This is a genomic window from Thalassospira sp. CH_XMU1448-2 (assembly GCF_037027285.1).
GTDB lineage: Bacteria > Pseudomonadota > Alphaproteobacteria > Rhodospirillales > Thalassospiraceae > Thalassospira > Thalassospira profundimaris_C.
This window is the reverse complement of the sequence record NZ_JAYMEA010000003.1, coordinates 115062-170884: the sequence shown is the minus strand read 5'-3', so window position 1 is coordinate 170884 and position 55823 is coordinate 115062. Positions and strand designations below refer to the sequence as shown.

Annotated in this window: 62 protein-coding genes (2 of these 62 cut by a window edge); 37 read left to right on the top strand and 25 right to left on the bottom strand. The window is 55.6% G+C overall.

Annotation, left to right across the window (positions count from 1 at the left end; all coding sequences use genetic code 11):
- Positions 1-454 carry the 3' portion of an inositol monophosphatase family protein gene (locus WA318_RS13300; protein ID WP_114098687.1) on the top strand. The gene continues 356 nt to the left of window position 1, outside the view, so 454 of the gene's 810 nt are visible here — the last part of the coding sequence; the start codon falls outside the window, past its left edge; it ends in the stop codon at positions 452-454.
- A gap of 36 nt (positions 455-490) precedes the next feature.
- On the opposite strand, the gene WA318_RS13295 is transcribed toward WA318_RS13300, so the two are convergent.
- From WA318_RS13295 to WA318_RS13260, 8 genes are all read right to left on the bottom strand, one after another.
- Positions 491-3700 carry a CHASE domain-containing protein gene (locus WA318_RS13295; protein WP_336081796.1) on the bottom strand — a complete coding sequence of 1070 codons (3210 nt, stop codon included), beginning with the start codon at positions 3698-3700 and terminating at the stop codon, positions 491-493.
- Positions 3701-3884: 184 nt separating this feature from the next.
- A complete protein-coding gene (locus WA318_RS13290) occupies positions 3885-4505 on the bottom strand; it encodes a LexA family transcriptional regulator (RefSeq protein WP_114098649.1) in 621 nt (206 codons plus the stop codon).
- An 88-nt stretch (positions 4506-4593) separates the two neighbouring features.
- The gene (locus WA318_RS13285; protein ID WP_336081793.1) at positions 4594-5922 is read right to left on the bottom strand and encodes a four-carbon acid sugar kinase family protein; all 1329 of its coding nucleotides are present in this window, start codon (positions 5920-5922) and stop codon (positions 4594-4596) included.
- A 2-nt stretch (positions 5923-5924) separates the two neighbouring features.
- The gene (locus WA318_RS13280; RefSeq protein WP_336081791.1) at positions 5925-7196 is read right to left on the bottom strand and encodes a RuBisCO large subunit C-terminal-like domain-containing protein; all 1272 of its coding nucleotides are present in this window, start codon (positions 7194-7196) and stop codon (positions 5925-5927) included.
- A 3-nt stretch (positions 7197-7199) separates the two neighbouring features.
- Positions 7200-7739 carry a VOC family protein gene (locus WA318_RS13275; protein WP_336081788.1) on the bottom strand — a complete coding sequence of 180 codons (540 nt, stop codon included), beginning with the start codon at positions 7737-7739 and terminating at the stop codon, positions 7200-7202.
- A 10-nt stretch (positions 7740-7749) separates the two neighbouring features.
- Complete coding sequence (locus WA318_RS13270; protein ID WP_220150321.1) at positions 7750-9027, bottom strand: TRAP transporter large permease; 1278 nt, start codon at positions 9025-9027, stop codon at positions 7750-7752.
- Positions 9024-9548 carry a TRAP transporter small permease gene (locus tag WA318_RS13265; protein ID WP_336081785.1) on the bottom strand — a complete coding sequence of 175 codons (525 nt, stop codon included), beginning with the start codon at positions 9546-9548 and terminating at the stop codon, positions 9024-9026. The genes WA318_RS13270 and WA318_RS13265 overlap by 4 nt, the downstream gene beginning before the upstream one ends.
- A gap of 135 nt (positions 9549-9683) precedes the next feature.
- Positions 9684-10694, bottom strand: a complete 1011-nt coding sequence (locus tag WA318_RS13260; protein ID WP_114098655.1) for a TRAP transporter substrate-binding protein — start codon at positions 10692-10694, stop codon at positions 9684-9686.
- Positions 10695-10883: 189 nt separating this feature from the next.
- Here WA318_RS13260 and WA318_RS13255 point away from each other — a divergent pair, with 189 nt between their 5' ends.
- On the top strand, positions 10884-11918 hold the full coding sequence (locus tag WA318_RS13255; RefSeq protein WP_336081781.1) for a LacI family DNA-binding transcriptional regulator: 1035 nt from the start codon (positions 10884-10886) through the stop codon (positions 11916-11918).
- A gap of 89 nt (positions 11919-12007) precedes the next feature.
- Here the strand turns inward: WA318_RS13255 and WA318_RS13250 are convergent, their stop codons facing one another.
- A complete protein-coding gene (locus tag WA318_RS13250; RefSeq protein WP_336081779.1) occupies positions 12008-12649 on the bottom strand; it encodes a hypothetical protein in 642 nt (213 codons plus the stop codon).
- Positions 12650-13510: 861 nt separating this feature from the next.
- On the opposite strand from WA318_RS13250, the gene WA318_RS13245 reads away from it, so the two are divergent.
- From WA318_RS13245 to WA318_RS13195, 11 genes are all read left to right on the top strand, one after another.
- Entirely contained in the window at positions 13511-13951 is a 441-nt protein-coding gene (locus WA318_RS13245; protein ID WP_114098658.1) for a hypothetical protein, read from the top strand.
- Positions 13939-14526: a hypothetical protein gene (locus WA318_RS13240; protein ID WP_336081778.1), complete on the top strand. Its 588-nt coding sequence runs from the start codon at positions 13939-13941 to the stop codon at positions 14524-14526. Before WA318_RS13245 ends, WA318_RS13240 begins: the two co-directional genes overlap by 13 nt.
- 224 nt (positions 14527-14750) lie before the next feature.
- Positions 14751-14996: a hypothetical protein gene (locus WA318_RS13235; RefSeq protein ID WP_336081777.1), complete on the top strand. Its 246-nt coding sequence runs from the start codon at positions 14751-14753 to the stop codon at positions 14994-14996.
- A 2-nt stretch (positions 14997-14998) separates the two neighbouring features.
- On the top strand, positions 14999-16570 hold the full coding sequence (locus tag WA318_RS13230) for a portal protein (protein ID WP_336081776.1): 1572 nt from the start codon (positions 14999-15001) through the stop codon (positions 16568-16570).
- A complete protein-coding gene (locus WA318_RS13225; RefSeq protein WP_336081775.1) occupies positions 16567-16830 on the top strand; it encodes a Bbp19 family protein in 264 nt (87 codons plus the stop codon). Before WA318_RS13230 ends, WA318_RS13225 begins: the two co-directional genes overlap by 4 nt.
- Positions 16823-17518 (top strand): capsid assembly protein, encoded by a 696-nt coding sequence (locus WA318_RS13220; RefSeq protein ID WP_336081774.1) that lies wholly within the window; start codon positions 16823-16825, stop codon positions 17516-17518. Before WA318_RS13225 ends, WA318_RS13220 begins: the two co-directional genes overlap by 8 nt.
- 123 nt (positions 17519-17641) lie before the next feature.
- Positions 17642-18457: a phage capsid protein gene (locus tag WA318_RS13215; protein WP_114098663.1), complete on the top strand. Its 816-nt coding sequence runs from the start codon at positions 17642-17644 to the stop codon at positions 18455-18457.
- A 157-nt stretch (positions 18458-18614) separates the two neighbouring features.
- Positions 18615-18890, top strand: coding sequence for a hypothetical protein (locus tag WA318_RS13210; RefSeq protein ID WP_114098664.1), 276 nt, complete (start codon positions 18615-18617; stop codon positions 18888-18890).
- Between the two features lie 87 nt (positions 18891-18977).
- Positions 18978-19634: a phage tail protein gene (locus WA318_RS13205; protein ID WP_336081773.1), complete on the top strand. Its 657-nt coding sequence runs from the start codon at positions 18978-18980 to the stop codon at positions 19632-19634.
- Positions 19635-19717: 83 nt separating this feature from the next.
- On the top strand, positions 19718-20479 hold the full coding sequence (locus WA318_RS13200; protein WP_336081771.1) for a hypothetical protein: 762 nt from the start codon (positions 19718-19720) through the stop codon (positions 20477-20479).
- 113 nt (positions 20480-20592) lie between these two features.
- A complete protein-coding gene (locus tag WA318_RS13195) occupies positions 20593-21183 on the top strand; it encodes a phage tail protein (protein ID WP_336081769.1) in 591 nt (196 codons plus the stop codon).
- 37 nt (positions 21184-21220) lie between these two features.
- Here WA318_RS13195 and WA318_RS13190 read toward each other — a convergent pair whose 3' ends face one another.
- Positions 21221-22870 carry a tetratricopeptide repeat protein gene (locus WA318_RS13190; protein ID WP_336081767.1) on the bottom strand — a complete coding sequence of 550 codons (1650 nt, stop codon included), beginning with the start codon at positions 22868-22870 and terminating at the stop codon, positions 21221-21223.
- A gap of 135 nt (positions 22871-23005) precedes the next feature.
- Between WA318_RS13190 and WA318_RS13185 the strand changes: the two genes are divergently transcribed.
- The 17 genes from WA318_RS13185 (at position 23006) to WA318_RS13105 (ending at position 37035) form a co-directional block, all read left to right on the top strand.
- On the top strand, positions 23006-23584 hold the full coding sequence (locus tag WA318_RS13185; RefSeq protein ID WP_336081765.1) for a hypothetical protein: 579 nt from the start codon (positions 23006-23008) through the stop codon (positions 23582-23584).
- A 145-nt stretch (positions 23585-23729) separates the two neighbouring features.
- A complete protein-coding gene (locus WA318_RS13180; RefSeq protein WP_336081763.1) occupies positions 23730-25667 on the top strand; it encodes a hypothetical protein in 1938 nt (645 codons plus the stop codon).
- Complete coding sequence (locus WA318_RS13175) at positions 25667-26116, top strand: hypothetical protein (RefSeq protein ID WP_336081760.1); 450 nt, start codon at positions 25667-25669, stop codon at positions 26114-26116. Before WA318_RS13180 ends, WA318_RS13175 begins: the two co-directional genes overlap by 1 nt.
- 4 nt (positions 26117-26120) lie before the next feature.
- Complete coding sequence (locus WA318_RS13170; RefSeq protein WP_336081757.1) at positions 26121-27563, top strand: hypothetical protein; 1443 nt, start codon at positions 26121-26123, stop codon at positions 27561-27563.
- A gap of 55 nt (positions 27564-27618) precedes the next feature.
- On the top strand, positions 27619-28716 hold the full coding sequence (locus tag WA318_RS13165) for a phage head spike fiber domain-containing protein (RefSeq protein WP_336081755.1): 1098 nt from the start codon (positions 27619-27621) through the stop codon (positions 28714-28716).
- 9 nt (positions 28717-28725) lie between these two features.
- The gene (locus WA318_RS13160; RefSeq protein WP_336081752.1) at positions 28726-29067 is read left to right on the top strand and encodes a hypothetical protein; all 342 of its coding nucleotides are present in this window, start codon (positions 28726-28728) and stop codon (positions 29065-29067) included.
- Positions 29068-29147: 80 nt separating this feature from the next.
- Positions 29148-30140, top strand: a complete 993-nt coding sequence (locus WA318_RS13155) for a hypothetical protein (protein WP_336081750.1) — start codon at positions 29148-29150, stop codon at positions 30138-30140.
- A gap of 148 nt (positions 30141-30288) precedes the next feature.
- Entirely contained in the window at positions 30289-30534 is a 246-nt protein-coding gene (locus WA318_RS13150) for a type II toxin-antitoxin system ParD family antitoxin (RefSeq protein WP_336081748.1), read from the top strand.
- Complete coding sequence (locus WA318_RS13145) at positions 30524-30820, top strand: type II toxin-antitoxin system RelE/ParE family toxin (protein WP_336081744.1); 297 nt, start codon at positions 30524-30526, stop codon at positions 30818-30820. The genes WA318_RS13150 and WA318_RS13145 overlap by 11 nt, the downstream gene beginning before the upstream one ends.
- Before the next feature lie 183 nt (positions 30821-31003).
- Positions 31004-32518: a phage terminase large subunit gene (gene terL / locus WA318_RS13140; protein WP_336081742.1), complete on the top strand. Its 1515-nt coding sequence runs from the start codon at positions 31004-31006 to the stop codon at positions 32516-32518.
- Between the two features lie 290 nt (positions 32519-32808).
- Positions 32809-33114, top strand: a complete 306-nt coding sequence (locus tag WA318_RS13135; RefSeq protein WP_114099380.1) for a hypothetical protein — start codon at positions 32809-32811, stop codon at positions 33112-33114.
- Between the two features lie 206 nt (positions 33115-33320).
- Complete coding sequence (locus WA318_RS13130) at positions 33321-33635, top strand: hypothetical protein (RefSeq protein WP_336081739.1); 315 nt, start codon at positions 33321-33323, stop codon at positions 33633-33635.
- The gene (locus WA318_RS13125) at positions 33628-34080 is read left to right on the top strand and encodes a cell wall hydrolase (protein WP_336081737.1); all 453 of its coding nucleotides are present in this window, start codon (positions 33628-33630) and stop codon (positions 34078-34080) included. The genes WA318_RS13130 and WA318_RS13125 overlap by 8 nt, the downstream gene beginning before the upstream one ends.
- A gap of 174 nt (positions 34081-34254) precedes the next feature.
- Positions 34255-34743, top strand: coding sequence for a 3TM-type holin (locus tag WA318_RS13120; RefSeq protein ID WP_336081735.1), 489 nt, complete (start codon positions 34255-34257; stop codon positions 34741-34743).
- A gap of 115 nt (positions 34744-34858) precedes the next feature.
- Entirely contained in the window at positions 34859-35329 is a 471-nt protein-coding gene (locus WA318_RS13115) for a helix-turn-helix domain-containing protein (protein ID WP_336081733.1), read from the top strand.
- Between the two features lie 6 nt (positions 35330-35335).
- Entirely contained in the window at positions 35336-35911 is a 576-nt protein-coding gene (locus tag WA318_RS13110) for a PIN domain-containing protein (RefSeq protein ID WP_336081731.1), read from the top strand.
- A gap of 236 nt (positions 35912-36147) precedes the next feature.
- Entirely contained in the window at positions 36148-37035 is an 888-nt protein-coding gene (locus tag WA318_RS13105) for a three-Cys-motif partner protein TcmP (RefSeq protein WP_336081730.1), read from the top strand.
- On the opposite strand, the gene WA318_RS13100 is transcribed toward WA318_RS13105, so the two are convergent.
- The 4 genes from WA318_RS13100 to WA318_RS13085 all read right to left on the bottom strand — a co-directional run bounded on the left by WA318_RS13100 (position 37007) and on the right by WA318_RS13085 (position 39931).
- Positions 37007-37801: a DUF5131 family protein gene (locus WA318_RS13100; RefSeq protein WP_336081728.1), complete on the bottom strand. Its 795-nt coding sequence runs from the start codon at positions 37799-37801 to the stop codon at positions 37007-37009. The genes WA318_RS13105 and WA318_RS13100 overlap by 29 nt on opposite strands.
- Before the next feature lie 113 nt (positions 37802-37914).
- Positions 37915-38328, bottom strand: coding sequence for a hypothetical protein (locus WA318_RS13095; RefSeq protein WP_336081727.1), 414 nt, complete (start codon positions 38326-38328; stop codon positions 37915-37917).
- A gap of 2 nt (positions 38329-38330) precedes the next feature.
- The gene (locus tag WA318_RS13090; RefSeq protein WP_336081725.1) at positions 38331-39632 is read right to left on the bottom strand and encodes a type II toxin-antitoxin system HipA family toxin; all 1302 of its coding nucleotides are present in this window, start codon (positions 39630-39632) and stop codon (positions 38331-38333) included.
- Positions 39629-39931 carry a helix-turn-helix domain-containing protein gene (locus WA318_RS13085; protein ID WP_336081723.1) on the bottom strand — a complete coding sequence of 101 codons (303 nt, stop codon included), beginning with the start codon at positions 39929-39931 and terminating at the stop codon, positions 39629-39631. The genes WA318_RS13090 and WA318_RS13085 overlap by 4 nt, the downstream gene beginning before the upstream one ends.
- A 182-nt stretch (positions 39932-40113) precedes the next feature.
- Between WA318_RS13085 and WA318_RS13080 the strand changes: the two genes are divergently transcribed.
- The gene (locus tag WA318_RS13080) at positions 40114-40473 is read left to right on the top strand and encodes a DUF952 domain-containing protein (protein WP_336081721.1); all 360 of its coding nucleotides are present in this window, start codon (positions 40114-40116) and stop codon (positions 40471-40473) included.
- Here the strand turns inward: WA318_RS13080 and WA318_RS13075 are convergent.
- The gene (locus WA318_RS13075; protein WP_336081719.1) at positions 40470-40718 is read right to left on the bottom strand and encodes a DUF1413 domain-containing protein; all 249 of its coding nucleotides are present in this window, start codon (positions 40716-40718) and stop codon (positions 40470-40472) included. The genes WA318_RS13080 and WA318_RS13075 overlap by 4 nt on opposite strands.
- Before the next feature lie 138 nt (positions 40719-40856).
- Positions 40857-41969 carry an NADH:flavin oxidoreductase gene (locus WA318_RS13070; protein WP_336081717.1) on the bottom strand — a complete coding sequence of 371 codons (1113 nt, stop codon included), beginning with the start codon at positions 41967-41969 and terminating at the stop codon, positions 40857-40859.
- Positions 41970-42133: 164 nt separating this feature from the next.
- Here WA318_RS13070 and WA318_RS13065 point away from each other — a divergent pair, with 164 nt between their 5' ends.
- The 4 genes from WA318_RS13065 (at position 42134) to WA318_RS13050 (ending at position 45308) form a co-directional block, all read left to right on the top strand.
- Positions 42134-42517 carry a winged helix-turn-helix transcriptional regulator gene (locus tag WA318_RS13065; RefSeq protein WP_336081715.1) on the top strand — a complete coding sequence of 128 codons (384 nt, stop codon included), beginning with the start codon at positions 42134-42136 and terminating at the stop codon, positions 42515-42517.
- Positions 42518-42618: 101 nt separating this feature from the next.
- Positions 42619-43749 (top strand): quinone-dependent dihydroorotate dehydrogenase, encoded by a 1131-nt coding sequence (locus tag WA318_RS13060; RefSeq protein WP_336081713.1) that lies wholly within the window; start codon positions 42619-42621, stop codon positions 43747-43749.
- A 157-nt stretch (positions 43750-43906) separates the two neighbouring features.
- Positions 43907-44788 (top strand): TIGR01459 family HAD-type hydrolase, encoded by an 882-nt coding sequence (locus tag WA318_RS13055; RefSeq protein ID WP_336081711.1) that lies wholly within the window; start codon positions 43907-43909, stop codon positions 44786-44788.
- 322 nt (positions 44789-45110) lie between these two features.
- Positions 45111-45308, top strand: coding sequence for a hypothetical protein (locus WA318_RS13050; RefSeq protein ID WP_336081709.1), 198 nt, complete (start codon positions 45111-45113; stop codon positions 45306-45308).
- A gap of 119 nt (positions 45309-45427) precedes the next feature.
- On the opposite strand, the gene WA318_RS13045 is transcribed toward WA318_RS13050, so the two are convergent.
- The 3 genes from WA318_RS13045 to WA318_RS13035 form a co-directional block, all read right to left on the bottom strand.
- Positions 45428-45679, bottom strand: coding sequence for a hypothetical protein (locus tag WA318_RS13045; protein WP_336081707.1), 252 nt, complete (start codon positions 45677-45679; stop codon positions 45428-45430).
- 74 nt (positions 45680-45753) lie between these two features.
- Entirely contained in the window at positions 45754-46635 is an 882-nt protein-coding gene (locus WA318_RS13040; protein ID WP_336081705.1) for a DMT family transporter, read from the bottom strand.
- 45 nt (positions 46636-46680) lie between these two features.
- A complete protein-coding gene (locus tag WA318_RS13035; protein ID WP_336081703.1) occupies positions 46681-47619 on the bottom strand; it encodes a LysR family transcriptional regulator in 939 nt (312 codons plus the stop codon).
- Between the two features lie 96 nt (positions 47620-47715).
- Between WA318_RS13035 and WA318_RS13030 the strand changes: the two genes are divergently transcribed.
- Positions 47716-48576: an SDR family oxidoreductase gene (locus WA318_RS13030; protein ID WP_336081701.1), complete on the top strand. Its 861-nt coding sequence runs from the start codon at positions 47716-47718 to the stop codon at positions 48574-48576.
- Between the two features lie 97 nt (positions 48577-48673).
- Here WA318_RS13030 and WA318_RS13025 read toward each other — a convergent pair whose 3' ends face one another.
- On the bottom strand, positions 48674-49528 hold the full coding sequence (locus tag WA318_RS13025; RefSeq protein WP_114099401.1) for a D-amino-acid transaminase: 855 nt from the start codon (positions 49526-49528) through the stop codon (positions 48674-48676).
- A 394-nt stretch (positions 49529-49922) separates the two neighbouring features.
- On the opposite strand from WA318_RS13025, the gene WA318_RS13020 reads away from it, so the two are divergent.
- Positions 49923-50846, top strand: a complete 924-nt coding sequence (locus tag WA318_RS13020) for an arylamine N-acetyltransferase family protein (protein ID WP_336081694.1) — start codon at positions 49923-49925, stop codon at positions 50844-50846.
- A gap of 119 nt (positions 50847-50965) precedes the next feature.
- Here the strand turns inward: WA318_RS13020 and WA318_RS13015 are convergent, their stop codons facing one another.
- The 5 genes from WA318_RS13015 to WA318_RS12995 form a co-directional block, all read right to left on the bottom strand.
- Positions 50966-51766, bottom strand: coding sequence for an alpha/beta fold hydrolase (locus WA318_RS13015; protein ID WP_336081692.1), 801 nt, complete (start codon positions 51764-51766; stop codon positions 50966-50968).
- A 433-nt stretch (positions 51767-52199) separates the two neighbouring features.
- Complete coding sequence (locus tag WA318_RS13010) at positions 52200-52979, bottom strand: substrate-binding periplasmic protein (RefSeq protein WP_336081690.1); 780 nt, start codon at positions 52977-52979, stop codon at positions 52200-52202.
- 162 nt (positions 52980-53141) lie between these two features.
- Positions 53142-54251, bottom strand: a complete 1110-nt coding sequence (locus WA318_RS13005; RefSeq protein ID WP_336081687.1) for an ABC transporter ATP-binding protein — start codon at positions 54249-54251, stop codon at positions 53142-53144.
- Positions 54252-54264: 13 nt separating this feature from the next.
- Positions 54265-55116, bottom strand: coding sequence for a carbohydrate ABC transporter permease (locus tag WA318_RS13000; RefSeq protein ID WP_114099406.1), 852 nt, complete (start codon positions 55114-55116; stop codon positions 54265-54267).
- Between the two features lie 10 nt (positions 55117-55126).
- Positions 55127-55823: the 3' portion of a carbohydrate ABC transporter permease gene (locus WA318_RS12995; RefSeq protein ID WP_258548777.1), read on the bottom strand. The gene runs 245 nt beyond the window's last position; only the last 697 of its 942 coding nucleotides appear in the window; its start codon lies beyond the right edge, outside the window; the stop codon is at positions 55127-55129.

Below are 55823 nucleotides of genomic sequence, written 5' to 3'. Positions count from 1 at the left end.
AATCGTGCTGGGTCTGATCTATCAGCCCTGCAACAAGGAACTTTTCACCGCCCGACTGGGCGAGGGGGCCGAGGCCAATGGCGAGCCGATCAAGGCCAGCACGGCGAATTCTGTGAGTGAGGGCCTGATGGGGCTTGGCATGTCTCATCGCACCAGCAGTGATGAAATCACGCCTTTCATCAAGGATTTGCTCGACCGCGAGGGCATCTTTATCCGCAACGGATCAGGGGCATTGATGATGGCCTATGCCGCGGCGGGCCGGTTGATCGGTTACTACGAACCCCATATCAATCCGTGGGATTGCATGGCGGGCATCCTTTTGATGCGTGAGGCCGGTGGCTGGGCCAATGATTATCTTGGTGCGCCCGATGCCCTTGAAAAAGGCGCGCCCATCCTGACTGCCGGGGCCAATGTTGCCGCCGAATTGCGCGCGATGACCGGGATTGAAAAATAAAATCCGGTACCGCCCCTGTTACAATGGATCAAACGATCAGGGGGCGGTTTTTTGCTGTGCTGCGCGTCGGTTTTCCAGCATCCGGCTTTCAAGGCGCATCAATTCGCTATTGATGGCCTTGATATCAAGTGGTTTGGTGCAATGGGCGTCAAATCCCGCTGCCCGGAAGACGGCAAGATTGTCATTGGAAATATCTGCCGTCAGGGCAAGGATCGGGATGGTGGCCTTTACGGGGTCATCAAATTCGCGGATTTGTCGCGTGGCTTCAATCCCGTCAAGGACGGGCATATGCACATCCATCAGAACCGCATCGAAATCCCGTTTTGCAAGGATATCAAGGGCATCCTGACCATTGGCTGCCGGGGTGATGATGTGCCCCTGCTGTTCAAGGAGTTTCTGGGCAAGGATGCGATTGATCTCGATATCCTCGACCAGAAGCAGGTTCCTGCCGGTAACCGGGACCTTTTCAAGATCTTCGTCGGTTTGAGCTTCGATTTCCGCATTTTCCGCCGCTGCAGCAGCAGAGCTGCGCGGCAGGGTCAATTCAAACCAGAATGTGCTGCCACTTCCTTCCTGGCTATCGACCCTGATCTTGCCCCCCATTGCCTCAACCATGCGCTGACAGATCGCAAGCCCAAGCCCGGTGCCGCCATAGCGGCGTGACGTCGATGTTTCGACCTGTGCAAAGGCCTCGAAAATGGTTTCGAGTTTGTTGGCCGGAATGCCGATCCCTTCGTCGCGCACGGAAATGCGGAAACCAAGATCATCATCGGTGACCGTGGTCGGTGTCACGGTGACATGGATATTGCCATATTTGGTGAATTTGATCGCATTGGAGACAAGGTTGGTCAGGACCTGTCGGAAGCGGACCGGATCACCGGTGACCCAGCGTGGCATGTCCGCCGGGATTTCAAGATGCAGCCGGTTATTCTGTGCGCGTGCGGGCACCAGCATCATTGATGTGACTTCCTCGCAAATCCCGCGCAGATCAAAGGGCACTTCTTCAAGGATCAGGCGTCCGGCCTCGATCTTGGAAATATCAAGAACATCACCGATCAGCGAAAGGACATGACGCCCCGCCCCGCGAATGGTCGAAAGGTACCCGCGCAAGGTTTCGACAGAGAAATCCTTGTTGTCCAGACTGTCACTGGCAAGTTCGGTATAGCCAAGGATAGATGTCATCGGGGATCGGAATTCGTGGCTCATATGCGCGATGAATTCCGATTTTGCCCGGTCGGCCTGCTGGGCCTGATTCATTGCCCGTTCGGCAGCGGTACTTGCGTTTTCAAGTTCCTCGGTCCGGCGGGCAACCAGATCGACAACATATTTTTCCGTGCGGTTGAGCGACCGCAGATAAATCAGCAACAGAATGCTGATCATGCTGCCAAATACAAGGATCGCCCAGGGTTGCCAGTAATGCAGGCTGGCAAGTCCGGACTTGGTCGGATGCAAGACAATTGTCCAGTCGCGATAACCAAAGGTGAAATTTGAAACAGTTGGATTGAACGGTCTTTCAAGTTCGTGCTGAATATGATCAATGGCATAGTCAGTCGGCCGGTTGGAATAGATCAGCTGTGCATCGGATCTGGATTTCAGGTCGGCCAGATGGATTTCAAAATCAAGCGGCATGCGTGCCACGCGCGCAGCCCGCGTGATCATGTCGGTCAGGCGCAGGACACCCACGGCAAGTCCCAGTGGCGGACCATCGGGGTTGCGCCGGTTCTCAACGCTCAAAAAAGCAAGTGCAGTGGCAACCGCCGAGTTTGACTGGATCAGTTTGATCGGTTCGGTCAGGGTGACATTTCCCGTCAGAAGGGCCGTCTCAAGCGCACGTCTGCGGGTTTCCTCACTGGCCAGATCAAAGCCGATAGCGGCTTCGTTACCTGAACGCGGGAACACAAAGAAAATCGGGTAATACCCGTCGCGCTGGGCGGCGGCTTGTCGCTTGCCATCGACCAGTTCGCGGATCTGGAAATCCGGAACCCCGCGCAAGGCGGCATTTTCTTCTATCAGGGCGCGGGCGCGGCCTTCGATAAACGGCGCCCATTCGAGGGCGGCAATCCCCGGACGGCGACTGACCCAGGGGGCAATCATTGCGTCAAACGTATTGGCAGAAACACTGCCATGGACGTCAAACAGCGTTTTGACCGCGACCAGTGCATCGGTCGCACGGCCAAGTTCTTCGCGAAGGGACGCCTCAAAGGCCAGCCGGTATTGTTCGGTCGATACGCGTTCTGCCGCAACCAGCTGGCTATAGGTGTACCAGGATGCCAGTGATGACACGCCAAAACCGATGACACCGATCACAATCGAAAGGGTGCGCCGCATGCGATGCACGTCATCAGAAAGGCGGCCGTCACGTGCGCGCGTCGTGATAAAGGAAATGCGCTCCAGTCCGCCTGCAAGGAACAGGGTCCCGACCGATACGGCGATCAGATAGCCATAAAGGTTGCGAAGGCCGGTATTGATCCCGACCGACCCGAATGTATTGTTGCCAAGGGCCGCAAAGACAATGATGTCAGCCACAATGATGGTATTGACGAGTGTCGCACCCAGAAGCCCGAACCGCGTCGCCCCCCAGATCACAAAAGGCAGGGAGACAAAGATGAACAGAAATTCGGGTTTCGAGACCAGTGGTGTGGTCTGTACCGCCGAGGAAATAACGATGGCGGCAACACAGATAAAGACCAGTTCACCATAATGCTGGCCCATCCGGCCAAACTGACGCCATTTCATCAGGCGCATCACAAGTGGCCCGACAACAATTGCGCCGACCAGATCCCCCAAGAACCAGCCCTGCCAGATTTGCGGGAACTGGCCAAAATTCCCGATCACGACAAGACTGAGCGATGTCGCGCCAAAAAGAGCGGACAGGGCAGGGCTGAGCACGCACCCGAGCGACAGGAAAATCAGCATGTTTCGGAACAGGCCAATCGGGTAGGTCCCGCAAAACCGCCGGACAAGCAATGCCGGGCCGATGGCGGCAATGGTATTGCCTGTTGCAATCAGAAAGGCGAGGCTAATGGATGGCGACGTCGCAAGGTTAACAGCCAGCGCACCGATAAAGACGGCCGGAAAATATCGCCAGCCCCAGACAATCAGGGCGGCAAGTGCAATCCCGGACGGCGGCCAGACAAGGGTGACGCTGCTGCCAAAAAAGGGCAGTTGCAAACCGGCATAACCAAAAAGGAAATAGGCAAGTGCAATCGCCAGAGCGCGCAAGATATAGCGGCGTTGCAGCGTCAAACGAATTCCCCTTTCCCCCATGCGCGACACGTCTGTGTGTCTTCTCCTTAATGTAAGGATGCGCAACGTGATTTTGAATACGGTTTCGACGCAATCACGGATGATCAGGATGAAAAAAATACAACAGAATTTGGCAAATGCCGATGGCGGGGCATTTCAGTACCTGTCGCGGGTTTTGTGCGGGTTACTGACTGCACCACAAAACGCGCGCGACCCAGTCAATCTGATCGGCGGGGATGAACCGGTCTTCAAAGTCAGGGTTGAACGATTTCAGCTCGACGCCAAGCGCGCCGCGCCGGATCAGTTCCTTTGCCAGAACTTCGCCATCAACCGTTTTGACGACAACCCGGTCATGGGGGCGGATGTTTGATGCCGGGCTGACAATGATCAGATCGCCATTGCGAAATACCGGCGCCATTGAGTCCCCGGAAATCCGCAAGCCATAGGCGGTCGGATCATGCAGGGCCGGAAAAGTGATGTCTTCCCATGATCCGCCAACCGGATAACCGGCATCGTCAAAAAAACCCTGATTGCCAGCCTGCGCAAAGCCGATCACCGGAATACGCCCGGCCCCGTTGCCATCAACCAGTTCGGAAAATTCACGGAAACTGACATCGGTCACCGCAAGCACCTTGGAAATGCTTTCGGTCGAGGGCCAGCGCGCCTTGCCCTGTGTGGTGGTGCGTTTGGACCGGTTGAATGTCGTCGGGTCAAGCTGGGCCAGACGCGCAAGACCCGACGGTGTCAAACCGTGGTCTTTGGCGATCTGGTCAAGGGCGGCCCAAATTTTCTGATGTCGGATCATGACCCATCCTAGCAGGGGGGCGGGACGCAGTCGAAGGAATTTATTCCTTATCGCTCGGGGATTTTACAGGCCGCAACAGACCGCCCGGCTAAGCCTTGGCGATGGCCAGATTGGCGATATTGTCAAACAGGGTGACTTTGCCCATCTGCCCGCCCTTAAGCAGCATCGGCAGGCCATCAAGGCTGTTCTGTGCGCTGTCATGTGTTTGGGCATGGGCGCGAATGACCGGCGCACCGGCATCGAAATCGGCAACATAGGACAGGCTGTCAATGCCAAGGGCCTGAACTGCAAGGCTTGACGTATCGCCACCGGCAATCAAAAGGAAACCAAGGGCTACCGACCGGCTGATATCGGCGATGAAACGCGCGCTGGCCTGTGCAAGGTCATGGCTGGCAATCGTGTGATTGCGGTCATCAGACAGCGACACCAGAAGGTTCTTGCCGTCTTTCAGGGCCGAAAGACATTCGTCTTTCAACAGATTGACGGCATCGGGATCAAGCAGATCAGATGGAGACACGCGGTATTTGACATAGTTCTGTGCGCTTGCCACCTGTTCGGCGGTCAGGGGTGATCTGCTTCCGGCAAAGGCAAAGACCGGCCCTGCGCGCCGCGATGCCTTGGCAGCATTTTGCGGCAGGGGCGGGAATGACGGAAACAGGGCTTGTGCGACGCTGCTTGCGCCAATGCACAGGATCGGGGCGGATCTGGCGATCTCATGAAGGGCTTCGCCAATCGTCAGAAGATCGTTTTCATCGGACACATCAAACAGGGTTTCGGTTTCGCCAGTGGCGATCCGGCGTTTGATTTCGGCAATCAGGGCGGTGCGCCCTTGCCGGATCATGGTGAAATCAATCAACCCGACATTGGACCAGCCCTGTGTTGCCAGATGGCGACGAAGGTCGGCCTCGCTCATCGGGGTGACCGGGTGATTTGCCATCACCGGATGGCGGTCAATGCGGTGGATTTGTCCCGCGCCGACACCGGCAAAAAGATTGCCAAGGAAACAGAACCGGCGCAGTGATGGCTGTCCGCCGATGATGGCTTTCCATTTTGCACCAACGGACTGCGCATAACGATCCGCAACGGCGGCAATATTGCCGGTTTCCGGTGCGCTGTCGAAGGTCGAGCAGATTTTGAAATGATAGATGCCGCACTGGTCTGATGCCAGTTGATCGGCAAGTTTGCCGATGGTGGCAACGCCGTCTTCGACCCCCATAGCACGAAGCGACGTTGCAACACCAAAGGCATCGAGGCTGCCAGGGTCTGAACCCGGTGACCCGTGACCAATGTCGTCTTTGTGTTCCGACATATCCGGAGCAGTCAGATACAGGCGTGCAGAAAGTCCTGCCCGGGCCAGCGTGGCCAGCGTATCGGACGCCCCGGTGAAGTCATCAGCACAAAAAACGAGTTTGGTCATTGTCAGCCTCGTGCCCCATAAAATGCCAGGGCTTCTGACAGGGCAGGGTTGGTTTTGGCATGTTGTTCAAGGCTGACACCGGCTTCGCAGGCTTCCCATGCCTGACGCAGACTGGTGATGCCCGCCGCAGGTCCCGACGGATGGGCAAGGATGCCACCCCCGGCCAGAAACATGAAATCAGCCGATCCGACCGCCTTGCAGGTGGCCGGAACCGTGCCAGCCCACTGGCCCGACGAAAAGACCGGAAGAACGCGATCTTCATCGCCATTGCCAGCGGCAAGCGGCTTGCCACACAGCTGGGCCGATGCTTCGACTTCGCTGTCTTCATCACAGAATTTACCGCCCATGCCATGGACATGCATGTGATCCATACCCGCCAGACGATACAGCGTCTGATAGGCCGGATAGGCCATGCCGATCATCGGATGACGCGACAGCGCGCCAAAGCCGTTGCGATGCCCGTGCAAAACAAGGCCGGTCGATTTGCGCAAGGTCTGAAGGGCTGAAAGACCCGTCCAGTTCATGCTGACCATCGCGCATGATCCGCCTTCTTTTTCAATCAGGTCGGCATGGCGACGCATGGCATCGGTTTCATCGGTGATGTTAAAGGCAATCATCACATCGCGCCCGGTGCGATCCCGATAACGACGGACCTGATCCATCACGGCCGGGATGCGTTCGGCAAGCGGGGCGGATGCCGGATTGGCGCAGACTTCATCATCCTTGATGAAATCGACACCGGCTTCGCAAAGCTGCCCGACCAGACGGGCGATATCTTCGCTGCGCAGGCCGACATTCGGCTTGATGATCGTGCCAAAGAACGGGCGACCGTGGACATTCATGCGATCACGCGTGCCCTTGGTTCCGGCCACCGGATAATCATAAAGATCGCGATAGGCCTTGGGCACTGTGACATCAATCAGCTTAAGCCCGGTGATTTCGCCCAGATCATAAAGATTGCCCGAAACCGTTGCGGCCAGTGTCGCAAGGTTTTTGCCAATATTGCCAGTCGGAAAACCGATGCGGATCTCGGCCCGGCGATAGGGGCCGGTGATGCCGCGCTCAGTCAGATAGGCACTATGCAGGCTGGGGTGATTGACCGGGGTCAGTTCGCGGACTTCAAGCACGCGCGCCGAACAGCGTTCGCGCAGCTCGTCGGTTTCACCTGCTACGCGCACGAATGTTCCGCTGCTTTGTTCGCCAGCCATGATGGCGGCGATCTTTGCAGGATCCATCGGCGTTTCGATAAGATAGCGGGCTTCGATCAGGTCCATGGCTCAGATTTCCGAAAGCGACGGGAAAGGACGGATCGGATCAGAACCGTCCCAGTCAATCGAGGCTTCATAGATCGACTTGAACAGACGGCCTTTCGGGCCGACAACTTCGGAAAGTTCGATCACGGTGCCCGGATGCATTTCGCGGTCAAAATAGACAAAGCGACCATTGTCACCGACCTTGCCGCTCATTTTGACGTTGAAGCCCTTGCTTTCCATCAGGGCAAGATCATCATCAAACTTCTCGGTCCAGTAGGCGACATGCTGCAGGCCGACATTCCCGGCCTGGGTGAAGTCGCGATACATGGACGGCGCGTCATTGCGGGTCTGGATCAGTTCGACCTGAACGTAACCGGAATTGGCAAGTGCGACCGAGTTGTGGACGTCATAGGCCTTGCCGTCATAACGGTAATCCTCGATCGGCACGCGCGGGTTATAGTACCAGGGGCCGACACCCATGGTCGTGGACCAGTATTCCATGGCCTCTTCGATATCGGGCACGACATAACCGAGCTGGCGAATTTCACCAAGAAATCTGCTCATGTTTCCTCACTTAATCCAGAAGGTTGGGCAACCAGACAGAGATTGCCGGTATGCAGGTCACTGCGAGCAGCGACAAAAACAGCGGTAACAGGAAGGGCAAGGCGCCCCGGATCACGCGGTGCAGCGGCATCTTGGCGATGATGCTGACCATATAAAGGCTCATGCCGACCGGCGGGGTCAGAAGTCCGATCATCAGATTGAGAACGAACACGATGCCAAGTTGCAGCGGATCAACACCGGCTGCCGTCATGGCAGGGGTAATGATCGGTGCGATGATCAGGATGGCGGCAATGGATTCAAGGAACATGCCGACCACCAGCAACAGCACATTGACGATCAGAAGCAGCACCAGCGGATCGCTTGAAAGCCCCAGAAGGAACTCGCTGGCCGTTGCCGGCAGGCGATCCATGGTCAGGACCCAGGCAAACAGGGCGGCGGTGGCAACGATGAACAGGACATTGCCCGTGGCATCGACACTGTCGCGTGCGGCAATCAGAACACGTTTGAGATCAAGCTGCCCATAGATGAACTTGCCGATCAAAAGCGCATAGGCAACCGTGACACCGGCCACTTCGGTCGGCCCGAAATACCCCGAAATCAGACCGCCGATCAGAAGAACCGGGGCGGCAAGGGCAGGAAGCGAGACGACGAATTTGCGGGCAAAGGCCGCAAGGCTGAATTTCACCTCGTCACGCGGCAATTTATAGATGCGCGCCATCACGGCAACCTGTGCCATCAAAAGGATGGTGATCAGGATGGCCGGAACGATGCCTGCAATCAGAAGCTTGACCGCTGAGACGTTCGAGACCGACGCAAAGATGATCAAGGGAATGCTTGGCGGGAAGATCGGACCGATGGTGGCCGCAGCCATGGTGATGCCCGATGCAAACTCGGAAGAATACCCCTGTTTGCGCATCATCTTGATCTGAACGGCACCAAGGGCCCCGATATCGGCAAGGGCCGCGCCCGACACGCCCGAGAAAATCAGGCTGACCAGAACGCTGACCTGTGCGGTCCCACCCCGGATCCAGCCAACCATCATGCGGACCAGTTCAAACAGATGGTTGGTCACACCCGACAGGCTGAGAAGATTGGCGGCAAAGATGAAAAGCGGCACAGCCAGAAGCGGGGTTGAATCAAGCGCATTGACCGTGCGCTGCGCCAGAACCGCCATCGGCAGGTTAAACAGGATCATCACCACAGCCGATGACAGGCCCAGACAGACCGCAATCGGCACCCGAATGATCATGAGTGCGAGAAACAGGATAAGAAGGGTTGCACTCATCATTTGCGGGAATCCCCAGACGATACCTGTTCCGACATTTCCTCGGCGATGGCCTTGGCAATCGGGTTTTCGTCTTCTTCGGTGTCAAAGTCAGAAGCAGGTTCGGTGCCGGTGATCAGGCGATAGAGTGCAACAATCAGCAAAAGCACAATCGCGATCAGAACCGGCGCATAAACTGCATAATTCGAAAGGCTGAGCGACGGGGTGGTGAATTTGCCCGCACGGATCAGAAACTTGTAAAGACCAAACAGGAAGATGCCTGCAAATGCGCTGATCAGCACATAATTGGAAAATCGCAGGATCGCCTTTCCGCAAGGCCGCAGGGCGCTATAAAGCAGATCAATTGCGATATGACGGTTGTGCAGCATCAAGGCCGGAACGGCAAAGAACACCAGGGCGATATTGGAAATGCGCGACAATTCATCGGCCCAGGGCAGGCCAAGATCAAAGAAGTTGCGCAAGATCACCTGACCAACCACCAGCACAGCCATCAAACCCAGCATCAGCATGGATAATGCGGTCATGAAGCGGCAGATGCGGTCCAGTCCCCTGTAGATCGGGGAGTTCCTGTACGGCATGACGATACCTGAATAAAAGCGGGATAAAAGGGGCGGGCGACATCCCTGAACACAAGGTTCCCTGATGCCGCCCTGATCGTTTTATTTTACAGCAGCGATCTGTTCGAAATACTTGCCGTATTTGTCGTCAAAGCGCTCGTGGACGAGTTTCTCGACACCGGCGCGGAAGGCCGCAACATCAAGACCGTCATCCGGACCAATGATGGTCATGCCGGCATCCTTAAGCTTCTGAAGATCGCCTGCTTCCTTATCAAGGATCATCTGGGAGGCTTTCTGACGAACTGTTTCAGCCGCCTTGGTGAGGCCGTCCTTGATGTCCTGCGGGAAGCTCTGCCACAGGTCTTCGTTGATCACGACGATTTCTGCGGCCGAAATATGACCGGTCAGCATCATGTGCGACTGAACATCAAAGAGCTTGTGGTCAACTGCAACGTTTACCGGGTTTTCCTGGCCCTGAACGATACCGGTTGCAAGGGCGGTCGGGACTTCCGACCAGTCAACCGGAACCGGGGCAGCACCAAGGCCCTCGACCGCGGTCAGATAAACCGGGGACGGAATGGCGCGGATTTTGACACCAGCCAGATCAGCAGGCGTCTTGACGGCCATATTGGCGGTCAGCTGACGGGTGCCGAAATAGAACGCATACAGGACGCGCATGCCGGTATTGTCGATCAGACCCTGATTAAGTTCGGCCATGATCGGGGAATTGATGTCGACAACCTTCATCAGGTGATCATAGTCGCGATACAGATACGGGGTGTCGAGCACACCGAAATCTTCGTAAAGCGAGCTCAGCGCACCAGCGGTATTGTGCGAAAGCGCGATGGAACCCATCGAAACGCCTTCGGCCAGTTCCTGAATCTTGCCAAGCTGGGAGGACGGGTAAACATCGATCTTGACCGCGCCATTGGTGTTCTTGGCGACTTCTTCGGCCAGCCAGTCTGCCTGCATGCCAACAACGCTGGTCGGCGAGTTCATGTGGCCGTAATTCAGTTCATATTCCTGTGCCTGCGCGCCGTGTGCGATCACGGCAAACGAAGCTGCCGCTGCAAAGGTGGTCGCGAGCTGGCGAAACTTTTTATGCATAGCCATGGTTTCCTCCCATGATGGTTTATGAGCGTTTTGACGGCAGAACGCACCTTTGAAAGATATGTTCGTACCTTATCTGTTTTCCGGTCGGGATTGTTATATCTTTTCCCTTGAATGGACGCAGAATACGTGAAACATTTTGCCTCATCAAACATCATAAAATGATGTGTTTTGATGTTTTTTGAGGATCAGATGCCTAAAACGACCGGCCCCATCATCAAGGATATCGCCGAGCTTTCCGGGGTTTCACCGGCAACGGTTGACCGCGTTTTGAACAAACGTCCGGGCGTGCGTGAACGCACGGCAAAGCGGGTTTTGCAAGCGGCAAGCGAGCTTGGCTATCTGCCCGAAACCGATATGGCCGAAGCGTTTCGGCCCAAACCGATGCGGGTCGTGTTCCTGTTGCCATCGGGCACCAACCCGTATTTGCAGTTGCTTGGTGATCGCATCAAAACTGCGGCCGAGGCCATCACGGGCTATAACATCCGCGCGCGGTGCTTTTTCATCGACAGTTTCAATCCGCAACTTCTGTCCGAGGCGCTTCGTCAGCATGGCGAAAAGGCCGATGGCATTGCCTTTATGGCGATTGATCATCCGCTGGTGCGTGAAACCGTGTCCGAACTTCAGAATGCCGGAAAGCATATGATTACGGTGGTGTCCGATATTTCCGGTGTGCCCCATGCCGCCTATGTCGGGCTTGATAACCGTGCGGTTGGCCGGACGGCGGGATATTTGCTGGGCCGGTTCAAGGGCAGTCGCAGCGGGCGGGTGGCAATGATTGCGGCCAGCCGCACCTATCGCGCCCATGAAGAACGCGAAATGGGCTTCCTGAGCCTGATGGAAGAAGAATTTCCCGAACTGCGCGTGGTTGCAGCCCGCGAAGGTCATGATGATCGCAGCGAAAACTATCTGCACACCAAATCACTGCTCGAAGAATATCCCGATCTGATTGGCATCTATAACGTCGGCGGGGCATCGGACGGGGTGGCGCGCGCCTTGCGCGAAAGCGGTCGTGGACGCGACATCATCTTTATCGGCCATGGCCTGACACCCGATACCCGTCGTTTCCTGCTTGAAGACATCATGGATGTCGTCATCACCCAAAGCCCCGGCGTGATCGCGCATAATGTGCTGCGCATCTTTGAAAATCTGCGCGCCGGTGGTCAGGTCGACAAGGACCTGGCCAAACTGACCATGGAAGTGGTGGTCAAAGAGAATTTGCCGTAACTCTGCATGGTGCGTGGGTAAACCAGCCCTTCATAACTGCACTGTGCGGCGGACCACCCTGCCAGGACATCACAGCTTTCATGCCCGGATCATTGAACGGTAAGGCGACATAGGATGGTGTTGCTTTGTTCAAGGTCCGGTCCCCAGATCAGCCGTGCATTTGCATCCCATCTTATCCTGTCGTAACCGTCCTTGGGACGCACGGCGCGCTCGGAATACTCAACGGCTTGCGGCCAGGAAGACGCATCAAAACCGGCCTGATCCCAACCTGCCGGTTCGGGTGTGATTGTGAAACCGCAGGGGCCAATACCCGCAACCGGGTTGCGTTCGCGGGCACAGGATTTATCAAGCGGGGCGGTGTGAATGACCCGGCATTGCCAATCCGCATTGCTTGCCGCGACGGTCTTGCCTACACGGTCCCTGATCTGGACAATCACGCCGCCATCACCCATTTGCTGACGCCGTGTGCCGATATACTCCAGCCCTGTATCATCCTGTTTGAAATCCTTGGCGACCAAACCGATCACAAAGGGGCGTTCGGCCTCAAACGCAAAGCTTTCGGCATTAAAGGATCGCTCGGTCGTGATGGGAACACTGTCCTCTGCGACCTGAACGCCATTGATGCGCATTTCAAACCAGTTATCCGCCCAGACATCGGCCCGGAATGTTTCGGCCGCAAGCGGACTCGCCGAAAAGCACAGAAAAGCAACGGTAGTGACAAGGCGTTTCATTGCGAAAATCCCAATCCCAAATGGTGCATCTTTGATAGCTCCCACGCCTTTAGCTCCTTTCGGTTTCAGTGTGCCGTCATCGGAGCTTGGCCTAAAAGCGCAGTTTAGTCAGCTTATTCGCAGAAGGCGTGAGTCTGTCTGTGGCCATCAACTATGTAGTCATCGCCTGACTTGGTAGCGGTTAGTGTATGTACGCAAGAATCTGAATACGGTACCAATGTCGTCGTCGTGGGACCGGAAATAGGAACCATGCCGCCTGTGGTTATGTTCCATTGGTATGCGCGTCGGTCGTCTCCAAGTTCGATCACGTTTATTGGGGGCCCATAGTCAAGAATTGGCTCCTGGATCGACTGTCCAATGTAGCCTTTCATGATCTGCCCTGTGCAGCTGGCCAGCACTAGGAAAGTAAAGATCGCTAAACGCCTCATTATATTCCCCCAAATATCTACTGAGTGCATAAGGGATACTCTCATATTTGAACGGGTTTCGCGAGGATGCGCAGTTTCCTGCGAGGGTGCAATTTATCGAGGATAGGAAATTAATCCTTTACAATGAGAACAAAAGGGGATTATAACTTGCAAAGCAACACCGGAACTGCATCCAGAAATAGGGTTTTCTCCATCTGCTCATAGGCGGCGGGGTGGCCTGAAATATGCAACGGCTGTGGCACCGTTGCCGGAATTGGGCGGCATGGCCGTCTTTGGGGAAATCACAAACCAGCATCATCGTAACGATGCGCACCTATGTGCGTGCGATGGGTTCAGCTTGGCTTTTTGGCGGGTGAAATGGCTGGTTGGTGCCCCATCCCAGGGGATTGCATGGTCGGCGTTGCGATGAGAATCCAGCCAGCAGGAGGGCGACGTGACCGAACAACGACTTTTTCCAAAACCCCTGTCAGAGCGTGAAATTACGCCCTTTGCCAGTGCGCGTCAGGCATGGTTCTGGTTCGTGCGATGTCAGACCGCGCGGATCGAGGGCGCACGCGTGATCGCCGATGCGGGCGAGGTGGTGCGCCCGTGCGATCCCGATGATGTCTATAACGCGGTGATGCGGCTGAAACAGGCCGGCACGTTGACCGACCGGCATTTGCAGGTTCTTGAATATTTCGGGCTGGTGGAACGCGAACCCGATCCCCGTGATCCGCGTGAAAAAGGTAAGGACAGCCTGTGGCGGCAGGCCATGGAGGCGCTTGAAAATGTCCTGATCACACGCGGGATTGTCACGCGCCGCCGAGATGAGGATTTCCACCATGACGAGGTCATGATCAAACTGCGCGGGGATTTGTCGCCATGCGGAATCTGAGTTTTGAAAATCTGTGTTCTGTCGCGCCGGGCAGGGTAGGTAACGACGGCAGTTATCATGCCATCCCGAACGCGGATGCCAGCAACGATACGTCGCTTGATCAATGGATCAGCCAGTCGACATCGGCGCGCGAGGTATCGGTTCTGGTGGTCTTTGCCGATGCCCCGGAAAAGCGGTTATTGCGGTTTCTTAAACCCGGATTTCGCCATTGCTTTGTGCTGGTGTCGGGATTGCGGGCCGGGGAATGGATTTGCCTTGATCCGCAAAGCCACCGGGTGCGCTGTGAAAGCTGGGCCTATTCGCCGATCTTTGATCCGGCGGCCTATTACCGGTCAATCGGCCATCATTGCATCTGGGCCCATTACCCGCACATGGTCACGCGCAAGGCCCGGTTTGGCCCGATGAGCTGTGTCGAACTGGTTAAACGATTGCTGGGTATTTCGGCCTTTTGGATCATCACCCCCTGGCAGCTTTATCGTCATATGTACGCGCAAAGCCAAACGGGCAGGGACCGGACGACTGAAAACGGCCATGTTTATTTTCTGAAAAATGTTCTTGATTTGTTCTTTTTGTGATGCTATAAGAGGCAAATCAACGCGATAATTGCGCCCGCAGGGTTCCGACCCTTGCGGGCGTTTTTGCGTTTGGCCTTGAGCTTGTGGATCGCGTTTCCCGTCTTCGCGGGAATGACGTTCGTTCCTTGTAGCTGTTTTGGGCACCGTCATCCCCGCGAAGGCGGGGGGCTCGTGCAACGTGCTCTTCCGCAACCATCACCAAACTTCACAACCCGGAGACCGCGATGGGAAGCCTGTTTTCAACGCCAAAGCCGGTCATGGTCAGCAATCCGGTTACGACCGCAACCACCACCAACGATGCGGCTGCGGAGACGCCAACCGGCACGGAAACCGCAACCGGCAATGCCCGCAAGGGAGCCCTTGAACGTCGGCGTTATGGCCGGTCCAGCCTGATCACCACAAGCTTTCGCGGCTTGCTGAATGACCGCATCACCGGGCTTGGCGGTGGCAAAAACCTTTTGGGGGAATAGGCATGGCAAAACCGGCAAAACAGATGACCCATGGTGCCGCCGGACAGGAGCCGCAAAAGCCCAGCGCCAGCGCCAGGGACAATAACACCAACACCAGTATTGCCCAGCTGCGCAGCCGCTATCAAAAGGCGGTGGGCCGTCGGCGCAACTGGCTGGCCCATTGGCAGGAATGTTATGAATTTGCCCTGCCTCAACGCAATGGTGCCGCCCGGCAAACCAGCGGGGGCAAGCGCCTTGACCGGGTGTTTGACGCAACCGCACCTGATGCGGTCGAACAGCTTGCCGCAAGTCTGATGGCCGAAATTACCCCGCCTGCGGGTGGCTGGTTTGATCTTGAACCGGGCGGCAATGTTGCGTCCGATGATCGCGAGGTTCTGACAGAACAGCTTGGCCGTGCGGTGCGCATTCTTCAGGGGCATTTTGACCGGTCGAACTTTGCAGTCGAGATGCATCAGGCCTTTCTTGATCTGGTCACGGCTGGCACCGCATGCCTGCGTCTTGAAAAGGCCGGTCTGCAAAACCCGTCGGCCTTTCGATTTAGTGCTGTTCCGCTGCGTGATCTGGCCTTTGAAGAACGATCTGATGGCAAGATGGACGCGGTGTTTCGCAAGCTGATGCTGACCCGTGATGACATCATGTCGAACTGGCCCGGTGCCGGGAAGCTGCCCGAATTCGGGGCAGGCAATGATGAGGAAGATCATCAGAAACGCTTTGCCGTGATCGAAGCGGTTATACCGGCCACCAGCGGGCAATCGGGATATGAGATTTGCGTCTTTCGCGAGGAAGGCGGGGCATCACAGGATGATCTGATTTATCGCGGGCAGTTTGATGTGTCGCCCTATATCGCCTTTCGCTGGATGAAGGCCCCGGGCGAGATTTATGGAAGGTCGCCTGTGATGAAGGCGCTGCCTGATATCAAAACCGCGAACAAGGTGGTCGAGCTGGTGCTTAAAAACGCCTCCATCGCGGTGACCGGCATCTGGCAGGCCGATGATGACGGGGTGCTGAACCCGGCCACCATTCGACTTGTACCGGGCAGCATCATTCCCAAGGCGGTGGGATCAGCCGGGCTCAAGCCGCTTGATGCGCCAGGCCGGTTTGATGTGTCCGATCTTGTGTTGTCTGACCTGCGCGACCGTATTCGCCGTTGTCTTCTGGCCGACCGGCTGGGGCAGGTTGATCAACCGGGCATGACCGCGACCGAGGTGCTTGAACGTGCATCGGAAAATGCGCGGTTGCTGGGTGCGACCTATGGCCGGTTGCAGGCGGAATTGCTTTATCCGCTGATCCGCCGGGCGCTTCATATTCTGAGCCGGACCGGGGAACTTCCCGACATTCCGATTGACGGGGATGTTGTGGTTTTGCGCCATTCCGCGCCGCTGGCGCAATTGCCAAGACGGGTACAGGCCGGACAGGCGCTTGACTGGCTTTCACGCATCTCAACCCTTGGCCCCGATGCGATAGGCGAGGTCGACTTGCCGGTCATGGTGCGCTGGCTTGCCGATCAGTTCGGGGTGCCGGACCATCTTTTGAAACCGGCCTTGACGACCATCACGGCGGAGGAACTGGCATGAACACCGAAAACGGTTGGGACTGGTTCGAACCGCAAGAGTCTCCAAATCCGGGCGCGGAAAAGGATCACTGGCAGGCCTGCTTTGACAGTCCCGCCGGGCAACAGGTTCTGGATGATCTTGAAGCCCATATTCTGCACAGCGCCCTTGGCCCGGATGCAAGTCCGGGGGCGATCTGGATGCGCGAAGGGCAACGCGCACTGGTGCTTTTGATCAGGCGGCTTGCAACATCAAACAACACTGTGGAGGAGACAGATGACTGACATCATCGCGGATAATGAAACACCGCCAAATGACAGCCTGTCGGGCGGTAGTGTCGAACCACAAATTGAAACTGAAATTCCTGATCCGGGCCCCGCTGATGCGGGGCTTTTGTCTGGGGGCTTGCCGGATAATCAGGGTGATGAGCATGACGGGAATAACGCCGATATGCTCAATGTGCCTGCCAGTGCTGATGACTATGCGATTTCGGTTGATGATGCGCTTGGCGGTATGGATCCCGATCTGAACAAGCGCCTGCATGAAGCGGGATTTAACAATGCGCAGGCCCAGCTTGTTTATGATCTCGCCGGGGAAATTCTGGGTCCGATGATGGCCGATATGGATCAGGCCGCCAAACGGGCATCGGACCGGGCGGCCCTGATGACTGAATTTGGTGGCAAGGACGCATGGCAGGCCCTGGCACCGCGGATCGAACAATGGGGGCGGGCCAATCTGCCCGATGCGGCCTTTGAAACACTTTGTCAGACCAGGGACGGGGTGATGGCGCTCCATCGTTTGATGACGCAGGCAGGCGAGATCACATTGGGTCGTACGAATGATGCCGATGGCAGTGGCGATTTGCGCGCCGATATCCGGGCCAAAATGAATGATCCGCGCTATTGGCGTGATCGCGATCCGGCCCTGATTGCCGAGGTGCAGGCGGGCTTTGCGCGCCTGCGTGGCGATTAGGACAACCGCATTTTCCAACAGATACGTGTAACGGGGGCCACAGGAACGGGCACCAGGGGCCGATGGCTTTGGTGACGGGCTTTTGATGCCCGGATTTCATTTCTTCAAAGGGGGCGAATAGCGATGAGCGATACCATTGATCAAAGCTTTATTGATCATTTTCAGGCCGATGTGCATCAGGCCTATCAGCGCATGGGATCAAAATTGCGCAACACGGTCCGGGTGAAAAATTCGATCAAGGGCGCGACCACGGTTTTCCAGAAAGTCGGCAAGGGCACGGCAATGACCAAGGCGCGCCACGGCAAGGTACCGGTGATGAATGTCGATCATGAAGCGGTGCGGTGTGATCTGCGCGATTACTATGCCGGGGACTGGGTTGATGCGCTTGATGAACTTAAAATCAACCATGACGAAAAGATGGTTCTGGCCAATGCCGGGGCCTATGCGCTGGGCCGCAAGACCGACGAGCTGATCATCAATGCACTGGTGCAGGGCGATGATATCGTGCCCGATAATGCCGAGGGCATGACGCTTGAAAAAGTCATGATGGCGTTCGAGGGACTGGGCGAACGCGATGTTCCCGATGACGGGCAGCGCTATGCGATTGTCGGCTGGAAACAATGGTCGGAACTGTTGCAGATCAACGAATTTTCCAATGCAGATTATATCGGTGATGATGATCTGCCCTGGAAGGGCACACAGGCCAAACGATGGTTGGGAACGCTCTGGATGCCCCATTCGGGGCTTCCGGTGGCGGCGGGCATCCGGTCCTGTTTCTGGTATCACCGCACCGCCATCGGTCACGCGATTGGCTCGGACGTTCAATCCGATATCACCTGGCATGGCGATCATGCGGCGCATTTCGTGAACAACTCGATGTCACAGGGCGCTGCCCTGATTGACGGCGATGGGGTGACCTGTTTGCAGGCGCAGGAATAAGGACGAAGTCTTGCTCAACACGCTGCTCGAGGTTCCCGCCTGCGCGGGAATGACGTTCGTTCCACGCACGTGTTTTACCCATCGTCATCCCCGCGCAGGCGGGGATGACGACCGGCAGGCTCAAATCTCTGACAAAGACAACCACAGGAGCCCATAGATGGCAGAAGGTTTCAAAGCCAGAAACCTCAGTGTTCTGGCCTATGCCAACGGCTTTACGCTTTGGCATTACATCACCCCGGATGTCGCCGCCGACGTTGATACATCGGGCTATTTTGCCGATGCGCGCGACATGCTGCGCGTCGGTGATTTCATCATCGCCAACACCAACCGCGACGCCACCCTGTCTGGCGGCCTTTTCGTGGTCGCAAGCTCGGGTGCTGCGGGCGTTGATGTCCGCGACATGACGGCAATTGGCACGGCCAATACCGACTAAGCGCGCATCTCTTTTATTTCCTCCCTCACCCTCGGCCCCGGTAGCACTGCTGCCGGGGTTTTCTTTTCCCAACCAAGGAGACTGCCCATGCAGGGGAATACTGCTGTCGAATGTGAAATCCTCAATGTCATTCAGGGGGCTGGCATCTGGCCTGATTGCGATGACAAAACCCAGCTGCTTCAGGCGATCAACACCCTGATTTCCGGTGGCGGTAACACCGTTATCATCGGCAGCGAAATCGGCTCGGTTTCGGCATTTGCGATGCCGACCGCCCCGGAAGGCTGGCTGGTCTGTGATGGCGCTGCCATCTCGCGCACGGAATATGCTGATCTGTTTGCTGCGATTGGCACGCTTTGGGGCCATGGTGATCAGGTTTCGACGTTCAACCTTCCTGATCTACGCGGCGAGTTTGTTCGCGGCTTTGATGATGGTCGCGGCGTGGATGCGGGGCGTGTGTTCGGCTCCTGGCAAAAGCCAAGCATTGCTGGTTTTGATACGGGTAATGACTCAGTTTGGAGCGTTACCACTACTCTCACCTCTGGTGATGTTGCGGGTGCCCTCGGTTACGAGGCATATGACTCAAGCAACTACTTGGATGGAGGACTTGCAGGTGCTCCGGGACAATCCATCACAGCCTTGCCGGGCGTCTCGGGAGATCAGGGTTATTCCGGTGCAGTTCGCCCGCGCAACGTCGCAATGACTTATGCAATCAAGGCGTTCTATCCCACTGTTTCAGCTCAGTAAGTCTTTCTGAAACCAGACATCTTTCCCCCGGCAGGCATCGCTTGCCGGGGTTTTCGTTATCGACCAGTACATAAGAGTGACGAATGACAACTAACGAACAAATGAACCTCTGTGCCGCAATCGCAAACTTTGCTGCATCATGCACGACAAGCCAATGCCGTTTGGTCGAGCTCAACGGTATGTTGGTACTCCGTCGTTTTGGTGGTCGTAAAATTGTGATCAATGGTGGGCTATGCGATATCCCAGTGGAAGGGGTTTCTATCGCTGCGACATCAACCCAAGCAAACAACCTGTATTACGTCTATGCAGCGGTAATCAATGGGGAATTGGTGCTGGAATGGTCATCAGTCGGCCATACGCAGAGCGAAGTCACAGGTATCGAAATCAAACTTGGCGATGAAACCAGAACCTTGGTAGGCATGGTATATGTGCTGCAAAACGATGCATGGCCTGCAGCTCCAGAACTTGTGGCAAGCTGGTATAATCGTCAGCCGATTGCCAAAAACTCTTCCACTGGTGCTGTTTCTGTTTCGTCAACATCCTTCCAGATCGTTACCACTACAGCAAACTCAATTGGCTTCCTGTGCTGGGCTGATGATGCTGTAAGTTTGAGTGCTGCTGGTTATGCCGATTGCTCGAATGGATCGGCAGCTATGGTGGCAATTGATGGATCACCAATCGGAGCTTATGCCAGCGGAGTTCAGCCGCAGGCTTCTCTTGCGCCAACTTATGCCGGCCTTCTAACCGAAGGCTACCATCTTGCCGGGATTGCAATGCGATCACCAAATGGCGGAACAAGTAGTGGCGTAATCGGCTTTGATATGACGGTTTCGGGTCATCCCTAACCCTGATTCTATCCCAGTGTTTCAGCTCAATAAGTCTTTCTGAAATAAGACATATTTCCCCCGGCAGGCACCGCTTGCCGGGGTTCTTTTTGCCCCGCAATTGGAGAATTCAAATGCAGTGTTTGAGCCCGGTTGAAAGCGAAGTCCTGAATGTTGTTCTGGCAGCAGACATCGTTCCGGATCGCATGGACGATACCCAGCTTTTGCAAGCGCTTCAGGTCATGTTTGGTGGTGGTAGCTCCTCCGGTTCGGTGCCCGTCGCGACCGTGCTGCCCTTTGCCGGTTCGGTGGCCCCGGAAGGCTTCCTGATTTGTGATGGCGCGGAAGTGCCCGCAAGCGAGTTTGCCGATCTGTTTGCAGCCATTGGCACCACCTATGGCGATGGCCAGTCAGCCGGTGGTTTCAAACTGCCGGATCTGCGCGGTCGTATTCCGGTCGGTGCCGGTCAGGGCGACGGCCTGACAGATCGTGTCATTGGTGCGGTCGATGGTGCTGAAGCCCATCAGTTGACCGTTGATGAGATGCCTTCGCATGATCACAAGTACGGCGCAATGCACCAAAACTATTACGGTATGAATGCGTATACCTACGCTGGGGTTAGCCCCTCTGCGCAAGTTCAATACGGCGTTTCGCCAACCGGCGGCGATCAGCCGCATAACAATATGCAGCCATTCCTGGTGGTGAATTACATCATCAAGGTCTGATCTGATCTGGACGGGGCCCGGTTTTCCGGGCCCCGTTTCAGTTCTGGCTGTTTACGGCCTCGGCCTTTTGGGCGCGGTATTTGCTGAGTTCAACAATGGCGCGGCTGCGCTGTTCATAGGAAACTTCCGGTTCGATGGTTTCGCGCCATTCGCGGGCATCGGGATGACCACCATCCTCGGCGATGGCAAGATAAAGCCATGCGCGTTCAAGATCGCCCGGGACATGTTCGCCGTAATAATACATCCGTCCCATGGCGGCATAGCCGTCGATATTGCCGTTTTCCACGGCCTTTTGATACCAGGGCACGGCCTTTGCCGGTTCTTCGGGACCGCCAATGCCATATTCAAGAAAATGGCCGTAATAATAGGGGGCATCCGGATCACCATTTTCGGCGGCAAGCCCCATCCAGTGGCGGGCAAGGACCGGATCAGGTGCGATATCGCCGCCCCCGGACTGATAGACCGCTGCCAGATTGTATTGCGCCCCGGCATTGCCGCCAATGGCGGCCTTTTGATACCATTCAATCGCCCGGGTCAGGTTGACCTCGACCCCGGTGCCATGCAAATAGCAATCGGCGATATTGACCATGGCAATCACTTCACCAAGTTCGGCAGCATGGCGGAAATGATAGGCCGCCTCGGTTGCATCCTGCGGAACACCCAGACCATCACGATACAGCACACCCAGCAAATTGAACGCGGCCGCATGTCCCAGTACCGCGGCCTCGCGCCCGATCCTGAAAGCATCTTCATAGCTTTGTGCGCGGCCGTTTCCGTAAAAGGCATCATAGGCCGCGCCATAGAGTTCGTCCGCCTTGGCATCGTCCGGAGAGACGGATGGCGGAGGCGCCGGTGTTGGTGTCGGTGTCGGTGTCGGTGTCGGTGTTGGAGCCGGAACTGTTTGCGATGACGATGTTTGGGGGACGTCGGCGGTGTCCGCAGGCTGGGCGGTTGTGGTTCCCGGGGCCGTTTCAGATGATGGTGCCGACGACCCTGTTGCCGGGATCGGCCTTGAGGAAAATACCTGCGTCAGATTGCCGTTTTCATCGCGCATCTTGTTGGTAAAGGCACAGGGCTGTGAGGCGGGATAAAGCCTGAAAAGCGGATCATTTTCGAGAAAGTCGATGGCTTCCTGATAGCCCTGCCTTGCTGCGCAATTATACCAAGCTTCGGCCACTTCCATATTGCCCGGATCAAACAGGGTCGGCTCGAAATTCCGGCCCAGTTTGAACTGGGCATCGGGATAGCCATCCATTGCTGCGGCCCACATGTCGGTATGGCCGCCCCAAACGGATGCCGTGGCCGTCGACGAACTCTCAGGTTTCGGATCGTCGGCGGTGTAACCCGCCCCGGTAAATTCGCATTCGCCGGTTTCGCTGATATCGAAATTGTAGGGCACATTTTGCAATTGTTCGATGGCGATGTCATCGCCCTGAAGGGCCGCACATTCGAACCAGCGGATGATCTGTTTGGCCTCGTATTCGTCGATCTCGCCGTCATCCTCGGCATAGTCATAAGACAGCATGATCGCATAAAGGCGCTGGGATGTGGCATCACCGGCATAGGCATCGCGCCGGACCGCATCAAGCGTTTCATCCGCACGTGAAGCCGACACGGGCAGCATAGCAGCAATCAGGGCGGCAAGGATCATTCCTGCAAACGGGACTGCAAACGGGGATCGGGACATGCGTGCTCCAGCAAAGGCGGCCATTCTTGCGGGCCGTTGGCTTTGGTCATCTTGGGCGACCGGTTGGCCTGATTTTGACAATAAATCAACCTGAACGGCAACTGAAATTAACCGGATAGAGAGGAGGAAAAGCACATGGCACTCAGTGACATAGCGCTTTGTGCGCGCGCGCAAGTGATGATCGGGGCCAGCCCGGTGTCATCCTTTGACGAAGACAGTGCCGAGGCCGAAATTGCCCGCCTTCTCTATCCGACCATCCGCGACGGCATGCTGGCAAGCTATCCCTGGCGATTTGCCGCGCGCGGGTGCTGGCTGGCGCGACTGGCAAATACCGATGATGCGCGCGATCCCGGTGATGGATCGCATCTTTTTGCCATGCCGCGCGATTTTATCCGCTTGCTGTCGCTTGAAAATGACGGCGGCAAGATCACCCGGTTCGAGCTGCGCGACCGGGCGGTGCTGTGTTCGGCGGATGCGGCCTGGCTTTCCTATGTCGCACGTCTGGCCGAGGGCAGTTTTCCGCCATGGTTTGATCTGGCGCTGATTGCGCGACTGGCAGCGGAATTCTGTCTGCCGCTGACCGAAAGCAGTGCGCGGGCGGAATATCTGTTCAAGCGGTCCGAGGATCAGTTTCGCGCCGCCCGCCTTGCCGATGCCCAGCAATCCACACCGCATGCGATTGACGATTTTTCCCTTATCTCGGCCCGGAATTGAGAGGCGGAGCCTCCGGCTCAATGGGCTCCCGCCTGCGCGGGAGCGACGGGTGACAGGGAAGCAGAAACACCAGCGTCATCCCCGCGCAGGCGGGGATCTTGGTCCGTAAGCTCATCAGATGCGATATCCAAACAAGGAGGCATTCATGGCCCGCAGGGTTCTTGAGAAAAATACCTTCTCGACCGGGGAACTGGCCCCGGAATTGTGGGGGCGGTCCGATCTGAATGCCTATGCCAACGGGGCGGCACGGCTGCGCAATGTGTTTATCGAGCCGTCCGGTGGCGTGCGCCGTCGTCCGGGCATTCGTCTGATTGACGGGTTGGACGGGGCGGTGCGCCTGATCCAGTTCGAGTTCAATACCGAGCAGACCTATATCCTGGCCTTTGGGGATATGAAGGCAACCGTGTTTGAAAACGGTGTTTCGACCCTGTGGTTTGAAACACCGTTCGGGGTCGAGCACCATGATCTTTTGAACTGGACGCAAAGTGCGGACACGCTTCTGGTCGTGCATCCCGATGCGCCGCCGGTACGGATCAGCCGGACTGCGACCGGGGGATGGCAGGTCACATCATGGGCATGGCGGGCAACCGGTCAACTGACCAGCCAGCCCTATTACAAATTCACCGATCCGGCCGCGACCCTGACGCCATCAGGGACCAGCGGGACGATTACGGTCACAGCCGATCTTGATCTGTTTGTTGCCAATCATGTCGGGACCCTGTGGCGGATTGCCGGGATCGAAGGCGAAATGACGGCTGTGTCGGGGCCAAGAACGGCGACCATGGTGCTTAAGGCATCCTTGCCAGATAGCAGTGCGACAACCGATTTTGCCGAGCAGGCCTTTTCGGCTGTGCGCGGCTGGCCGCGCAGTGTGACGTTTCATCAGGACCGCATGGTGATTGGCGGATCACGGGATTTGCCCAACCGGCTCTGGATGTCGCAATCAGGGGATTTGTTTAATTTCGAGCTGGGCGAAGGCCTTGATGACGAGGCGATTGAATTTGCCCTTTTGGCTGATCAGGTCAATGCGATTACGGGGGTTTTTGCCGGTCGCCATCTTCAGGTTTTTACCAGCGGATCGGAATGGATGGTGACGGGGGATCCGTTAACGCCCGCCAATATTCAGGTCACGCGCCAAACCCGGATTGGCAGTCAGAGTGACCGTACCGTGCCACTGGTCAATATTGACGGGGCGACGATCTTTGCCGGGCGCAGCGGGCGTGAAATTCGCGAATTCCTGTTTACCGATGTCGAGCAGGCCTATGGATCGGCCGATCTGGCATTATTGTCGCGCCATCTGGTCAATCGCCCGGTCGATCAGGCCTTTGACGCCGACCGGCGGCTTTTGCATGTGGTAATGCGTGACGGATCGCTTGCCACCCTGACCCTGTATCGGTCTGAAGCAATCACCGCCTGGTCGGCACAGAATGTAAAGGATTGTGATTTTACATCGGTCGCGGTGTCGGGCGGGGATGTCTATGTCAGTCTGCGCCGTGGCGAGCGCTATTATCTTGGCCTGTTTGACGAGGATTGCGGCTTTGACTTGCAGGTGTCGCAATCCCTTGGCGCGGGCGAGGAAGCGCGCCGTCACTGGGGCAGGCTTGAGGCACTTGATGGTCTGGTGGTTGCCGGTCTGGTGGTTAATGGTCTGGCTGATGGCATTGTGATCACGGATTTGGCGGTGGCGGGCGGGACCGTGACCCTGCCGCTTGAGACTGGTGCGGTATCGCAAATCGCCGTCGGTTTGCCGTTTACTCATGAAATCTTTGCCCTGCCACCGGCGGCATCGGATGGCAGTCGCCCGCATGGCGGCAATGCCGTGCGGCTGGTATCCCTGACCTTGCGATTGCAAAAAAGCGGGCAGCTTCGCGTCGATACCGGGCGCGGCATGCGCGATATTGCCCTTCCGGTCACAGGTGATGATGCAGACGGGCTTTATAGTGGCGATATCACCTTGCGAAGCCTTGGCTGGCGGCGCGGCAGTGGCGGTACGATTTCGGCGGGTTTATGGCGGATTGCCGGGGATTTTCCCCGGCCTTTTTTATTGCTGGGATGTGCATCGGAAATGGGGGTGAATGACTGATGGGCGGATTTACATCAATCGTGCCGTTGGCCGCATCGGCCTTGCAGACCGGACAGAAAATTCAGGCAAGTCAGGCCAGCGCACAAAGCCGGATTGCCGAGCTTGACGAAGCCCGCAAGGCCGAACTGGCCGATATCGACGCCAGACAAAAGCAACAGGACACCGAGCGCGAAGAGACCCTGCGCCGCCGTCAGGCAAGCTTGCGCGCCAAACAGGGGGCATCGGGTTTGATGGCCGGTGGCACCGGTTCGGCCAGTGCGGTTCTGGCCGGATATGAAAAAGCCGCCCTTGATGATCAGGCAACGGATCGTGCCGAGGCCACCCGCAAGCGCAACCAGATCAATGCCAGTGCCAGCTGGCGGGAAAAGTCGCTTTTGCGCACGGCACAGGATGACACGGCCGCACGGCTAAGCGCCTGGTTTGCGCGGCGTGACGGGTTCGGGGGATAAGGCAATGGGAACGGTTTTTACCAATCAGACCAGTGCATCACGCGCCTTTGTCGGTGATGGCGCGCGTGTCAGCTTTGGCTTTGATTTTGCGGTGTTTGACGACAGCGATATCAAGATCACCCTTGATGGTGTCACCCTTGATACCGGCTTTCACGTCGCACTGGCGCGCGGGGATGCGGTGGCGGGTGGCGTGGTGACATTTGAAACGCCCCCGGCAGACGGCAGCTTGATCGTCATTGCCCGGATGTTGCGGTTACGCCGGTTGAGTGACTATGACGCGATGTCAGTACCGCGCGGTGATGCGATTGACCGTGATCTTGATTTTATCACGGCGGCGATCGGTGATCTTGACGGCGCATTGGCAGCTACGCTGCGTCTTGATGCGGCAGATCGTGATCAGGCATCGGCGAAACTTCCAAGGATCGAAGCGGGCAGGGTCCTGATCTGGAATCCGGCTGGTGATGGTTTGGCCAACGGGCCGGACGGGGTGGAAATCGCCAAGGCGGCAAGTCACGCAAGCCTTGCACAGGATGCCGCCAACCGGGCAGAAGCCGCCGATGCGCGGTCGCAAACCGCGCTAAAATCATTTGTGCAAAGTGACGCCGGTGCGGTACTTGATCTTGATTTCCGTACTGCCAATGCCCTGGTGTGGGAAGATGAACGCCGCATGCCGGTGATTGATGCATCGACCAGCCGGATCATGGATATTCGTGAAACCGGATCACTTGTCAGGTTGTCAAATGGCGCACGCCTTAGCCTTCCGGATGCGTCACTTGCGCGTAATGGTGTGCGGTATCGGGTGTTTAATGGCGATGGCACCATGGTTGATATTTCGGCGGCCAGTGGCGATGTGATTGCGCCGGTCCATGGCGGGGCGGAAAACATCCTTTATCCGCTGCCAATCCGGGGCGATATGGTTGATCTGGTCTGTGATGGCGGGGGCACGGGAGGTGCTGGCGGTACTGGCGGGAATAGCGCCCGGTGGTTTGCCTGTCCGGTGCGTGAAAGCGGGCCTTTGGTCAAGCTGCTGCGCACCAATGCGCAAGGCATTCCGGCAGGGGGATCGTTCCTGATTGAATGGGATCAGGTGGTCGAAGACAGCCACAGCCTTTATGACAGCAGCAACCATGCGATCACCGGGCTTGCGCCGGGATTTTATCAGATCGATATCGGTGTCTGTTTCCCGATCACGAATGAGGCGGTGATGACCAGCCTGTTTGTCGAACGGTTTGACGGGACAAGCTGGAATTATCACCTCAGATCACGCGACATCACAGCAATCGGCAGCGGGGCGGAACATAGCCTGCGTCTTAGCGGTGTGGCACGGATTGATGCAACCCCTGCGACCGGTCTTCGGGTGCGGTTGCTTCATAGCGATGCCCAGACGCGCAATATCGGCGCCAGTGATTTGCTGACCTGGTTGCATCTGCACCGGATTGGCGGTTAGCGCAGCCGGTGCGTGCCGGACAAAATTCCCGATTTCATATCAAGGAGTGCATCCGATGGGATTGCGTTATCAGCCGCTTGCGGCCTCGATCAGGTTTGCGCGGGCCTCGTTCAAACTGATCCGGGGGGAGGATGGCTTGCTCGAAACCCTTGGCAATGATCAGCCCGGTTTTGATCATGACGCGCTTGGTCGGCGTCTGGGGCTTTTGATCGAGGCATCTGCGACCAATCTGCTGCGCTATTCCACTGATTTTTCAAACGCGCTTTGGGAAAAGAATGCCGGTGTAACGGTTGGGCCAAGTGCAATCATGGCCCCCGATGGCAGCAATAATGCCATGTTGCTTGATCTGCCCGGTGGCACAGATGGCATTTATCAGAATGTCGGATCGCTGGTCAGTGGCGAGACATACAGTTTTGCCATCTGGATGCGGGCGGTTTCGGGAACGGCTGCGATCACCCTTGGCGGCATTGACGGGCCATCGATGCATGCGATTTCATTGGGTGAAAACTGGCAACGGGTTTCAATCGCCGAACCGGCATCGGGGACGACCCGATATCCGAAAATCAGCACCGCAGTTTCGGGGATTCCTGCATCTGTCCTGATCTGGAATGCGCAGCTGGAAGCCGGGCCTGCGCCAACGTCAGACATCATCAGCAACGGCATCCCGGCCTCGCGTGCCGCCGAGGGCGTCACCCTTGATCCCGGCGACTGGTTTGCGCAAGGGGCCGGGACAATGGTGTTTGATTTGCAGACTGCGTCGGCATGGCGCGGCATCTGGCGGATCGTGCAGCTTTATTCCAGTAGTCTTGATGATGATCATCTTGATCTTGGCTATGACAGCGATGCCGGTCAGTTGCGCCTATCCTTGCGCCGCGATGGCGTGCCAATCGTCACCCAGTCACTTTATGGCGGGCTTTCGCCCGATACCCGCCATCGCATCGCACTGGGCTGGGAGGATGATGGTATCGCCGTCGCACTTGGCGGGGTGGTTTTGACATCACCTTCGGGCTTCGCCATGCCGCGTAATTTTTCCAATATCGTGCTGGGATCATATGGTGGAACCGACAAGCATATGAACGGCCATCTGCGCAATCTGGCCTATTGGCCGGAACGGCTTTCGGATGCGCGGTTGGCTGGGCTTTCGGTGGTTTGAGGATAGCGAATGACTGAGGCAGAAAAGAGCGATCCAATCGCGAGTTTGCGCGCGGAAATCCTGCGCGATTTGCCCGGTGATATCAAACGGGTGCGCAATGCTTATCGCAGGGCTGCACAGCAAGCAGCGCTTCTTCGCGATGCCAAGGACTTTAATGCGCATCAGGCAGCGTGCAAGACCGCACTCGGGCATCTTGATAGCCTGATCAAGCTGCTGCGCTGGGCATCTGGTGGGGGAGGTGCGGCCGAGAATGGCAAGGCGATGGGGGATGAGGATGTGGATATTGAGAAGTTGATTAAAGAGGCGCGGGAGGCGTTGGGGGAGGGGGAGTTGAAGGATACTTACCAATAGTTAGCACTTAAAATAGGTTTTTTATCCGAGCAAGATTCGATCAATTCTGCAACAGTAGGAAACCGTTGAGGGTGTTTCTAATGAGTGAAATGAAAAACAGAGATGCAGAAATAGGGTCGGATCATGACCAAGTTAAAGTTATTCTGGAAGCCGATATCAAAGCATTTGTTTTGGAAAATCTTCCATATGATCGCGCTAAAACAGCCACAGTTGCCGAATTAGAGGCCAAGAGTGCCGGAGAACTGTTGGGCTATTATATAAATTGGCTTCAAAGGCTGGTGCCTAACATCCCAAGGCGGGTGCATCTATCATCATCTTTGCTGCTTAATCCTTTGTTCTTAGAATACAAAGATGCATTCGCAAAGATTAGAAGCCTGATTGAAACAGGTGGTTCGTTGGAGCCGTATCTTAGTCGGGCTGTAAATTATGGTTACTATCGTCACAAGAAGCTCACAGGGCGTCGGCATTTGGATTTGCTGTTAAGCGAGTGCGGAGTCCATCATTTGCATTTGGACAAAAAGCCTAACCCGGAAGGCAAAGGCTTTGGTTCCGATCATCTTCTTTTCGGTATTTTCAGGCAAAGTGATGCCTATCTGATTGATATCTTGCCACATAGCCAAGACGGTTTATGGGCTGATAGTAGTTTGTTCAGAACAATAGTCGACAACTGGCCAAACCATAATTTGCTGGTTCGACCCCAGAGCGTTCAAGAAGAAGAGTTGCGAGAGCACAATGCCACAGAACATCTGACTCAGAGGGGTAAGGGTACTAACTCATCAATATCAATTGATGGTCAGACATTTTTTGGAACAGGAGCGATGTCAGCGGTAGGATTGTCTCTACATTTATCTAATATGTATCAAAAGCTTATTTGGCCTGCGCTGTTTAGTTTTTACCACAGATGGTTAAATGATAGAGAGCAGATGTGCACAGAGCTTCTGGCTCAGGGAGTTTGTTTGTCTTCGTCGTCAAACCCAAGATTCCATATTGATCCAGATGGAAGGTTCGGCGTTTTTGAGCATTCTCAGAAAGTATTTATGTGTTTGGGAAACTTGGCACTTTTGTTGAACTGATTTGGAACGTAAAGGGTGGGAAATATGTACCGTCTGGCCGACCAGCATATCTAAGACGGGGTGATTTGAACTCGCGCGATGTGATATCGCAATTGCGGAGATAGCAGGTACCAATATATAATACATATTGGTACCACGGAGGTCAGTCATGGCGCGCAACACATCAGTTTCTTTGGGTGAGCATTTTACCGGTTTTATTGACGGACAGGTCAAGTCGGGGCGTTACGGCTCTGCCAGTGATGTTGTGCGGGCGGGATTGCGGCTTTTGGAAGAGCATGAGGCGAAAGTTAAAGCCCTTCAGGAAGCCTTGATCGAGGGTGAACAATCCGGGCCTGCCAAACCGTTTGACGGTGATGCTTTTCTGGCCCGGATGAAGGCCGAGCATGGCGGTTAATGCGCGATATCGCCTTACACCGCGGGCGGAGGCCGATCTTGAAGACATCTGGCGTTACACGCATCGACGCTGGTCGGTGACGCAGGCCGACAAATATATCCGCGATTTTTTAAAGGTCTTTTCTGAACTGGCTGCATCAAAGCGCACCGGGCAGAAATGCGATGTGCGTGACGGATATTTCAAAGTCCCGGTTGGGGCACATGTGATTTATTACCGGCAGGCAAGTGATGCGATTGAGGTTGTCCGTGTCCTGCATGGCCGGATGGATGTGAACCGGCATCTTTGATCTTTTATCGCTGGTCAGCTTTGTCCGGGAATATCAGATATTGCTGCCTCAGAGCGCCAAGATCACCAACATCACCAACGTTATCAACATCACCGCCTGTCGAACGGGCGGCATGGTTGGTCATGTCTGTTTCGCAAGGCGCCAGATGGACGTCTAGATTCATAATGCCGACAGGAGAGCGGGATGATGCCAAGTCTTCAAACTGCCTGCTTCGCTGAATTCGTGTGGATCTGGGATCAGATGCTGGGTTTGAGCCTGCCGCGGCATCATCGCCGGATGGCGGATTGGCTTGAGGAATGCTGGCGGTCCGGGCGGCGCGAGATGTTGTTGATGGCGTTTCGTAATTCCGGGAAATCAACGCTTGTCGGGCTGTTTTGTGCCTGGCTGCTCTATCGTGATGCCAATCTGCGTATTCTTGTTCTGGCGGCTGATCTTGATCTTGCGAAAAAGATGGTGCGCAACGTCAAACGCGTGATTGAACGCCATCCCCTGATGACAGGTCACGTGCCCGAACGTTTGATCGACTGGGGGAGCGAGCGTTTTACGGTGGCCCGAAGGGCCGTTTTGCGCGATCCATCGATGCAGGCGGTCGGTATTGGCGGTAATATTACGGGCTCAAGGGCCGATATCGTGATTTGTGATGATGTCGAGGTCCCGAAAAACAGCGATACCGCGCATAAGCGCGCCGAGCTTCGCGAGAAGCTTTCCGAGATTTCCTATGTCCTGTCGCCGGGCGGCGCACAGCTTTATGTCGGCACACCGCATAGTTACTATTCGATCTATGCCGATGAAGTCCGGCCGGAAACCGGCGAGGTCGCGCCGTTCTTAAACGATTTCTCACGTTTTGTGCTGCCCATCGTCAATAGACATGGATCGTCAAACTGGCCCGAACGATTTGATGACAAGGCGATTGAAGCGATCCGGGCCAGAACGCCCGCGCATAAATTTCAAAGCCAGATGATGCTTGAAATGGTTGCGCCTGTGGCCGGGCCGTTTGACCCGGCGCGCCTGCATCATTACGACGCGGAAACCGATATTGAATATGGCAATGGCCAGATGCGGCTGTCGATTGCCGGGCGCACCATGGTCGCAAGTGCCTGCCATTTTGATCCGAGCTTTGGCGGGCTGCGCGGTGACGGGGCGGTGGTGGCGTGTGTTTATATCTGTGATCAGGGTGAATACTGGCTGCATGATATCGCCTGGTTGCGGGCAACCAACCCGCTTGAAGGCGGGCAAAGCGGTGAAACGCCCTGGCGCGATGAGGCAAGCCAGCTTTGTGCGCAGGTCGCGGCATTTGTCGCGCGCCATCATTTGCCATCACTGCGGGTCGAGACCAATGGCATCGGGCGGTTTTTGCCCAATATCCTGCGGCGCGAGCTTAAATCAATCGGATGGGCGGCAAGCGTCGTAGAACATTATGAAGCCACCAACAAGACCACCCGGATCGAGGATGCCTTTGGCGCGGTAATGGGGGCAAGATTGCTTCATATCGGGCAAGCGGTGATCAAAACACCGTTTCTGCGCCAGCTTCGCGAATGGCACCCCGATGGCAGCGGGCATGATGACGGGCTTGATGCGGTGGCCGGATGCATTCTGGCCGAGCCGGTGCGCCTTCCACGGGTCGATTTGCCACTTTATCGGGCCGACTGGCGGGGAAATGGCGGTGTTTTTCGCGCCGAGAACCATTTCAATCCATGAAAAGCAGGCCGGAAACCTGAGCGAGAGGAAAAACTTTTCTCACAATGCCAAATGGTTAGCGGGCTTGCGTATCACAAATGTGAAATATTCATGGAATTTTCAGCTTTTATCCCTACGTTTATTATATGAAAGAATAGTATTGCAATTTTAATCCTATACCAAAGGGCGGTTTAAGCCGACACAAGACACGTTGATTGCAGGAAACGGCCAGATCGATTTTTTGATCAATTTAGCAGTTCAGGACACCAAGACGCCCCTGTGGGCGCACCTGACTGTCAGGAGGCCTGACCATGTGGAAAACATTGAGCTTGATGGCTGTAATGGCAGCTGCCGTTGCAGTGACAATCCCCGAAGCCTCGGCTTCTCCGGTGTGCGGTGACCGTAGCAAGGTTATCGACAGTCTGAGTGCCAAATATTCCGAAGAACCGGTTGCGGTTGGCGTGACGTCCAATGGTGGCGTGATCGAGGTGCTCAAGGCACCCGACGGGCAGACCTGGACGATCCTGTTTACCTATCCGTCCGGGCCCAGCTGCCTTGTTGCATCTGGCGAAGCCTGGCAGGAACTGGAAGAAAAGATCAAGGGACCGGCTGCCTAGAAGGCATTGAATTGATGCCTCCTGAGCTTTGGTCACGGGCATGGGGCCTGCGCGCGGACTGATCTGTGCTGCACCCTTTGCCAACACAAGTTTTATGCCGCTCATCAAAACCGGGGGTGTTGCCCCGGTCACGATGACCTCCCTGAACTGACCCGCAAGCCTTCCGGTTTGCGGGTTTTTCTTTGACCAGATGACGAGGCCCCCCAATGAACGATCCAAGCCAGCCTGTGGATGTGATCTGGTGGATCACGGCGGTCGAAATCCCGGTGGTTGCCAGCCTGTTCTGGCTGCATTGGCGGATGCGCTCCGAGCTGCTTGGCCGGATCGAGGATCAGCGCATTCGCCATGATCGGGAAGCCGGTGATCTGCGCGCCGATCTTGCCGACTTCAAGCTTGATGTGGCGCGCAACTATGTCTCGATCCCGTATCTCAAGGATATTGAAAAACGCCTGACCGGTCATTTGCTCCGGATCGAGGCCAAACTTGACAGCCCGCGTAAAAAGGAACTGATCCATGACTGATCTTATGACCCGCCCGGTGACGGAACCGGAAACATTACCAGAAGCCGAAATTCTGGCCCGAACGCTGTATGGCGAGGCGCGCGGCGAAGAGCTTGCCGGGATCGAGGCGGTGGCATCCGTCATCCTCAACCGCGTGGCCTTTGCCAAAAAGCGCGGTCGATACTGGTGGGGCAATGACATCACATCGGTGTGCCTGAAACCGGGGCAGTTTTCCTGCTGGAACGCCAATGATCCCAACCGCAAGAAGCTTTTGGCGATCAATCCGCGCGACCCGGCCTATCGGCTGTGCAAGCGCATTGCCAAACGTGCAGTGACCGGCGAGCTTGCCGATCAGACCGACGGAGCGACGCATTATCACACCCACGCGGTTGATCCCTATTGGGCGCGCGGGCAGGTGCCGGTTGCCGAGATCGGAAATCACTTGTTCTACAAGAACATCGGCTAGTCCAATGGCCGCTCTTGCCGCCAAGACGGACTGCAAAGGAGCATTGGCTGCGCTTCCGGTGCTCACGTACTAAAACGTACGCTGCGCGCCGGTTCTCGCCAATGCTCCTTTTCGTCACGCCTTAACGACAATCCCGACCATCGGTTGGGCCTTTGACTTTGATGGAGAACATTGATGATCCCGGCACTTCTCGCCCAAATCGGCCTGCCGCTTTTGATCAAGGCGGTGGGTGCAGGGCTTGATCATATCGATAATCCGATCGCCAAAACGGCGGCCGAGGGCCTTAAGCAGGTTGAAGTTGCCGTCACCAAGGGCGACGTCACGCCCGCCCAAATCCTTGAGGCCAACCGCCACACCGAACGGATGGCCGAAATCGAACTGGCCCGCGATACCGAAACGCTTAAATCGGTCAATCGCACGATCCGCGCCGAGGTCGCCAGCGAAGACGCGTTCGTGCGGCGCTGGCGCCCCAGCTTCGGCTATGCGGTCGCACTCACCTGGATCATGACCATGGGCGCGATTGCCTATGCCATCATCCTGACACCACTTCAGGCCCCGGCGATCATCGCAGCACTGGTCAATACCAGCCCGATCTGGGGCATTGCGCTGGGGGTTTTGGGGGTGAGTGTTGTGAAAAGGAGTGCGGACAAGAAGATTACGTGATTTCGAATGTTTCGAATGTTTCGAATATTGCGAATGTATGAGGGGGCGTGTATAAGTAAGCAAGCTACAATAAAAATTGTAGCCATTCGCTGGGAAGATAAATGGAGATTGCAATATGTCCGCAATTCGCAAAGACGACTTTGGCGGTCGATTGCCAACGCAGATTGAGAGTGATACGGCCGATCAGCTTCGCCAGATTATTGCTTCGCAGGCAAAGGAGGGTGAAGATACCCAACTGACTGTTGTGCGTGGTGAGGGTGGGGCGGAAACCATCACGCTCAGCCCGGCCCTGACGGAAAGCCTGATGAATTTGTTGCGTCTGGTTTCTGGCCGTCAGGGGTTTCAGATGATCCCGCTGTCGGCAGATTTGACGACGCAGCAAGCAGCAGATTTGCTGAATGTGTCGCGTCCCTATTTGATCAAGCTGCTTGAAGCGGGCGACATCCCGTACGCCACCGTCGGGCGGCATCGCCGGATCAAGGCAGAGGATTTGTTTGCCTATAAAGCCCGGCGGGATGCAGAACGCGACGAGGCTTTGTCTGAGTTGGCGAAGATGGACGCAGAGCTTCTTCTGAAAGGATACTGAGCGCGTATGACATATCGGGCAGATCATTTTACAGCGCTTCTTGATGCCTGTGTTCTGGCCGATGTGTTCAAACGGAACTTGCTACTCAGTCTGGCGCGAGCTGAGCTATTTCGTCCGCGCTGGAGCCCCCAAATCCTTGATGAGACCGAACGGACGATCCTGAAAATTACCAAGGGTGAGGCGGATGGCGCAAAGCAGCGTGCGGTAATTGAGCGGGCGTTTCGGGATGCCTGCGTGACCGGGTATGAAGCACTCATCCCGGTGGTGTCGCTGCCAGACGTGAATGATTGCCATGTTCTGGCGGCGGCAATTCACACCAATGCGCAGGTTCTGGTGACAGATAACCTCAAGGATTTTCCGCCGGATGAACTGGCGAAGTTCGGGATTGAGCTCAAATCACCGGATGACTTTATTTCCGATACCATCACACTTCATGAGCAGACAGCGTTCGGTGCGTTGAAAGCCATGCGGGGGCGCTACCAAAACCCGGCCCTTACGACAGACAAGATCATTCAGTTTGCAGAAAGCCGTGGCTTGATGACGACGGCGCTCTTGCTCAAGGAATATGAGCAATATTGGTGAACGCTTGCTTCAAGCTCCGGCAATCATCGCCGCACTCGTCAATATCAGCCTGATCTGGGGCATTGAGCTGGGGGTGTTGGGGGTGAGTGTGGTTAAGAGGAGTGCTGATAAAGTGCCTCGTGCTGACCCAAAGTAGGGCTGTATTGCGCGGCAGCTCATGGTTGTTTTTTCAGAATACGTTAACACTAAAGGTTTCTAATGTTCTTCCTCATATAATCGATAGATGGTGGAAGCTAATGATACCTGAGCACAAATTTGGCGGGAAGCACACGGAGCTCAAGCTCAAAATTGTGAAGAGTTATCTAGATGCGTACCTAGTTGCTATGCGCAAATCACAGTTCAAGAACATCTATATCGATGCGTTTGCTGGAACGGGAAGTAGAACTCAGCTTCAGGGAGATGTGCCTCTTTTTGCTGGGGAGCAACCTCAATCAATTGACGTGCCAGGTTCAGTCAGGCTTGTGCTCGACATCGAAGATGGGTTTGATGAGCATATATTCATCGATAAGAACCCGAAGCATGTGGAGGCATTGAACGAACTCGTAAAAGACTATCCGAAGAAGGTAGCTAGATGTATCGAGGGAGATGCAAACGCAATAGTGACATCTATTTGTCGGAAGACTAACTGGAAAAAGTCAGGAGGGCCTTGGGGAACTCGCGCTGTTCTATTTCTTGACCCGTATGGCATGGAAGTTGAGTGGGAAACCTTGCAAGCTATTGCTGCAACAGAAGCGATAGACCTTTGGTTCTTGTTTCCAATTTCGGGGCTGTATCGACAAGCCGCCAAAAATTGGTCCAGCGTTGATGACTCAAAGATAAATGCGTTGAATAAATGTTTGGGAACCGATGAGTGGAGGAGTGTTTTCTATCAACCGAAGCCTCAGTTTGGCTTGTTTGATCAAGCCGAGGAGCTGGTTAGGGAGAAGGATGTCCAGGCTCTAGAAGTGTATGTGAAAGAACGCCTAAAGACTGTTTTTACTGCTTGGGTTTCTGATCCAATCCAGCTCTATGGACCGACAGGTGCTCAGCTATATTCTCTCTTTTTTACACTATCTAACCCAAGCCCAAAGGCTCATGCCGTTGCAAGCAACATCGTTAAGCACCTAAAAAGGACGATGAGATAGAATGTACTGGCATCTGATCCCATGTTTGGCCGCGATAAACGCGGCCGTTGGCCTTCTTTGATCGCTTCTTGTTATCGGATCCCCAAGTGCCCCATTGCTTAAAGAAGAATGCGGTATCGTAGATCGCGCATTGGTCATGAATTTCATCAATCCATTCTTCTTTAATTGGACGTGCGTTTGGTCCGCTCTCGCCACCTACGATAGCCCAATGAATGTCGTGCAAATTGGTGGGACCAACAGACCCAATAAGCGGTTCAAAGGAAATGAAACGAATTGCGGCAGGGACTTTGCGCAGATAATCAATACGTTCAATGACGTCACTGCTCTCAACGCTTGTTCCGAGCCAGACATTTTGCAAGACGGGATAGTCATTTCTGCTCAGTACTTCCAGCATACGGTCTGGGCGCTTCGTAAGAATTTGGTAGTTGTGCTGGGGCGTTTGTTGCATGACTTGCCAAACGGCATGAATGAAGCTCTCCTGCACGTCTGCATGGAACAAATCACTCATCGAGTTGACAAATATTTTTTTCGGCTTCTTCCAGTTTAAAGGCGCTTCAAGAGCTTGCTCATCTTCGCGGATTTTCCCGGTCCAGACAGCCTTGCCGTTTACAGTTTTGGTTAAGCCGTTGTACTTCTCAACACCCATTGCTTCCAAACGTTTCGCCATACGCATTGCATAGCAGTTTTTGCAACCGCTTGACTGGATGCTACACCCGGCGACAGGATTCCAAGTTGCGTCTGTCCATTCAATTTCTGTTTCGGCCATGACTCAACTCCAGCGAGAAAATGCGTGAGAACTCTCCATAACTTGCAAAATAATCTGAAATTTTTGAGTCTTCGTTAAGATCAGCTAATTGTTAAGTGGGTGCAGATATTGGGTCAGTCTGAGGGAGCGTCCCGATGGTGACGCGAGTGGTTTAGAAAGACTGAGATATCTTCGAGTGAATATCCCAATAGCTTCCCCATCCGTGCTGAATCTGCTTCGTGATCTTCGACCGTTCCGGCGCATAAATTGCGTGACATGATCAGGGCTTCCTCGATCCGCCATTCTTCGCCGGGGAGGGCAAAGAAAAGGTAACGCATTTCAAAGGGCGGGCGCGGGATGATTTCTTCGACGCGGATGATGGTGCCCGCTGCGACATGCGGGGCGAAATCGGCATCGGGGAAATAGTCGCTGACATTAAGCGCGTCTGAAAACATTGCCATCGGCTTGCTGTCTGCCAGCATCAATTCCAGTTCGCGTCCTTCGTGCGGGCCGATGCCCGGCGGCAATGTCAGTTGATCATCCATCATGCTTACCCGCGTTGTGTCAGCCAATGTTTGCAGCGGTGTGATACATCGTCAACGATGATGTCCAGTCTTGGGCTGTCTGCGTCGCTGTTACGCAGTTCCTCGCGCAGCGGCTTGAGGGCATCTTGCAGTTTTTTGGCGATGGTTTTGACCTGTTTGCGGAGCGCGGTCGGGGAGCTTCCGATGGTGCGCGCCTGGGCTTCCCAGTGGGACCAGTCAAGTTTGGTCGGGTCAAATTCGCCGCCGATGGATTGCGCGAGGCGGGGGCGCTGGCTTTTGAAGCAGTCGCGGAATGCAGCGCCATTATTGACGTCATAAAGCGGGCTGATCGCGGTCTGGACCGATTTGGGGTTCTGGCGATAGATCAGCGAATAGTTTTTGGCATGCGCATCGGGATTGCCGATCAGGAAATTGAAAATCACAAAGCCGAGTAATTTCGGAATGTCGCGGGCCGGAACCGTTGCGGCCTTTTTGGTCATGGCGAACATGGCAGCAAGGTCCGGTCCGCCCTGTTTTTCATATTTCAGGTCCGGGTTGATGCCGGTCGCCTGACAGAAATCTTCCTGATGCAGGCGGGTGACGCGCACACCGTCCGAGGTCCTTGCATAGGCGCGGTCAAAGCGGGTGACGAACAGAACCGGGCGGTCGTTATAGATCCGGATTTTGGTGTGGGCGGCATCAAGCCCGATGGTGCGGGCAAGTTTCAGACAGAAATGCTCGGTCCGGGTGGAATCCGGCAGGCGTTCGATATCGATTTTAAGGATATGGGTGCTGGGATAGCCGCCAATCGGCAGGGAAATCTCGCCGCTATCAGGATCAATATAAACCGCGGCCTTGTCATTGACCCCGGCAAGGGACAGAACGACTTCATCCTCGTCAATGAAAAGCGGGCGTTGGGGTAGCTCGGCAATGCGGTGAGCCAGATCATCTGGCGCGATTGGCATCAGATGGGGTTTGGCGTTGCCGGATGTGGCTTGTTGATCGGGATGGATCAGCATCAAGGCCCCGGCGCAATCACGCCCGATATGTTCAAGCATGCCGAACTCGTCACTCGGGGCGACGTCAAAAAGTTCGCCAATCTGGCGACGGACATCCTTTTTGTCGGGCAGAAGCCCGTCAAAGAAGGGTTCGATAGATGTGTGGTCAAACGGGCCTTTGCGCAGCGGGATGCTTTGCGATACCGGATAGGATGTCGGACGTGCCAGCCATTCCGGGGCATATTCAAAGGACATATAGCCGCGATCATCGGCATTCAGGGTCCCGACGCGATCCTGGCCATTGGCAAGAACAAGGAGTGACTTGTTCATGCCCGGGCTCCGTCGGGGTTTTCATCGGCACCGGCACCGGCACCGGCATCGTCACTGGCATCTGGATCGGAGCTTGCCGTGACCTCCAGCCAGTTGATGTCAACCTGCCCGCCAAGGGCGCGGACAATATCAATCACATTGGCAAGGCCCGGATTGTCGGCCTTGCCGGTTTCGAGCTGACTGAGGAATTTGATGCTAAGCCCCGTCGCAAGCGAAAGGTCGGTTTGCGATAAACCGAGCGCCTTGCGGGCATTGCGGATTTCGGGGCCAAGCTGGTTTATGCTGGAGATGTGCATCATATCCTCCAAATTTACCTATGGGTAAATATAGGCAAGGGGCGGAGGAAATTCAATGTAAGTTTACCTTTGGGTAAATTATACCTTCATTCAGAGCTTGGAAATCGAAAGTTTACTTCTGGGTAAAGTTTGATCAGATGCGTTTTTGCCTTGTTGTTGCTGCGTTCTGATCCTAAATTCCGTCCATGACAAATATAGAACATGAAACCATTTACCGCGTATTGGGTTCGGACGAATGGGCGGAGGCGCTCAGTGCCGGACAGTATGACGGTGCGCCCCATGATATCGCCGATGGCTTTATCCATTTCTCGACCCAGGACACGCTGGCGGCAACGCTTGCGCTGCATTATGCCGGGCGGGACCATCTGAAGCTGTTGCGGGTGCCGGTAGCACCGATTGCCGCCAAGCTGAAATGGGAACCGGCCCGTGGTGGCACGCTGTTCCCGCATCTTTATGACACCCTGTCGGTCGAATATGTCACCAAGGTCGATGATATCCGCCTTGATGAAAACGGTGTTCACATTCTGCCCGAAGATTTGCGTTAAGGCCGGAATTCCGGCCCGTCAGGCTGCCACAGATATAGCCGCCCGCCGCCCTTTTTCGTGCCGGTATCGATCACACCGGGGAGCTTTCCTGCGCGCACGGCATTGAGGAAGGCATGGCCGTATTTGACCTTGTCACCGATATGAAGCTGTGCCCATGCCGGGCCATAAAGCGCGGCAAAATGGAACGGGCCCGGATTGCGGGTGGCAAGGGCGGCCTTAAGGGGGGTGAGGTCAAGTTTCGTCATGGCAGGCATAAGACCATTGTCAAAAGCCCTGTGCATTGTTCTGGCGCAAAGTGCGAAAAACACCCGGCCTGATATGACAACAGCCCGCCAGGATCCTGGCGGGCTGTTTTGCATGTGCAAGGCAGTGGGGCAGAGGGTTTACACCAGTTCTGCCAGTGCAGCCGGGCTGAAATCTTCGAGCTGGTCAAACGCACCCTTGGCGACCTTGTTGGGCCATTGGGCATCGGTGATCAGCGCACGGCCCACCGCGATCAGGTCAAACTCGTTGCGCTCCATGCGTTCCACCAGACCATCAAGGCTGGATTTCTGCGAGGATTCACCGGAAAACGCGCCGATAAAGTCGGAATTCAGACCAACCGAACCGACCGAAATGGTCGCAGCCCCGGTCAGCTTTTTCGCCCAACCGGCAAAGTTCAGGCCCTTTTCCCCATCAATTTCAGGGAATTCCGGTTCCCAGAAACGGCGCTGGGAGGCGTGGATGATATCCACGCCGGCCTCGACCAGCGGGGCCAGCCATGAGGTCATTTCATCAGGCGTGGTGGCAAGACGGGCGGTGAAGTCCTGCTGTTTCCACTGGCTGACGCGCAGGATGATCGGGAAGTCCGGACCCACGGCGGCACGCATGGCAGCCACAACTTCGCGGGCAAAGGTCGAACGTTCGGCAATGGTCTTGCCGCCAAAACGATCGGTGCGCAGGTTGGTGCCCGACCAGAAGAACTGATCAATCAGATAGCCATGCGCGCCATGAATTTCAAAGGTATCAAATCCGGCATTTTTGGCATCAAGGGCGGCCTTGGCAAAGGCTGCGATGGTGTCGGCAATGTCGGAATCCGTCATGGTATTGCCGCGCGGCTGATCCGGGCCAAGAAGACCCGACGGGCTTTCGACCGGGGCATCGGGTTCCCATTCGGTAAAGGCGCGGGTTGATCCGGTGTGCCAGATCTGCGGGCCCATTTTGCCCCCGGCGGCATGAACGGCATCGGCAACGGCTTTCCAGCCGGCAATGGCCGCATCGCCATGGAAGAACGGAATGCCCGGATCATTGCGCGAAGCCGGGCGGTCAACCACCGTACCCTCGGACAGGATCAGGCCAACGCCGCCTTCGGCGCGTTTGCGGTAATATTCCGCATTGATCGCGCCGGGAATGCCGTTTTCGGCCTTGGTCCGGGTCATCGGCGCCATGACAATGCGGTTGGGCAGATCAAGGGTTTTCAGCGCAAAAGGCTGAAACAGAATATCTGTATTGGTCATCACGGAAATCTCCGGTTCATGAAAGTCTATGTTGGAGACTAGATATATGTTATATACTTGGTGTCAATGAGGCACCTTGAGGAAACCAGGTATACTCAAGGAAACCGCACAGCTCTGGTTGAGGCGGTTGGGGCCATTAAACTGCGCGTTGGAAAGGATCCGTCATGGAAATGAAGGAATGCTCGGTCAGGGAATTCCGGGCCGATTGCCCGAGCCGGAACCTGTTTGACCAGATCGCCGATAAATGGTCGATGATGATCCTGGCGGTGCTGGCCGACGGGCCGCTGCGCTTTAACGCGATCAAGCGCGGGCTTGAGGGCATCACGCAAAAGGCCCTGACCCAGACGTTGCGCAAGCTTGAACGCAACGGCATCATTTCGCGCAATGTGATCGCGACATCGCCCGTGGCGGTTGAATATGAAATCACCCCGCTGGGCCGCACCCTGATCGAGCCGTTCAAGGCGCTTTATTACTGGACCAAGGAAAAAATGCCCGAAGTCGAAGCCGCGCGCGCGGCGTTTGACGAACGGATGAAAGAGGGCGTTTAATCCGCCTTGTGAGGGGAATTTACCCCGTATTGATCCTTGCCCATCGGGGCCGGGGCGCGTAAGAACAGGACAGGTTGTCATACGCAAAAGGAGCCTGTCGCGTGGGGTGGTACAAGTCACTGGTTTTGCCGATTGTCCGCTGGATTGATGCAGAGACCGCACATGGTCTTGCCATCTGGGCATTGAAAAACAATCTGGTGCCGCGTGCGGATGATGCAACCGACGCAACGCCAAGCCTTGAATGTGAAGTTTTCGGGCGCAAATTCGCCAATCCGGTCGGCCTTGCCGCAGGGTTCGATAAAAACGGCGAAGTCCCCAATGCCGCACTTTCGCACGGGTTCGGTTTTGTTGAAATCGGATCGGTCACGCCTTTGCCGCAACCGGGCAATCCCAAACCCCGTCTTTTCCGTCTTTATTCCGACCGCGCGGTGATCAACCGCATGGGGTTTAATAATGACGGGGCGGAGGTCGTTGCCGCCCGCCTGCGCAAACGTGCGCGCCGTGGCATCCTTGGGGCCAATCTTGGCAAAAACAAATATTCCGAAGATGCCGCCGATGATTACGTCAAGGGGGTCGAAGCCCTTGGTCCCTATGCCGATTATCTGGTGGTCAATGTGTCTTCGCCCAACACGCCGGGCCTTCGCGCGCTTCAGGGCCGTGCGCCGCTTGAAAAGCTTCTCAAAGCGGTGCTTAAGGCGCGCGACAGCTTTGCCAAGGGGGTTCCGGTATTGCTTAAGGTCGCACCGGACCTGACCGATGAAGACAAATCCGACATTGCCGCAGTTGTGCTTAAGGTCAAGGTCGATGGCATGATTGTCTCGAACACTACCATTGACCGGCCGGTCGGGCTTAATTCCTATGATCAGGATGAAAAGGGCGGACTTTCCGGCCCGCCTTTGATGGAGCCATCGACCAAGGTTCTGGCCGATTTTTATCGCCTGACCGAGGGCAAGGTGCCGCTGATCGGGGTTGGCGGGATTGCATCGGGCAAGGATGCCTATGAGAAAATCCTGAGCGGTGCATCACTTGTGCAGCTTTACTCCTCGCTGGTCTATCACGGGCTTGAGCTTGTCACCGAGATCAAGGAAGACCTTGAACGCAGACTTCGCAAGGACGGTTTTGCCAATGTTGCGGATGCGGTCGGAGCGGCCTTCCCGGAAATTTCGGGCAAGAATATCCCGGTGGATGAGGCGCGTGCGGCGAAGGATGCGGTTGAAGCCAAGAAAGATTGAGCCCGCTTGAGTGATGGATGCCCGTACCCGCCTTCGCGGGCACAGGCTCTTCGCGGGCATGACGGATGAGTTTTCAATGCCATGATCCGGCATCGTCATCCCCGCGCAGGCGGGGACCTCGACCCGCAGGTGATCATATTTGAACAGGAACATGTAAATGCGAACTGCCCCCTATGAAATGATCAACGGCCTTTCGGAAGTGATCGGCAAATATGATGCCGTGATCCTTGATCTTTGGGGGGTGGTGCATGACGGTGTTGATCCCTATCCAAACTCGATCCCGGCAATGACCGCATTGAAGGAAGCCGGCATTGCGGTGGCGCTTTTATCAAACGCACCGCGTCGTTCATCGGTCGTCACCGGCCGGATGGAAGAGATGGGCATTGCGCGCGATCTTTATGGTCCGGCGGTGGCATCGGGCGAGATCGCCTATCGCCAGCTCGTGGACCGCACCGATCCCTGGTATGCGAAGCTGGGCCGCAAGGTTTTGATGGTGGGGCCGGTGCGCGATATGTCGATGTTTGAACATCAGGATGTCGAGATCGTCAAAACCGTCGAAGATGCCGACTGGGTCCTGATCACTGGCCCGAACGAGGATTTCGACCCGGTTTCGAAATATGAAGACCTGCTGCATGCGCTTTTGGCGCGCAACCTTCCGGTCCTGTGCCCGAACCCGGACCGCGAGGTAATCCGGGGTGGCAAGCGTATCATCTGTGCCGGTGCAATTGCCGGGCGGTATGAGGAACTTGGCGGCAATGTCCGCTGGGAAGGCAAGCCGTTCGCCAGTGCCTATGATTTCTGCCTGCAGATGTTTGACAAGGGCCCGGATGCCAGGCTTCTGGTGGTGGGTGACAGCATTTCGACCGATATTGCCGGTTCAAACAATGCCGGACTTGACGTCGTGCTTGTCACCGGCGGCATCCACGCCGCCGAACTGGATGCCCCGCGCGGTACCCTGCCGACCCGCGAAAAGCTTGATGCGCTTCTGGCCGCCACGGGCCGTCACATCACCTATGCGATTGGGGATTTTTGCTGGTAAGGCACCCCTTTAGGTCTACCCATTGAGGGTAGCAAGGACTGTATCGGGTTTTGGTATTTATATTATTGTGATCTAATTTTCCTCCGGTACATCACTATTGGAGGAAACTATGCCGTATTACTTGGTAAATCGGAATGCCCAACCAACTGGTGAACATGAAGTACACGAGACTGGTTGTGGTCATCTTCCTGAGACGTTTAATCAAGATCATCTAGGGACTTATTCCAATTGCCGAGAAGCACTAGTCGCCGCGAGAAATCGTGGATACGCCAATGTCGATGGGTGTTTCTATTGTTGTAATTCCTGCCACACTAGGTAAGCGATGCGCAGAACAACTCTTAAAGAGCTTGGTCAATCCATTGAGCGGAATAAAGCCGAACTTGGCTATTCCGAGCAGGATTATGTTGCGCGCAACTCCGGGGAATTCCGCACCGAAAGCAAACGTGCTCTTCTGCGCAATATAGCTGCCGCTGCTGCGGTGGAGCGTGGTGAAGAGCCGCCATTCAAGGCCAATTACTGATCTGAAATTAAGTGCGTTTGTTGACCCGCTTTTCGTTTGAAAGGCGGGTTTTCTGTTTCTGATCGAGGAGTTTCGTGTTGGCGGATTTCGGTTTTTTGCTAGCTTAGCAGTTGAGAGGTTTACTCTTCTTTGTCACTAGTTTTCCCAAATGCGTACGCCATTGCCGCTGTGATTATCGTTGCAGCCTCACCGGTGAGTAGACCGTTTAGTGCTAAAAGGCCGACCAAAGGGATGGATGTGGCTATTACTGTGTATCGGATGAATTGCCAACCAATCCCTTTGCCAGAACTGATTCGTTGCCAAATGCCGCCAACCACAACAGCTAGAATGCTAGCTGCTAACAAGTAAGAAACTACTTCAATAGCTGTCATCTAAACCCCCTCTCCTTACCTCGACAGGTTATAGGAAAACCTAACTGACATCCATATAGCTGAGGTGGTGGGACTTAACCGTCAGTCTTGATCTTACTTTCGCGGAAGATGACGAACAGGCCGCTTGCGGTAATGATTGCTGCCCCGACAAAGGTCAGCGCATCGGGCGTTTCCCCCCAGAACAGCCAGCCAAGGGCGGTGGCCCAGATCAGGGCTGTGTAGTCAAAGGGGGCGACTGTCGGCGCCTCGGCAAAGCGGAAGGCCTGTGTGATCATGGTAATCCCGACTGAGCCAAAAGCCGCAATCGCAACAAACCGCCAGATGTCCTCGGCCCGGACAGGTGTCCAGACAAACAAGGCCGGAATACAGGTCAGAATGGCGCTGGTCAGGCTGAGATAGAGCAGCAATGTCCACATGCTTTCGCGGGTGTCGACAAAGCGCGCGCTCAGCATCAAAAACGCATAGGCAAGCGCGGTCGCAATCGGCAGGAGCGATATGAGCTCAAACGTGGCGGCCCCGGGCCGGACAATGACCAGAACACCCATGAAACCCACAATGACCGCAAGCCAGCGCCGCCATCCCACGCGGGCAATGAAAATTGCCGAAAGGGCCGTGATGAACAGCGGCGCGACAAAGGCGAGTGCGGTTGCCTCTGCCAGGCCAAGGTGATGGATGCTGGTAAAGAACATGACTGTGGCGGCAATCCAGATCACACCGCGCATGAAATGCACGCCTACCCGGGTCGAGCGCAACCCGTGATAGCCCCCCATTTTAAGTGCGAGCAGGAAGGCAAAGGGAAGGGCGATCATATTGCGCAGGAAGATGATCTGGAACGGGGAATAATGATCCATCAGGCTCTTGGCCAGTGCATCATTGATGCAAAGGGCCGCCACACCGCCGCACATGGTCATGATGCCGACAAGGTTGTTCTGGCGTGATGTGTTGCTGGACGTCATCGCCCCTGTCCCCGCGTTTTGATCCGGTTTTTGTCATTGTTAAAATCAGATATCCCTTTCCAGATATCCGGTTCGCAACGCAGGGTCGAGCGATTTCATCACATCAATAAAGGCGCGTAAGGGTGGGGGAACGCGCCGGTGATCCGGGTAATACAGGAACAGCCCCGGAATTTCGGGCAACCAGTCATCCAGTACGGTGACAAGATCACCACTGGCAATGGCGCGTGCGGCATAAATCTCTGACACGTAAGCAATGCCAAGCCCCTGACGGGCGGCATCGACCATCAGATCATGTCGATCCAGTGTTAGCGGGCCGGACACATCAATCGAGATTTCCTGACCCTGCTTTTCGAAATCCCAGTGATAGATCTTGCCGCTGGGAAAACGATGGCGGATGCAATCATGGCTTTGCAAATCATCAGGTACGACAGGGGGCGGGCGGGTCTTGAAATAATCCGGCGAAGCCACGGCAAGAAACCGGAATGGCGGACCAAAGCGGACTGCCACCATATCAAGTGGCACGTTTTCGCCCAATCGTGCCCCGGCATCAAATCCACCGGCGACGATATCGACAAGCCGTCCTTCGGTCACAAGATCAATCGCCACATCCGGATATCGTTTGCGCATTTCCGGCACAACATGACGGGTCAAAAGGCGCGCAGCCCCATCGGATGTATTGATGCGCACCGTGCCTGACGTCCCGCCGGTGCGAAAGCTGTCAACCGTGCCGATGGCTTCTTCAAGGTTGACCAGTGCCGGGCGTAACCGGTCCAAAAGCTGTTCGCCTGCTTCGGTCAGCGAGACACTGCGCGTGGTGCGATGAAACAGACGGATATCAAGATTGCTTTCCATGTTGCGCAGCGCGTGGCTGAGGGTGGAGGGCGCAACACCCAGCGCATCAGCCGCCTTGCGAAAGCTGCGATGTTCGGCAACCGCGATGAAGAACCGCATGTCATTTAAGGTCGGCTGACTGATTACTGGCATATTTTCACTAACAAATCCAAATTAAGCGCAGTTATCGCATCAATCATTGGTTTCTATAGTCCCCCCATGTTCAGAGCAAGACAGAAAGGAACTGACATGGACAAGACATGGTTGATTACCGGTGCATCGTCCGGGTTTGGTCGCGGGCTTACGGAAAAGCTGCTTGCACGTGGAGATCGGGTGATCGCCACCGTGCGGCGCACGGGGGCGCTTGATGACTTGGCTGCGCAATATGGCGAACGGCTTCGTGTCGCCGATCTTGATGTGAGCGATACCGATGCGGTGCAGGCGACCGTTGATAGGGCCTTTGCCGATGTCGGACGCATTGATTTCATCGTTAGCAACGCTGCCTTTGGCATCCTTGGTGCGGCCGAAGAAACCGGCATTGATCAGATGCGCCAGATTATTGATACCAATCTTTTGGGGTCAATTGTTGTGATCAAGGCCGCCTTGCCGCATCTGCGTGCCCAAGGATCGGGGCGCATCATTCAGGTGTCGTCCGAAGGTGGCCAAATCGCCTATCCGGGCTTTAGCCTGTATCACGCGACCAAATGGGGGATTGAGGGCTTTGTTGAATCCCTTGCCAAGGAAGTCGCGCCATTTGACATCGAATTCATGATTGTCGAGCCGGGACCGGCACGAACCCCGTTTATCGGCTCCATCGTTCAGCCTGACCCGATTGCTGCCTATGATGGCACGCCAGCCCATGACCTGAAAGAAGCGGCCTTTGGCGGTGGCTGGGTGATCAAGGGCGATCCGGCCCGGATGGTCGATGCAATGATTGCGGCTTCGGATGCGCCCCAAATGCCCTTCCGTCTGTTGCTGGGCTCGGATGCCTATGCTGGTGTGCGCGCGGCATTGACCGAACGTCTGGCGGTGCTTGAAGCTGGCAAGGACGTCACCCTTGCAGCGGACTTTACCGAAGAAGAACTTGCCGCGATGCAGGCAACGGTTTGAAACGCAAAGCAAACCCCGCAAATCAAACCCCGATGCAAAAGAAAACGCCGCCCGAAGCCGGGCGGCGTTTGCGTTGGGACGCAGATGGTGGAGCCAATCAGAGTGCGGTTGCGCGGTTGGCTTCGATATAGATTTCGCGCAGGCGCTTGGCGATCGGGCCGGGAACGCCATCGCCGATTTTCTTGCCATCGATTTCAGAAACCGGGCAGACAAAGGCCGAGGCCGAGGTCGAAAAGGCTTCCTTGGCGTTCTGGGCTTCTTCGATGGTGAAGTGGCGTTCTTCGACCTTCAGCTGGAGCTCCTCGGCGCATTTCAGAACCGATGCGCGGGTGATGCCATGCAGAATGTCGGTTGACAGTTCGCGGGTGACAATCGTGCCGTCCTGGGTGACGATATAGGCGTTGTTGCTTGATCCTTCGGTGACAAAGCCATCCAGAACCATCCATGCATCGTCGGCACCCTTGCTTGCGGCTTCGGTTTTGAGAAGCGACGCATAAAGCAGCTGCACGGTCTTGATATCGGACCGGCGCCAGCGGATATCGGGGAAGGTGACGATTTTCTGTCCACGTTCGGCCAGGGCTGATTTGATCAGCGACTTGGACTGGGTGAACATAACGATGGTCGGCGTGGTTTCCGGGTTGATTGCGAAATCACGATCACCCGCCGACCCCCGCGAGACCTGAAGATAAATCAGGCCTTCGGTGATGTCATTGCGCTTTACCAGCTCACGATGGGCTTCAAGCAGCTGATCGATATCAGGCTTGAAGGAAAATTTAAGTTCGGAAAGCGAACGTTCCAGACGTTTCATATGGCCCATGAAATCGATCAGCTTGCCATCAAGCACCGAGGTCACTTCATAAACGCCATCGGCGAACAGGAAGGATCGGTCAAAGATCGAAATCTTGGCTTCGGTTTCCGGCAAAAACTCGCCGTTCACATAAACAGTACGCATGGCAACTTTCCTGGCTCAGGAACGGATAGGGATATCCGTCTTTGTTGGATATGGCGACGTTTCCTGCGGTCGGGCCGGATGCAGCGCATCTCATGGCGACCGTCTGAGAACTATTTGGGTATTGATTATCACAGTGCGAGGGGCCCTGTCGTGCAAAAGCTGTGGATCATGCGTTCAAATGATCGAATGTTGCTTGTGTGGGGCCTTAATAGGGGGTGATGAATGACGAATGGTCCCTGATATGGGTGAATCGTCGCAGATTATTCGATTTCAAATTGGCAGATCAAAAAAATTGAAAATGAAGAATTTTTTCCTTTGACCCTAACATAAGTTGAGGTTCTATCGTCCTGCTCCATGAGACCACAACATCATCGAAAAAAGATGGAGCCACGAGATGAATAGCCACCAGCCCGCAAACCGTGACGTCCTTGTCGCCAATGACCGGGGCAGCGTGCAAACCCGGATCGATGCCAGTTGGGCCAAACCGGTTCCTGTGCCGCGGCCAGAGGTCGATCTCGATGCCTATTTCGCGCGTATCGGATATGACGGCCCGCGCGAAGCAACCCTTGAAGTTCTGCAAACCCTTCATGCCCTGCATCCGGCCGTGATCCCGTTTGAGGCGATTGACGTGTTCAATGACACGCCGATCAGCATCGCGCCGGATCGGGTTGACCAGAAACTGATTCATGGCGGGCGCGGCGGATATTGCTTTGAGCAAAACGGGCTGTTCCGCCGGGTATTGCGCAGCCTTGGCTTTAAGGTCGAAGGACTGGCCGGGCGGGTTTTGTGGGGATATAGCGAAGCTGACATGCCGCGTCCGCGCTGCCATATGGCCAACCGGGTGATCATTGATGGCGAGGCATGGCTTGCCGATGTCGGGCTTGGCGGATGTGTGCCGACCGCGCCGCTGATGCTGGATACCGCCATGCCGCAGGTCACCCCGCATGATACCTATCGCGTGATCCGGGGCGAACACAGCTATCGTACCGAACTGGAACGCGATGGTGTGTGGAAGGCGGTGCATGAAGTCGATATCGCCCCGGTCGGTGACATCGATTACGAGGTCATGAACTGGTACGCATCCGATCACCCCGAAAGCGGTTTTTGCAAGACGCTGATGGTGGCGCGGTCCGCCCCGTTTGCGCGCTTTACCCTGCTCAATAACCGTCTGACCATCCGCCTTGTCACTGGCGAGGAAGAGCAACATACGCTTAGTGTTGGTGACATCCCCCAGACGCTCAAGGACATCTTTGGCATCGAACCCGATCCGGCCTGGCAGGGGGCCTTTGCAAGAATGATCAGACACGGTAACGGATAAACGATTGTGCGGTGTTTACCCGTCAGTGAATGATCAAAGGCGGGGAGTTTCGGCTTCCCGCCAATTGCGTTTGCTGGATCTGGATATGTTCGCGGCCGTGAAGGCCGATATTCCAGGGATTATTCCGGTTGGCTTGCCTCGATGATCAGGTCGGCAACAGCCTGCGGACGTGAAACCATTAGGACGTGTGACGCATCATCGATGACAACGGTTTTGCGGGACTCTGCGCGTTCGGCCATAAAGGCCATGGCGGCAGGCGGAATGTTTTTATCGCCCGTGCCAAAGATGTGATAGGACGGCAAATCCTTCCATGCGGCTGATTGCGCCGGTTCGTTAAGGGCAAAGTCGGTGACCGGGCGCTGGGCGGCTGCCATCAGGCGGGTTTTCTCGACCGGTAGGTCTCCGGCAAATTGTGGTCCGAACTTTGCCTGATCGATGTAAAGATCATTGATCCCGTTGCCGAGCGGTACCGGTGTCGCCAGTGCCTGACCCAGCGTGCTGCCGGGGAACTGACCTGCAAGTTGTGCTATGGTTTCACCCGGTTCAGCGGCAAAAGATGCAACATAAACCAGCGATTTGACATTTGCGGCCCCCGAAGCTGCGGCGCTGATGATCATCCCGCCATAGGAATGACCGACCAGAACTGTATCACCTTCGATGCTGTCGATGACCGAGCGGGCATAGGCCGCATCGCCGGAAACGCTGCGCAGCGGGTTGGCAATGCTGACCACCGGGTAACCGTCAGCCAGCAGGATATCGGCGACACCATCCCAGCTATCAGAGGCGGCAAAGGCCCCGTGAATCAGAACAATGGTCGGGCGGTCTGTCAAAGCACTGTCATTTGCAAAGGCGTTGAAGGGGGCTGATACCAGACCCAGAGTGATGGCCGTGGCCTTAAGCAGGTTTTTCAGTGTGGTCATTTTCGTCTCTCCATTTCCCGGCTTCGGATCGCGAAGCGCTGTGTTGCTCATGGAGATGTAGATACCCTGCCAAATTAAATCGTTCAACAATAAATCGGGTGCGATTTAATTTGGCGCGATCAAATAATTGTGAAGTCCGGATCGTGCCGTCGCCGGGAACGGATCAAACGAGGGGGAAATCAGATCATCGCCAAAGAAACCATCATCCCCTCGGTCACGGCCTTTTCAGGCTTTCAAGGTGGTCCGTGTTGACCAAAGCTGGCGAGGGCGAGGGCGAGGGCGAGGGCGAGGGCGAGGGGGCGAGGCCAGGGGCCTGGCATTGTTGATTGCCGGATCAGACAGGAGATCGACTTCAATGGTGTGTCAGCGCCGGCAGGTCTGTCGGTTAATGGATAGACCGCATGTGACCTTTCCGTGTCCTTTGGCCACGCTATCAATACCGCATCACCAGCCCGAACCGTTCGATCAGGCCGTTAAAGGTTCCGTTTTGGCGGATCTCGGCAAGAGCGGTGTTGAACCTGACCAGAAGGCTATCGTTATCGGGATAGTCTTTTGAGGTCATCAGAAAAAGCGGGGCATGCTCGGTCAGCGGTGGGTCAAGTGTATAGAAGTTGGCGGCGATTTCGGGTGGAAACATCTGATGGATCAGATACCAGCCAACGGTGGTTGCCGCCGGGAACAGATCAATCCGCCCCAGTTTCAGCCGTTCAAAATTCTGAGTTTCATTCAGCGCGTAATCGGCCTTGATACCGGCTTCGGCAAAGAGCGGTTCATAATAATATCCCTGAATGCCGCCGATGCTCCATCGTTTGAGGTCGCCAAGCTTTTCATAGGTTTCGGACGGCAAGACATGTGCGCTTGTGCCGGGATCGCGATAGGCAAAAAAGCGCGAGTCCGCAAAATATATCGGATCGGAAAAGGTGAATTTATCCTTGCGCTCTTCGGTGAGAGTATAGGGGAAGGTTCCCCATGCATCGAGATTGCTGACCGATTGTTCGCCGCGTTTCCAGGGTTCTATCCTGACTTCAAATGTGACACCCATGATCTTGCCGATCTCGTAAAACAGGGCCGGGAGGAAGCTGTTTTCGACATTTTCCTGAACATAGGGCGGATAGATATTGGTGGTAATCACAAGGGTATGATCTGCACGTGCAAGGAACGGTGCGCAGATCAAGGCAAGCAACATGAAAAGATTTCGGGCGGTGATGATCATTATATATCTCAGATACTTGGCGATCTGAAACATATGGCGATGTATTTCCTGATTTGCAGAGGCCGTCACCGCGAAATCACCGATTGCACCACATCCCGGCAACCGCGGGGGTCAAATACGATACCCTTTGTTGCCGGGATGCTGGTTGGAAAGGCCCGGTGATCAGGTCAGAATACCGGCTGCATTGGCAGGGGGCAGGCGCTTTTCCGATGCGGTGTCAAAGACATGGATTTTTGCCATGTCAAAGGCGATATGGATGAAGCTGTCCACCGGATAATCAGGTCGATCCATGGTGAAGATCTTGATCGGCTTTCCGGCAAGCGTGACGTGAACAAGGGTGGAAAGGCCCATCGGTTCAATCAGTTCGACCTTTGCCGGAAGACCGCCGCTTTGGGCATCGGCAACAATCGAGATATGTTCCGGGCGTGCGCCAAGCGTGATGGCCTGACCGGGTTTGGCATCAGCAACCGGCAGAACCGAAATCAGCGCCCCGTCCGAAAGACGGATGCCTGCGGTGGTGGCGTCGACAATTTCATAGCTGCCTTCAAGGAAGTTCATCGCCGGTGATCCGATGAAACTGGCGACAAAGATGTTCGCGGGCCTGTCATAGATTTCGACCGGGCTTCCGACCTGCTGGATGATACCGTCATGCATGGCAACGATACGGTCGGCCATGGTCATGGCTTCGATCTGGTCATGGGTGACATAGACCGATGTCGCGCCAAGACGACGATGCAGCTTGCGGATTTCTGTGCGCATCTGTTCGCGCAACCGGGCATCAAGGTTTGATAACGGTTCGTCAAACAGGAATGCCTGGGGTTTGCGCACAATGGCACGCCCCATGGCGACACGTTGGCGTTGCCCGCCGGAAAGTGCCTTGGGGCGACGGTCAAGAAGGGCCGTCAGGCCGAGGATTTCGGCGACACCTGAAATCGCGTCCGATATTTTTTCCTTTGCGGTTTTGCGCAAGGCAAGCGCGTAGCTCATATTCTCGGCGACCGACATATGCGGATAAAGCGCATAGGATTGAAACACCATGGCGATATCGCGGTCCTTGGGCTGCAATTCATTGACCACGGTGCCGGCAATCGAAATAGCGCCCGATGTGATGTCTTCAAGTCCGGCAATCATGCGCAGCAAGGTCGATTTGCCGCAACCGGACGGGCCGACAAGAACAATGAATTCGCCGTCCGAGATATCGAGATCAATGCCGTGCAGGACATCAACCGCGCCATAACTTTTGCGCGCATTTTCAATTTGAATGGAAGCCATTTGAAACGTCCTCTTATCCTTTGACCGCGCCAGCCGTCAGGCCCTGCACCAGATAACGCTGGATCAGCAGGAAGAACAGGCAGGCGGGAACAAGTGCCAGCACACCGGCAGCCATCATCTGACCGAAATCGACACTGAATTTTGAAACGAATGACAGAAGTCCGACCGGGAAGGTTGACGCCGACTCACTGCTGACCAGCATCAGGGCAAACAAAAGCTCGCTCCAGGCAGCGGTAAAGACAAAGCCAAGCGTTGCCGCAACACCCGGAAGGGTCAGGGGCAGGATGATCGCCCGAAAAGCCTCAAAGCGGGTATTGCCATCAATCATTGCAGCTTCTTCCAGATCCTTGGGGATCCCGTCGAAGAAGGACTGCATCAGGAAGGTGGCAAACGGGACGTTGAAGGCCGTATAGACAATAATCAGTCCGGTCAGGCTGTCCGTCAGGCCAAGTGGCGCCAGAATTTTAAAGATCGGTGCAATCAGCATGACCAGCGGGAACATCTGCGTGATCAGCATCAGAGCAACGATGATCACCTTGCCGCGAAAGGCAAAACGCGAAAATGCATAACCGGTAAGGGCGGCAATCAGTGTTGTGACGAGGGCGGTTGTCCCCGATACGATCACGGAATTCAGGAAGTAATGCGGGAAGTTGCTTTGGGTCAGAACGAATGCATAGTTCTCCCACGAGGTGCGGGACGGCCATAAACGCACGCCTTCGGTATAAAGGATGTCGTTGGGCGTTACCGATACCTTGAGCAACCAGTAAAGCGGAAACAACGCAAAGATCACAAAGGCCGCAATCATCAAATAGTGACTGCCCCAGTAAAGCAGCTTGCGTGTGGAAGTTTGTCCGGTCAGGGTCATGGGGAATTCCCTAGCTATCTGTATGCGTCATGGCACGACGAAGCGCAATCACACTCAGCGCATAGGCCAGCAACAGAACAAGAAGGACTGCGGCAATCGCCGAGGCATAGCCGAAATCAAGTCGGCGGAAGGCCTGGGTAAAGATGTAGGAAGCAACAATCTGGGTGGAATCTGCCGGGCCGCCATTGGTCATGACAACGATCAGATCGGCGAAATTGGCAATCCAGATGGTGCGCAGCATCAGTGTGATGGCAATGGTTGGCGCAAGGAAGGGCAGCGTAATGCTGATAAATTGTTGGCGGGTCGTGGCGCCATCAATCGAGGCCGCTTCATACAATTCCTTGGGGATGGATTGCAGGGCCGCCAGCAGGGTGATGGCAAAAAACGGAATGCCAAACCAGATATTGGCGATGATCGGCCCCCACATGGCAAGATCGGGATCCGACAGGATATTGAACGGTTCGGCCATCAGTCCAAGCGATGTCATCCAGTGCGGCAGCGGACCGACAACCGGGTTAAACATCCAGGCCCAGTTCAGACCCGAGAGAAATGTCGGAACAGCCCAGGGCAGGAAAACCAGCGCCTGCACAAGTCTGCGTCCAAGGAATTGCCGATTGAGCAGAAGTGCCAGAACAAGCCCGAGGCCGAACTGAAACAGCAGCGACCCGAATGTCCACCATGCGGTATTGGCAAGTGCGTCCAGAAAC

What these genes read in the sequence shown, in the direction of transcription:
- WA318_RS13290 (WP_114098649.1), bottom strand. Translation starts at nt 4,505, where the DNA reads ATGATCCGACATCAGAAAATTTGGGCCGCCCTTGACCAGATCGCCAAA.
- WA318_RS13285 (WP_336081793.1), bottom strand. Translation starts at nt 5,922, where the DNA reads ATGACCAAACTCGTTTTTTGTGCTGATGACTTCACCGGGGCGTCCGAT.
- WA318_RS13280 (WP_336081791.1), bottom strand. Translation starts at nt 7,196, where the DNA reads ATGGACCTGATCGAAGCCCGCTATCTTATCGAAACGCCGATGGATCCT.
- WA318_RS13275 (WP_336081788.1), bottom strand. Translation starts at nt 7,739, where the DNA reads ATGAGCAGATTTCTTGGTGAAATTCGCCAGCTCGGTTATGTCGTGCCC.
- WA318_RS13270 (WP_220150321.1), bottom strand. Translation starts at nt 9,027, where the DNA reads ATGATGAGTGCAACCCTTCTTATCCTGTTTCTCGCACTCATGATCATT.
- WA318_RS13265 (WP_336081785.1), bottom strand. Translation starts at nt 9,548, where the DNA reads ATGACCGCATTATCCATGCTGATGCTGGGTTTGATGGCTGTGCTGGTG.
- WA318_RS13260 (WP_114098655.1), bottom strand. Translation starts at nt 10,694, where the DNA reads ATGGCTATGCATAAAAAGTTTCGCCAGCTCGCGACCACCTTTGCAGCG.
- WA318_RS13255 (WP_336081781.1), top strand. Translation starts at nt 10,884, where the DNA reads ATGCCTAAAACGACCGGCCCCATCATCAAGGATATCGCCGAGCTTTCC.
- WA318_RS13250 (WP_336081779.1), bottom strand. Translation starts at nt 12,649, where the DNA reads ATGAAACGCCTTGTCACTACCGTTGCTTTTCTGTGCTTTTCGGCGAGT.
- WA318_RS13240 (WP_336081778.1), top strand. Translation starts at nt 13,939, where the DNA reads ATGCGGAATCTGAGTTTTGAAAATCTGTGTTCTGTCGCGCCGGGCAGG.
- WA318_RS13235 (WP_336081777.1), top strand. Translation starts at nt 14,751, where the DNA reads ATGGGAAGCCTGTTTTCAACGCCAAAGCCGGTCATGGTCAGCAATCCG.
- WA318_RS13230 (WP_336081776.1), top strand. Translation starts at nt 14,999, where the DNA reads ATGGCAAAACCGGCAAAACAGATGACCCATGGTGCCGCCGGACAGGAG.
- WA318_RS13225 (WP_336081775.1), top strand. Translation starts at nt 16,567, where the DNA reads ATGAACACCGAAAACGGTTGGGACTGGTTCGAACCGCAAGAGTCTCCA.
- WA318_RS13220 (WP_336081774.1), top strand. Translation starts at nt 16,823, where the DNA reads ATGACTGACATCATCGCGGATAATGAAACACCGCCAAATGACAGCCTG.
- WA318_RS13215 (WP_114098663.1), top strand. Translation starts at nt 17,642, where the DNA reads ATGAGCGATACCATTGATCAAAGCTTTATTGATCATTTTCAGGCCGAT.
- WA318_RS13210 (WP_114098664.1), top strand. Translation starts at nt 18,615, where the DNA reads ATGGCAGAAGGTTTCAAAGCCAGAAACCTCAGTGTTCTGGCCTATGCC.
- WA318_RS13205 (WP_336081773.1), top strand. Translation starts at nt 18,978, where the DNA reads ATGCAGGGGAATACTGCTGTCGAATGTGAAATCCTCAATGTCATTCAG.
- WA318_RS13200 (WP_336081771.1), top strand. Translation starts at nt 19,718, where the DNA reads ATGACAACTAACGAACAAATGAACCTCTGTGCCGCAATCGCAAACTTT.
- WA318_RS13195 (WP_336081769.1), top strand. Translation starts at nt 20,593, where the DNA reads ATGCAGTGTTTGAGCCCGGTTGAAAGCGAAGTCCTGAATGTTGTTCTG.
- WA318_RS13190 (WP_336081767.1), bottom strand. Translation starts at nt 22,870, where the DNA reads ATGTCCCGATCCCCGTTTGCAGTCCCGTTTGCAGGAATGATCCTTGCC.
- WA318_RS13185 (WP_336081765.1), top strand. Translation starts at nt 23,006, where the DNA reads ATGGCACTCAGTGACATAGCGCTTTGTGCGCGCGCGCAAGTGATGATC.
- WA318_RS13180 (WP_336081763.1), top strand. Translation starts at nt 23,730, where the DNA reads ATGGCCCGCAGGGTTCTTGAGAAAAATACCTTCTCGACCGGGGAACTG.
- WA318_RS13175 (WP_336081760.1), top strand. Translation starts at nt 25,667, where the DNA reads ATGGGCGGATTTACATCAATCGTGCCGTTGGCCGCATCGGCCTTGCAG.
- WA318_RS13170 (WP_336081757.1), top strand. Translation starts at nt 26,121, where the DNA reads ATGGGAACGGTTTTTACCAATCAGACCAGTGCATCACGCGCCTTTGTC.
- WA318_RS13165 (WP_336081755.1), top strand. Translation starts at nt 27,619, where the DNA reads ATGGGATTGCGTTATCAGCCGCTTGCGGCCTCGATCAGGTTTGCGCGG.
- WA318_RS13160 (WP_336081752.1), top strand. Translation starts at nt 28,726, where the DNA reads ATGACTGAGGCAGAAAAGAGCGATCCAATCGCGAGTTTGCGCGCGGAA.
- WA318_RS13155 (WP_336081750.1), top strand. Translation starts at nt 29,148, where the DNA reads ATGAGTGAAATGAAAAACAGAGATGCAGAAATAGGGTCGGATCATGAC.
- WA318_RS13150 (WP_336081748.1), top strand. Translation starts at nt 30,289, where the DNA reads ATGGCGCGCAACACATCAGTTTCTTTGGGTGAGCATTTTACCGGTTTT.
- WA318_RS13145 (WP_336081744.1), top strand. Translation starts at nt 30,524, where the DNA reads ATGGCGGTTAATGCGCGATATCGCCTTACACCGCGGGCGGAGGCCGAT.
- terL (WP_336081742.1), top strand. Translation starts at nt 31,004, where the DNA reads ATGATGCCAAGTCTTCAAACTGCCTGCTTCGCTGAATTCGTGTGGATC.
- WA318_RS13135 (WP_114099380.1), top strand. Translation starts at nt 32,809, where the DNA reads ATGTGGAAAACATTGAGCTTGATGGCTGTAATGGCAGCTGCCGTTGCA.
- WA318_RS13130 (WP_336081739.1), top strand. Translation starts at nt 33,321, where the DNA reads ATGAACGATCCAAGCCAGCCTGTGGATGTGATCTGGTGGATCACGGCG.
- WA318_RS13125 (WP_336081737.1), top strand. Translation starts at nt 33,628, where the DNA reads ATGACTGATCTTATGACCCGCCCGGTGACGGAACCGGAAACATTACCA.
- WA318_RS13120 (WP_336081735.1), top strand. Translation starts at nt 34,255, where the DNA reads ATGATCCCGGCACTTCTCGCCCAAATCGGCCTGCCGCTTTTGATCAAG.
- WA318_RS13115 (WP_336081733.1), top strand. Translation starts at nt 34,859, where the DNA reads ATGTCCGCAATTCGCAAAGACGACTTTGGCGGTCGATTGCCAACGCAG.
- WA318_RS13110 (WP_336081731.1), top strand. Translation starts at nt 35,336, where the DNA reads ATGACATATCGGGCAGATCATTTTACAGCGCTTCTTGATGCCTGTGTT.
- WA318_RS13105 (WP_336081730.1), top strand. Translation starts at nt 36,148, where the DNA reads ATGATACCTGAGCACAAATTTGGCGGGAAGCACACGGAGCTCAAGCTC.
- WA318_RS13100 (WP_336081728.1), bottom strand. Translation starts at nt 37,801, where the DNA reads ATGGCCGAAACAGAAATTGAATGGACAGACGCAACTTGGAATCCTGTC.
- WA318_RS13095 (WP_336081727.1), bottom strand. Translation starts at nt 38,328, where the DNA reads ATGATGGATGATCAACTGACATTGCCGCCGGGCATCGGCCCGCACGAA.
- WA318_RS13090 (WP_336081725.1), bottom strand. Translation starts at nt 39,632, where the DNA reads ATGAACAAGTCACTCCTTGTTCTTGCCAATGGCCAGGATCGCGTCGGG.
- WA318_RS13085 (WP_336081723.1), bottom strand. Translation starts at nt 39,931, where the DNA reads ATGATGCACATCTCCAGCATAAACCAGCTTGGCCCCGAAATCCGCAAT.
- WA318_RS13080 (WP_336081721.1), top strand. Translation starts at nt 40,114, where the DNA reads ATGACAAATATAGAACATGAAACCATTTACCGCGTATTGGGTTCGGAC.
- WA318_RS13075 (WP_336081719.1), bottom strand. Translation starts at nt 40,718, where the DNA reads ATGACGAAACTTGACCTCACCCCCCTTAAGGCCGCCCTTGCCACCCGC.
- WA318_RS13070 (WP_336081717.1), bottom strand. Translation starts at nt 41,969, where the DNA reads ATGACCAATACAGATATTCTGTTTCAGCCTTTTGCGCTGAAAACCCTT.
- WA318_RS13065 (WP_336081715.1), top strand. Translation starts at nt 42,134, where the DNA reads ATGGAAATGAAGGAATGCTCGGTCAGGGAATTCCGGGCCGATTGCCCG.
- WA318_RS13055 (WP_336081711.1), top strand. Translation starts at nt 43,907, where the DNA reads ATGCGAACTGCCCCCTATGAAATGATCAACGGCCTTTCGGAAGTGATC.
- WA318_RS13050 (WP_336081709.1), top strand. Translation starts at nt 45,111, where the DNA reads ATGCGCAGAACAACTCTTAAAGAGCTTGGTCAATCCATTGAGCGGAAT.
- WA318_RS13045 (WP_336081707.1), bottom strand. Translation starts at nt 45,679, where the DNA reads ATGACAGCTATTGAAGTAGTTTCTTACTTGTTAGCAGCTAGCATTCTA.
- WA318_RS13040 (WP_336081705.1), bottom strand. Translation starts at nt 46,635, where the DNA reads ATGACGTCCAGCAACACATCACGCCAGAACAACCTTGTCGGCATCATG.
- WA318_RS13035 (WP_336081703.1), bottom strand. Translation starts at nt 47,619, where the DNA reads ATGCCAGTAATCAGTCAGCCGACCTTAAATGACATGCGGTTCTTCATC.
- WA318_RS13030 (WP_336081701.1), top strand. Translation starts at nt 47,716, where the DNA reads ATGGACAAGACATGGTTGATTACCGGTGCATCGTCCGGGTTTGGTCGC.
- WA318_RS13025 (WP_114099401.1), bottom strand. Translation starts at nt 49,528, where the DNA reads ATGCGTACTGTTTATGTGAACGGCGAGTTTTTGCCGGAAACCGAAGCC.
- WA318_RS13020 (WP_336081694.1), top strand. Translation starts at nt 49,923, where the DNA reads ATGAATAGCCACCAGCCCGCAAACCGTGACGTCCTTGTCGCCAATGAC.
- WA318_RS13015 (WP_336081692.1), bottom strand. Translation starts at nt 51,766, where the DNA reads ATGACCACACTGAAAAACCTGCTTAAGGCCACGGCCATCACTCTGGGT.
- WA318_RS13010 (WP_336081690.1), bottom strand. Translation starts at nt 52,979, where the DNA reads ATGATCATCACCGCCCGAAATCTTTTCATGTTGCTTGCCTTGATCTGC.
- WA318_RS13005 (WP_336081687.1), bottom strand. Translation starts at nt 54,251, where the DNA reads ATGGCTTCCATTCAAATTGAAAATGCGCGCAAAAGTTATGGCGCGGTT.
- WA318_RS13000 (WP_114099406.1), bottom strand. Translation starts at nt 55,116, where the DNA reads ATGACCCTGACCGGACAAACTTCCACACGCAAGCTGCTTTACTGGGGC.